Here is a 54,587-nt window from a genome sequence, read left to right on the forward strand (position 1 = left end):
GAAGAGGCATCGCTGATCTACCAGCTGGAGAACCTCGCCTTCGGCGCCACGCCGGCACAGCTCGAAACGGCGTTGCGCAAGAACATTCCGAAAACCAACTTTGCGCCGGCCCACAACAACGCGGCGGGACAGCCGGTCAACATCGACAGCATCGTGCCGGACATCGTTGCCAGCTACACCTGGCTCTACCGGAACTACAGCGGCCTCCAGGGCAGCATGCCGCTCGCGGCCGTCAAGCAGAACCCGAACTACACGGCCTTCGTGACCAAGGTCCGCTACTTGTACGAAGCCATCGGCGACACCTTCGACCACGACACGGCCTACCCCTGGGTCACCTATCTCTTCGTCGGGCTCAACGAGGCGCAGGTGCGCAAGCTCACGGCCGATACGGTGGCCTGGCAGCTCAAGCAGCCGGTGGAAAAGGTCAAGTGGAGCACGCCGGCCGCCCTGCCCGGCCAAGCCGGCGTCGTCTCGGTGAGCTGGAAGAACGGCCTGCGCCTGGTTCCCGAGATGCAGGAGCTGTACGCCAGGTTCCGCAACGCGGGCTTCGATGTCTGGGTCTGCTCGGCCTCCTTCGTCGACGTGATCAAGGAGATCTCCTCGAACCCGGCCTTCGGCTACGACAACCCGGCAGAGCGCGTGCTGGCGATGGAACTCGAACGCGATGCCAAGGGCGTGATCCAGCCCGAATACCGTCGCGGCTACGACCAGACCCAGGGACGGGGCAAGACCAAGAACATCCAGCGCTTCCTGGTCAGCAAATACGGCTATGGGCCCAGCTTCATCGCCGGCGACAGCGAAGGCGACCAGAACATGATGGCCGACTTCGCGGACACCAAGAAGGTGCTGATCGTCAATCGGCTGCGCGACGGCAAGACGGACATCGGCAAGTTCTCGGTGCTCGCCGCGCAGGGCTACGGCAAGGCCGATACGCGCTACCTGCTGCAGGGCCGCGACGACAACACGGGCCTGTTCGTGCCGTCGCAACTGCACACGCCACTGGGCGCCACGCAGGGCAAGACGCTCAAGTAGACTCGTCTCGAAGCGCACCGGCTGCCGTGCCGGACACCAGGAGACGACCATGGCCGAACGCTATCCCCTCGCCGAGCTCGAGGACCTGCCCGAAGACATCCGCATCAAGGTGCTCGAAGTGCAGGAGAAAGCCGGCTTCGTGCCCAACGTGTTCCTGGCGCTCGCGCGCCGGCCGGCCGAGTGGCGCGCCTTCTTCGCCTACCACGATGCGCTGATGCTGAAGGAGGAAGGCTCTCTCACCAAGGGCGACCGCGAGATGATCGTCACCGCCACCAGCGCCGCCAACCAGTGCCTCTACTGCGTGGTGGCGCACGGCGCGCTGTTGCGCATCTACGAGAAGAAGCCGATGGTGGCCGACCAGGTGGCAGTCAACTGGCGCAAGGCCGACATCACGCCGCGCCAGTACGCGATGCTCGAGTTCGCGATGAAGGTCTGCGAGCGCTCGCACGAGATCGACGACGGCGACTTCCCGCCACTGCACGCGCACGGCTTCAGCGACGAGGACATCTGGGACATCGCCGCCATCACCGCCTTTTTCGGCCTCTCCAACCGCATGGCCAGCTTCAGCGGCATGCAGCCGAACCCGGAGTTCTTCCTGATGGGGCGGCTGCCGCGCGAGAAGAAGTAGGGCCTATTCAGGCCGGCGCGCCGCGGCAAGAGGCCAGCGCATCGAGCGCGGGCTTGTAGCTCGGCGTCTTCACGTCCATCAGGCCCAGCACCGTGTGATAGAGGTTGTCGTGCGTGAGCGGCGTGTCGAGCCCCGCCTCCATGCATGAACGCGAGAGCTTGTCGCGCGCGCTCATGCCCTCGCCGAACCACGCGACCATCGGTATGTGCTTCTGCACCTCGGGCGCAAAGCTGTAGGGCACGCCATGCAGGAACAGCCCGTACTCGCCCAGCGATTCGCCGTGATCGCTGAGATAGAGCAATGCGGGGTCGTAGCTCTTGGACTGTGCCTTCAGCCAGTCGATGGTCTTGCCGAGAAAGCGGTCGGTATAGGCAATCGAGTTGTCGAAGCCGTTGATCAGCTCGGCGTGGCTGCATTCGGCCAGCGCGTTGCTCTTGCACTCGGGCAGGAAGCGCTTGGCATCGGGCGAAGAGCGCTTGTAGTAGGCCGGGCCATGGCTGCCCATCTGGTGCATGACCAGCACCACGCCCTTGCCGCGGCGCTCGGCCGGCAAGGCGGCCAGGCGCGCATCCAGGCCATGGAGCATGACGTCGTCGAGGCATTCGTCGCCTTCGCAAAGCGCGCTCTTCACGCTCGGGTCGACGGTTTCGAAGGCCGACGCGTGCGGCACGCGGTCGCAGACGCCCTTGCAGCCGCCGGCCTGGTTGTCGAGCCAGAACACCGCGAGGCCGGCGGCCTGCAGCACGTCCATCAGGTTCTCGTACTCGTCCTTGCGCGCCTCGAAGGCGGTCTTGCCCAGCGGCGAGAACATGCAGGGCACAGAGGCCAGCGTGTTGGTGCCGCAGGAATGAACGTCGCGCCAGCTCAACACCTTGTGCGCAGCGAGTGCCGGCGTGGTGTCGCGCGCATAGCCGTTCAGCGCAAAGTGGTCGGCCCGCGCCGTCTCGCCCACCATCAGCACGAAGAGCGGCGGCCGGGCCTGCGCCGCATAGCTGGCGCCCAGTGCCGCGCCGCCGGACACCGGGATCAGCTTGCGGCTGTGCTTGAACATCGGCCTGATGGCGACCGCGCTGGCCGAATAGATGCTGGCCAGCGGATTCATCATGTAGCGCAGGTGGACGTTGTTGCGCATCAGCGGCGCGAGCTCCCGGCCCATCGCCAGCGCACCGCCCACCGCCACGGCCACCGCTGCGACGAGCAGCAGCGCATTGCGCCAGGCTTGCGAGACGAAGCGCATCGGGACGACCTGCACGCGCCACAGCGCCCAGGCAGGCAAGGCGGCGACCAGCAGCACGTGGAACAGCAGGCGCCAGCTCAGCAGGTCGTTCACCTCGTGGGCGTCGGTCTGCATCGCGTTGGCCAGCATGCTGGGGTCCATCACCACCCGGTAGCTCTGCATGTAGTGCTGGGCCACGGCGGCGACCACGACGACGGCGAACCAGACCGGCTTCATCCAGCGCGACCAGGCGGTGAAGGACAGCAGCGCGACGCTGCCGCAGACGATGAGCAGCGCCATCGCCGCGATCGACGGCAAGTACATGCTCGGCGCACCGCCGATGCGCGCCAGCTCGTTCCACAGCGGCCAATTGGTGGCCAGCGCCAGGTAGAGGCTCAGCCAGAGGACCACGCTGCGCGCCGAGCGCGGCCGCGCGAGCCAGGCATCGATGTGCTGCCAGAGCGACGTGGACGCCTCAGCGCCCTGCGCCGGCGTCGCGAGCGGCAGGTCATGCGCAGATGGGGGGAAGGAGCGAGCATTCGAAACAGGCATCCAGCGAGTCTGGAAAGCTGGACTGAAAACTCACTGAATGCGCAGCTCAGGATTCGTTCAGCTTCGGAAGGCCGGCCAGCCGCACAACCCCGGTCGGGCCCCGGTGCACGAAGGCATCGATCGCGAAGCCTACCGTCCAGCAGATCCACGCGGTCCAGAGCGTGTGGCTCATGTAGTGGGCGCCGCGCAGCTGCTGCACCAGCCCCAGCAGCAGCCCGGCAGCGAGCGCGCCGAAGAGCCATCTTCGCGCCACCGCGGGCGCGGCGCGGCGCCATGCGAACCAGCCGCCCGCATAGGCAAAGGCCGCAGACGCGTGGCCGGCCGGAAAGCAGCCGCCCGGGCCGCCGTCTTGCACGCCCCACGACCAGTGGGAGACGTAGTGCGCGACCCCGCCGAAGAGCTGGAGGTCCCAGGGACAGCTGGTATGGCTCGTAGTCTTGACCAGCGAGACGGCCAGCACGGAGGCCAGCACGGTGAATGCGAGCTGTGCTCTTTCGCGCATGCGCAGCAGGCGCAGGATGCCGATGGGCCAGCGGATGCCGGCAAACAGCGCGAGCACCATCAGCCAGCTCAGGGACCGCGCGCCCTCGTGCACGACCTGGACCAGGAACCAGTCGCTGCGCCACGGAAAACCCATCGGCGTGCCCGCCATCGCCGCGAGCTTCAGGTCGAGGCCGGTGGCATCCCAGAGCAGGAGAAGAGCCAGTGTCAGAAGAATCCAGGCGAGCGGACGAGCGGCAAGGGAACGGATCATGCGCGGCCAAGCTTAGGGTCCGCGCCTGAACTGAATCTGAAGCGACGGCCGCACTAGACTCCCCTCTTTTGAGATAAGAGCGAGGCGACGTGCGCATATTGCTGGTCGAAGACGATGCCGCCCTGGCGGGCGCGGTCTGCAGCTACCTGATGGCCAAGGCCTTCGTGGTCGACGTGGCGCCCGGCCTCGCGGACGCGCGCGCCGCGCTGGCGGCTGTGCAGTACGCGGCCGTGTTGCTCGACCTGCACCTGAGCGACGGCGACGGGCTCTCGCTGCTGCCGGACGTGCGGGCGCTGCGCGAGCGCCCGATCGTGATCGTGCTCACCGCCCGCGACCAGGTGACCGACCGCATCCGCGGCCTCGACGCCGGTGCCGACGACTACCTTATCAAGCCCTACGACCCCGCGGAGCTGCTGGCGCGCTTGCGGGCCGTCGAGCGGCGGCGCAGCACCACCAGCTCGCCCGTGCTGAAGCTCGGCACGCTCGAGATCGACCTGGCGCGCGACCTGGTGCGCAAGAACGGTCTTCCGATCACGCTGACGCAAAAAGAGTGGGCGCTGCTGCGCGTGATGGCGACGCGGCCCGAACGCATCCACACGCGCGAGAACCTGGCCGACGCGCTCTACGGCTTCGGGGACGAGGCCGACAGCAACACGCTGGAAGTGTTCATCAGCCGCCTCCGGCGCAAGCTCGGCCGCAGCCACATCCAGACCCTGCGCGGCCTGGGCTACCGGCTTTCCTTCTCGCCCGAAGACGACGACGAATGAAGCTGAACTTCCTGCAGCAGGCGGGCGCGGAGCTCGGCACGCGCGATTCGCTCGCCGGCCGGCTGACCCGCACCCTCATCGTCTGGGTCGGCGGCGTCTGGCTTCTGTGCGTGCTGGGCGTGGTCTGGTATGTGGACCGCGAGATCAACCACAACTTCGACAGCGAACTGGTGGAAGTCTCGCACCGCATGTTCGACATGGCGGTGCGCGAGCTCGACAAGCTCCGAAGCGAGCGCGGCGAGACGCGCACGCCGCTGATCGCGCCGCCGCAGCTGTTTCCGACCGATGCGGTGCTGTACCAGGTGGTCGACCTGCACGAGCGCGTACTGCTGCGCTCCGCCGAGTCGCCGTCCAACGCCTTCGACGTTCCGCTGGCGGCCGGCTTTGCCAATGCCGAGGCCTGGCGGATCTACACCGTGCGGCATCCCTCGCGCGATCTCTTCTTCCAGGTCGCCGACCCGCTGGACGAGCGCCGCACCGCGCTCAACCGCACCCTGTTCGGCCTGATCGTGCCGCTGTTCGCCGTGCTGCCGCTCCTGGCGCTGGTGCTGCGCAACGTGGCGCGCACCGAGCTGCGCGCGCTGCAGCAGCTCGCCGGCGAGATCGCGCAGCGCAGCGGCACCGACCTGCGCCCAATCGGGCTCCCCGGCCTGCCGCAGGAGCTGCGCACGGTCGGCGACCATGTCAACCGCCTGCTCGAGCGCCTCTCGCAGGCGCTCGATGTCGAGCGCGCGCTGGCCGCGAATGCGGCGCACGAGCTGCGCACGCCGCTTGCGGCGGCGCGGCTGCGGCTGCAGACCGCACTCGAGCACGAACTGCGGCGCGACGATGTCGAGGCCGCGCTCGATGCGCTGCAGATGCTCGGCCACCGCACCGAGAAGCTGCTGCAACTTTCCAGGGCCGAATCGGCCGCCTCGCTGACGCGCACGAAGACCGACCTGGTCCAGCTGGCCGGCACGGTGGCGCAGGAGTTCTGGCAGGACCCGCGCGTGAACGAGCGCCTGTCGCTCAAGGTGCCGGACACCGAGCCGCCGGTCGCGCTCGGCGACGTCGACGCGCTGGCGATCGCGCTGCGCAACCTGGTGGAGAACGCGCTGCGCTACGGCCGCGGCCGCGTCGTGATCGAGGTGATGCAGCCCTGCACGCTGGCCGTGCGCGACTTCGGCCCGGGCGTCGGCGAGGTCGAGCTGCGCACGCTGCAGCAGCGCCACGTGCGCCACAGCTCCAATCGTGCGGGCTACGGGCTGGGGCTGTCGATCGTCGGCACCATCGTCGAGAAGCATGGGGCACGGCTCGAACTGATGTCGCCGCCGCCGGGGGCGGCGACAGGCTTCGAGGCGCGCATCGTGTTGAGTCCGGCATGATGGGCTGAAGGAGCCAGGGCTGACGACGAGTAGGACACCTCCCGCTTGCTCTATGGCGCATGGCTGAATTGCGCAGCGAGCACGCGCATGCAGAATATGTTCACGGACTCGGCAACACCCATCGCGGCACTCCGAGACTGCGAAAGGCCCTCCTGCGCGAACGAAAGTTGGCGGAGGGCCTTTTGTTGCTCCCTAGCTGACGATCGAGCGCAGCCAGTCCGGCAGCGGCAGCGCCTTCTGCTTCGGAAAGTCGACCCACATCGTGGTCGCGCCGCCGGCCGCGCAGATCACCTCGGGCGCATCGGTCCGGGCCATGGTGGCCCAGCTCTCGAAGGTGGTGCGGCCCGGGTCGCTCACGTACATCTTGACCAGCACGTCGCCCGGGTATTCGAGCTGCTTGTAGAAGTTGCAGAAGGCATTGACGATCACCATGCCCTGCCCGTCCGGTGCGGGCTCGGCGCCCAGCGAGTGGAACCAGTCGATGCGCGCCGTCTCGAGGTAGCGGAAGTAGCTGGCATTATTGAGATGGCCCATCGCGTCCATGTCGCCCCAGCGGATCGGGATCGTCATTTCGTAGACGAGCTTCTTGATTTCGGGAATTTCGATTCTCATCGGTGTGCCTTGATGGATGCGAGGATGCCGAGGACGAACAGCAACGCGGCCGTCAGCTCGATGGCATGCGGCCAGCGCCCGTCCCACAAAAAAGAATAAAGCAAGGCGAACAAGGTCTCGCTCACGATCAGCTGACCACACAAGCTCGCGGAAAGCCGCTGGCTCGCGACGTTCCAGAGCACCGTCGCCAGCCACGAAGACCCGAGGCCGCCGGCCAGCGCAAGCAGCACGAACAGCTTGCCCTCGGGCTGTGTGCGCAACGTGGCCATGTCGGAGCCCGCGACCAGCCACAGCACGAAGGCACCAAGGCCGGTCGCGATGCCGAGCCAGTTGGCCCAGTCGGCCGCGTGCACCTCGGGATGCCGCTTGAGCCAGGCCGCGTTCAGGAGGCCGAAAGCCGTCCAGCTCGCCATCGCGAGCAGCGCCAGCACCAGGCCCCAGCCGAAGTGCGCACCGCTCGCGCCGCCTTCCGGCCAGGCACTCGCGACCATCAGCGCGATGCCCGCGGCCGTGAGAGCCAGTCCCGGCACCAGGGCCTGCAGCGCCAAGCCGGCCGGACGGCCCAGCAACATCATCCAGACCGGAACGGTGCCGATGATCAGGCTCGGCACCTCGGTGCCCGCGGCCACGATCGAGAAGGCCAGCAGCAGGTAGTAGCCGGTGAAGCCGAGTCCGCTGAGGCCGAGCACGGTGAGCGCCTGGCGCGCGCGGGGCCAGCGCCGCTCGGGCGGCCGCCACCAGACCGCCAGCCCCGCGACCGCGCCGAAGACGATGAAGCGCGCGGCCGTGATGTCCACCATGCCGAAATGCCCCACCATGCGCGGCGCCACGAACACCAGCCCCCAGAGCGCACCCGCGGCCAGACCGGCCGCGATGCCGATGAGCGCGCGCGGACTCAGAGCGCGAATCCGTCGTCGGCCGCGATCACCGCGCCATTGACGAAATGGCTCTGGCCGCTGGCCAGCAGCACGATCAGTCCGTCCAGGTCTTCGGGCTTGCCCACGCGCTTGCGCGGCAGCATGCCCACCAGCTTCTGGCCGTCGTCGGAGGCGAAGTGCTCTTCGTTGAGGTCGGTCGTGATGTAGCCCGGGCACAGCGCGTTGACGTTGATGCCGAAGCGGCCCCATTCGAGCGCCATCGCCTTGGTCATCTGCACCACCGCCGCCTTGCTCATGCAATAGACACCGATCTTCGGCAGCACCTTCAAAGCAGCCACCGAAGCGATGTTGATGATGCGCCCGCCGATGTAGGTGCCGGGCGCCGCACCCTTGGCGCGCGCCAGCATGCGTTTGCCGACTTCCTGGGCAACGAAGAAAGAGCCCTTGACGTTGGCGTCGAAGATGAAGTCGTAGTCCTCGGCCTTCACCTCTTCGAGGCGCTGCGTGGTGCTCACGCCCGAGTTGTTGACCAGGATGTCGATCGGCCCGACCTCCGTCTCGGCGCGTGCCACCGCGGCCTTGATGCTGTCGATGCTTGTCACGTCGAGCTCGACCACGTGGGCGTCGCCGCCCTCGCCCTCGATGCGCGCGCGCAGTTCCTTGAGCTTGTCGGTGTGACGGCTGGCCAATACCACTGCGGCGCCCGCGCGCGCCAGCGTCTTGGCGAACTGCGCGCCGAGACCGCTCGACGCACCCGTGACGAAGGCCACGCGGCCCGAAAGATCGATGCTGTAAGCCATGGGGAAAGTCCTGTTGGAGTCGCCGATGCGACGGGCCTAAAGCCGCTCCGGGCGCCGCATAAAATGGCCCGGCCCCTTCGCGGTGCCTCGCACCTTCAAATCATTATCGACGAGACCCCACATGACGCATGACGAAATACTTGCCCGGTTCGGCCCCCGCGAAGCGATGGAATACGACGTGGTCGTGGTCGGCGCCGGTCCTGCCGGCCTCGCCACCGCCATCCACCTGAAGCAGCTGGCCGCCTCGCACCACAAGGAGATCTCGGTCGTGGTGCTCGAGAAGGGCTCGGAGCCCGGCGCCCACATCCTGTCAGGCGCGATCATGGATCCGCGCGCGCTCTACGAACTGCTGCCCGACTGGGAGGAGCTCGGCGCGCCGCTCAACCAGCCGGTCACGCGGGACACCTTCCTGATGCTCTCCGAAACCGGCGCCACGCGCACGCCCGACTTCCTCTTGCCCAAGGTCTTCCACAACGAAGGCAACTACATCGTGAGCCTGGGCAACGTGGTGCGCTGGCTCGCGCAGCAGGCCGAGGGCCTGGGCGTCGAGATCTTCGCCGGCTTTCCGGCGGCCGAGGTGCTCTACACCGAAGACGGCAAGGTGCGCGGCGTGGCCACCGGCAACATGGGTATCGGCAAAGATGGCGAGCCGACCGAGAATTTCCAGCTCGGCATGGAGCTGCATGCCAAGTACACGGTGTTCGCCGAAGGCGCGCGCGGCCACCTGGGCCGCCAGTTGATCGCCAAGTACAAGCTCGATGCCGGCAAGGATCCGCAGAGCTACGGCATCGGCATCAAGGAGCTGTGGGAGATCGACCCCGCGCGCCACGAGCCCGGCCTGGCCGTGCACACCGCGGGCTGGCCGCTGCCGCCAGACACCTACGGCGGCTCCTTCGTCTACCACGCCGAGAACAACCAGCTGATCATCGGCTACGTGGTCGGCCTCGACTACCAGAACCCGCACCTGAGCCCCTTCGAGGAGTTCCAGCGCTTCAAGACGCATCCCAACATCCGCTGGTACTTCGAAGGCCAGGACAAGGGCCTGAAGGCGCCCAAGCGTTTGAGCTACGGCGCGCGCGCCATCACCGCGGGCGGCCTGCTCTCGCTGCCCAAGACGGTGTTCCCGGGCGGCGTGCTGGTGGGCTGCGACGCCGGCTACCTCAACGCGAGCCGCATCAAGGGCAGCCATGCCGCGATCAAGACCGGCATGCTCGCGGCCGAGGCCGCCTACAACGCCGTGGTGGCCGGCCGCCAGCACGACGAGCTCACGGCCTACCCGGCCGCCTTCGAGAAGAGCTGGCTGCACAAGGAGCTCCACAAGGCGCGCAACTTCAAGCAGTGGTTCAAGAAGGGCCTGACGGTGGGCACGTTGATGACCGGCATCGAGCAGTATGTGCTGCGCGGCCACATCCCGTGGACCATCCACCGCCACCAGGCCGACCACGAGCGCCTCAAGAAGGCCTCGGCCTGCAAGAAGATCGCCTATCCCAAGCCGGACGGCAAGCTCACCTTCGACCGGCTCTCGTCGGTGTTCATCAGCAACACCAACCACGAGGAGAACCAGCCCGCCCACCTGACGCTGAAGAACGCCGCAGTGCCGACCGAGATCAACCTGCCCGAGTACGACGGTCCCGAAAGCCGCTATTGCCCGGCCGGCGTCTACGAGTTCGTGGAGGGCGAGAACGGCAAGCCGCGCCTGCAGATCAACGCGCAGAACTGCGTGCACTGCAAGACCTGCGACATCAAGGACCCGACGCAGAACATCGTCTGGGTCACGCCCGAGGGCGGCGGCGGGCCGAACTACGTCGGCATGTAGCAGCCGGCGATTTTTTTCGGACGCCGGTGCGTCCGATTCGCGAGCGGTGACGTAAGTGGGTGCAGGACAGCAATTGCGCTGTCCGCCAACCTCACCCCAAGGACCTCGACGTCATGAACATCACGCTCCATCGCATCCTCGCCGCCGTCAGCCTGGCGCTCGCCGCCAGCCAGGGTTTTGCCGCCGACTCGGTGCCCGCCCCGGCGCCGGCCGCCAAGGCCGCGCCGGTCGGCAACAAGCTCGCGCCGGCCCGGGCCCTCATTGCCGACAGCAAATGGGCCGCCGCCGTCAGCGAGCTCGAAAGAGTCAACGACAGCGCCAGCGCCGACTGGAACAACCTCATGGGTTTCAGCCTGCGCAAGTCCGGCACGGCCAAATGGGTCGCCTCCGAGAAGTACTACGACGCCGCCCTGCGCATCGACCCCGGCCACCGCGGCGCGCTGGAATACTCGGGCGAGTTGTACCTCTCGATGAACGATCTGCCCAAGGCCGAACAGCGCCTGGCGGCGCTGGGCCGGGCCTGCGGCATGTCCTGCCCGGAGTACGGCGATCTCAAGAGCTCGATCGAGAGCTACAAGGCCAACGGCAAGAAGAACTGAGCGCGGTGCACCTAGCGGGCTACCAGGAACACGTAGTCCGCGCTGTAGCGCTCCTTGCTGCGCTTGCCGGCATCGGCCTGCGTTTCGCAGCCCCTGGCCGGGGCGCTGCCGCCCACGGTGTTGATGCGCTGCACGCCGGTGACGCTCGCCATGCGGCCCGCGGTGCCGGCCGATTTCGCGGACAGCAGCAGCCACGGAATGTCGGACGCGCGCGGCGCATCGGCACGCGCCTTCACCGCCCCCAGCGTCTTGCTGCCGTCGAGCGCGGTCCAGTGCGGCCCGGCGCCATGCGTGCCCACCTTCTCGCCGCCCGGACCGAACAGGTCCGCTTCGGGCGCCACGAACTGCCAGGCCCAGCCGCCCTTCTCGGCGGCACGGCACTCGTAGATCTGCGAGCCCGTGGCATGCCAGGTGAAAGCCGCGCGCTCGCCGGCGGGCGCCTGGATGGCGGCGGGCAAGGCCGCAGTGCGAGCGCTGGGATGGCCCGGCTCCGACATGGAAGAACAGGCGCCGAGCGCGGCGGCACCGAGCAGGGTCGCGGCAAGACGAGGGATTCGCGGATTCGATTTCATGGCATCTCCTGGGTCGATGGAATACTCGGCCGCATGAATAGAAATATTCTGAACCTTCAGCAGCTGATCGCCCAGGCGGCGCGCGGCGACCACGCCGCCTTCGCCGAGATGTACGAACGCACGCACGTGCATCTGTTCGGCATCGCGCTTCGCATGCTGGGTCAACGGCAGGTGGCCGAGGACGTGCTGCAGGAGGCTTATGTGAGCATCTGGAAGAACGCCGCCAGCTACCGCTCCAACATCGACGGGCAGGAGATCCAGCCGATCACCTGGCTGATCGCGATCGTCCGCAACAAGGCGCTGGACGCGCTGCGCGTGCGCACGCGGCGCAACGAACGTGCATGGACGGAACAGGACGAACACGAGCAGCAGCAGGAGAACGCGCACGCGCCCGACCCGGCGCCGAGCGCCATGCAGCTGCTCGAACAGGCGCTGCAGGCCCTGCACATCGAAGGCTGCATGTCCGCGCTGGACGGCAGCTTCCGCCAGAGCCTCGCACTCGCCTACTACCAGGGCCTGTCGCACAGCGAGGTGGCCGCGCAGATGAACGCGCCGCTGGGCACGGTGAAGGCCTGGATACGGCGCGGCCTGGACAAGCTGCGCGCCTGCCTCGCGACACAGGGGGTGGCGCCGTGAGATACACCGACACCCGATTGCTCGACGAGCTCGCGGCCGCCTATGTGCTGGGCACCCTGGCGGGCGGTGCGCGGCGGCGCTTCGAACGCCTGCAGCGCGACCGCAGCGACGTGCGCGGCCTGGTGGCGCAATGGGAAGAGCGGCTGGGGCGGCTGGCCCAGTCAGTGCCGCCGCAGCAGCCGTCGGCCCGACTCTGGCGCGCGATCGCGGCGCGCACGCAGCCTGCACCGGCGCGCTCGGGCTCGGTTTCGTCCTGGCTCAGGCCGGCCGGCTTCGGACTGGGCGGCGTCGTTGCGGGCGTCATCGCTGCGAGCACCCTGTTCTTCGCAGCGCCGGGGCTTTTCGTGACGAGCGACCAGCTGGCCATGCGCTCGGGCGAGAGGCTGCCGCAAAGCTATGTGGGCGTGCTCACCGATGTGGCAGGCAACGGCAGGCTGCTGGTGAGCTCGCTGCGCCATGGCAGGACGCTGACCCTCAAGGTGCTGGGGCCGATCGCTTCCCTGGCCGAGGGAGAGCGCCTGGTGCTGTGGGCTGTGCCGGCGGAAGGGCCCGCGTTTGCAATGGGGGTGGTGCCGGCGAGCGGGACGGCGGTGTCCCTGCTGCCCGATACCTCGGAGAAGCTTCTTTCCAAGGTGTCGCGCTTGATCGTGACGCGGGAGACCGCTTCGGCGCCTGCGATGCCCAGCGCTGCGGTTGTTTTGAGTGGGAACTGCGCCAAGCTGTGGTGAGGTTCTTTGATTTGTGCGTTGCGCTTGATCTAAGGCCGGAGTCGGACCTTCAAAGGCCCAGTGCCCTCACCCCCACCCTCTCCCGGAGGGAGAGGGAGCAACAGTCATCGCCGGCACGCAACTGCGTCCGTGAAACTCCCGACGTGATGAAGCCTCCCATTGATGCATAGTCATACGTTTGCAACACGTCCACGCTCACAGGAGACTCCCCCCATGAAGTTGAACCGACTGGCCGCCGGCCTCGTCGTCGGCCTCGGTATGGCTTGCGCCGCATTTGCGCAGACCACCACGCTCAAGATCGGCTACGCGACCACCAAGGAATCGCACTACGGCGTCGGCTCCACCACTTTCTGCGACGAGGTCGAGAAAGGCACGCAAGGCCGCTACAAGTGCCAGCAGTTCCCCAACTCGGCACTCGGCGGCGAACGCGAGCAGATCGAGGCCGTGCAGCTGGGCACGCAGGACCTGGTCAACACCTCCACCGGCCCGGTCGGCAACTTCGTGCCCGAGGTCAAGATCGTCGACATCCCCTTCCTGTTCCGCGACTACGAGCACGCGCGCAAGGTGATGGACGGCCCGATCGGCCAGGACATCCTGGCCAAGTTCCCGAGCAAGGGCATCATCGCGCTGGCCTGGACCGAGAACGGCTTCCGCCACATGACCAACAGCAAGCGCGACATCGTGAAGCCGCAGGACGCCGCGGGCCTCAAGATGCGCACGATGGAGAACAAGGTGCACATGGACGGCTACCGCACCTTCGGCATCCTGCCGACGCCGATGGCCTTCCCCGAACTGTTCGGCGCGCTGCAGCAGGGCACGGTCGACGGCCAGGAGAACCCGATTCCCGTGATCCTGTCCTCCAAGTTCGCGCAGGTGCAGAAGCATCTCTCGCTGACCGGCCATGTCTACTCGCCGGCACTGCTGCTGCTGTCGCCCAAGGTCTGGAACAAGCTGTCGGATGCCGACAAGAAGGTCTTCGTCGAAGCCGCCAGGAAGGCCGGCGCGGCGCAGCGCAAGAAGGTCAACGACGACGAGAACAGCGGCATCGCCCAGCTCGAGAAGGACGGCATGAAGGTCGTGCGCACCGTCGACGGTGCCGCCTTCCGCGAAGCGCTGAAGCCGGCCTACACCGGCTATGCCAAGGAATTCGGCGCCGACAACATCAAGAAGATCAGCGACGTCAAGTAGCGCGGCAACGCGCGTGCCGCGTTGCGGCACTCCCGCCCGGTGAACCCGCAGTGGCACCGGGCGGTTTTGTTTTGATATGAAAACCTTCGAACACTACTTTCTGGCCGCGAACCGCTGGGCGCTGATTCTGCTGCTCGCATCGATGTCGGTCATCATCTTCATCAACGTGGGGATGCGTTACCTCACGAGCAATTCGCTCGAATGGGCCGAAGAGGTTTCGCGCCACATGATGATCTGGCTCACCTTCCTCGGCGCCGGCCCGGTGCTGCGCTACGGCGGCCACATCGCGGTCGAGAACCTGCAGGACGCGCTGCCGCCCAGGGGCGCGGTCGCGGTCCGCGCCGTGGTCGCGGCGCTGCTCTTCGCCTTCTTCGGTTTCATGGTCTGGTACGGCTGGCTCTACATGGAGCGCACCATGTTCCAGCTGACTGCCGTCACGCAGATTCCCTTTGCCTACATCTACAGCGCGATGCCGATCGGCGGCGTGCTGCTCATCGTCCACTGGCTTTTGATCGTGCGCGGCTACGTGCAAAAGCGCGAGTTCGCGTCCGACGCGCACTTCGATGCGAATGCGAGCGCCTCGCTATGAACGCCAGCATCATCCTGATCCTGTCGGCCTGCCTGTTCCTCGCGATCGGCGTGCCCGTGGCCTTCGCGCTGGGCCTGGCCACGGCCGCGACGCTGATCCTCGCCGAGTCCTATCCGCTGATGGTGCTGCTGAAGGAAACCTTCACCGGCATCGACAGCTTCCCGCTGATGGCGGTGCCCTTCTTCATCCTGGCGGCCGAACTCATGAGCGGCGGCTCGCTGACCGAGGTGCTGCTGCGCTTCGCGGGCCAGTTCGTCGGCCACCGGCGCGGCGGGCTCGGCTACACCAACGTGGTCTCGCTCACCTTCTTCTCGGGCATCTCGGGCTCGGCGCTGGCCGATGCCGCGGGGCCGGGCTCGATGCTCATCAGGATGATGGAGAAGGCCGGCTACCACCGCTCCTACGCGGCGGCGCTGACGGCCTCGACCGCGATCGTCGGCCCGATCATTCCGCCCTCGATCATCATGATCATCTACGCGCTGCAGGACGACAGCGTGTCGGTCGGCAGCCTGTTCGTGGCTGGCCTCGTTCCCGGCCTGCTGATCGCGGTCGCGATGTGCGTGGTGAACTTCCACGTTTCCAAGCAGCGCAACTACCGCGGCGACGGCGGCATGCCGCCCTGGCGCGAAGTGCTGCTGACCACCTGGAAAGCCATCCCCGCCATCCTGCTGCCGGTGGTGATCCTCGGCGGCATGCGCGCCGGCTGGTTCACGCCCACCGAGGCCTCGGTGGTGGCGGTGTTCTATGCGCTGGTGTGCGGCAAGTTCGTCTACCGCACGCTCGAATGGAAGGCGCTGCCGGACATCCTCGCGCGCTCGGCGCTGCTGTCGGCCTCGGTGCTGATCATCATCGGGCTGTCGGCCTCCTTCGCCTGGATCCTGACCATCGAAGGCGTTCCCCAGTCCCTGGCCGAATGGCTCGTCAGCATGCAGCTCTCGCCGTGGATGTTCCTGATCATCGTGAACGTCTTCCTGCTGCTCTTCGGCATCTTCATCGAGCCCTTGCCCGGCGTGATGGTGCTGGCACCCATCCTCGCGCCGGTGGCCATCAAGCTCGGCATCGACCCGGTCCACTTCGCGATGATCGTGATCTACAACCTCACGCTCGGCATGATCACGCCGCCGGTAGGCGGCCTGCTGTTCGTGACCTGCAACGTCTCGAAGGTGCCGATGTCGCAGCTGGTGCGCGAGCTCGTGCCCTTCCTGTGGGCGCACGCGGCCGTGCTGCTGGTGCTGACCTTCGTTCCGGCGCTCAGCACCTGGCTGCCGCGTTTGTGGGGCTTCAAATAGCGGCAGCGGCCCGGTCATTCACGAGGATGTCATGCGGATCCCCGATGCTGCGGCGCTCGACCCCGAACGCCCGAGCATCCCATGTTCCTCATCAAGACCGAGAAAGCGCGCCAAGAACTCCAGCCGGGCCGCCGCACGCTGGGCCAGCGCGAGCGCGCCCTGCTGCTGATGGCCGACGGCCAGCGCTCGGTCACCGACTTCGGCCAGCTCTTCGGCAGCCGCGACGAGGCCGGCCGCGTGGCGCTGCACCTGGTGCAGGAGGGCTATCTGCATCGTTCGCAACCCGCTACGCCCGCCGTGGCGCCGCCGGTGCAGGCAGCTCCGGCGCCCGACGCGAGCCCCGAGCCGCCGGTCGCGGCGGATGTCTTCGAGGGCAAGCGTTCGCTCGCCACCACGCGGATGTTCCTGTTCGACCTGTGCGAGCGCATGTTCGTCAGGCGCGATCCAATCCTGGCCGGGCAGTTCCGCGAGCTGCTGCGCGAAGCGCGCGACCGGGAGTCGATGCTGGCCGCCGCATCCGCCATGCTCGGCGAGATCGAGAAGCTCGCGGGTGCCGAGCGCGCCACGTCGATCCGCGAACGCATCGACAAGCTGCTGCCGCCCCAGCTCGTGCATTGAAATCGGCCCCGACGGCCGCCATGGCCGCATCCGGGCAAACTCGGCGTCTCCGCTGACAAGACGAGGAGGGATACTCGTCGCGTCGCGCCCATCCGGCGCCCCGACCCTCCCTTCTTTTTTCTGTCAACAGGCATGACGAACTACGGTTTTGTTCATCTGGAGTACGGGAGTCAGCATCGTGATCATTCGGTCCAGGTGCTGACCAAGCTGCGAAGGCAGTTGGCCGGCGAGAGCGATCGTGTCGTTCTCGCGATCGTCGACAACGCCAGGTCCACCGGAGGCGAAGCATTGCGCAATGCGGAATTCGAGGACGGCTTCGTCATCGCAGGCGACAACTCCAACCGCGAATTCACTGGGTGGGACCAAGGAGTCGCAGCCATTCTTGCCCGCAGCGGCGAGCCCGACGTGTGGATCTTTTCGAACGACACCGTCGCGCGAAACCACGGATGGAGCGAACGCAGGGTGGCCGGCTTCGGCGGTGAAATCAAGAGGCTGGGGCTGCACCCGGGCCCGTGGCTCTTCGGCGAGATCAACGATTTTCCGCGCTCGACGATGACGCCGCTCGGTCCCCTGCTCGAATGGGTTTCGACCTACTGCTTCGCGATGAACGGCAACCTGCGCCGCCAGCTCGGTGCGCTTTCGCCGGGCAACGAATTCCTGGATTCGCTGGTCTACGACCGCTTCGAACCCGAGCACCGTCTGTTTCGCGACAGCGTCGACGAGGCCTATGTCGATTTCGTGTCAGCCTGGCTGATCAAGGACGAGAGCGATCCGTCCAGGCAGCGCAGATTCAAGTGGTCCCACGAATGGCATAAGGCCAGTGCGCTCTCGCCGGAGAACTTCGACGACCTGCGCATGAAGGCGCGCTGCGTTCTCTCGGAGAGCATGCTCAGCGTGCGCGCCCGGCAGCTGGGCGCCGACATCCGCTCGCCCTACGACGCGCGCAATGCCAGAGCGCACATTCGCAGCTCCCTGCAGCTCGTCGCCGACAAGCTGTGGGAGAAGTTTCTGCTCAGGCGGCTGCGCCTGGAGCGCTCCTGAGCGGCCAGGACCGGGCTCATCCCTTACACTCGGATGGGTCAGGAGAGAGCCTCGCAGCGCGGGGCCGCCGAAGGCGCAGGTCCCCTCGAAAAACGGGCCCGAACGCTCAGGCAAAAGGACTGACGAAGCGCCCCATTTTCCGGGCGTTTCCTTGCTGGAGAGAGGCGGCGCATCGCGTTTTTTGTTCGCAGTGCCGCCCACCGAAGGAGCAAACCCCGATCGTGGGGCGAATCTCTCAGGTAAAGCGGACAGCAGGGGTGGCCCATGGCAAGAATGTCATGGATCTGGACTGCCCCTTTGGAGAGTGCCTTGGCCTCCGCATCCGACGATCTGCAAAAGACCCCGCTCTACGACCTGCACCTGGAGCTCGGCGCCCGCATGGTGCCCTTCGCGGGCTATGTGATGCCGGTGCAGTACCCCGCCGGCCTGATGGCCGAGCACAAGCACACGCGCGAGGCCGCCGGCCTGTTCGACATCTCCCACATGGGCCAGCTGCGCCTGGCTGGCCCCGATGCCGCCGCCGCGTTCGAGAGTCTGATGCCGGTCGACGTGATCGGCCTGGCGCCGGGCAAGCAGCGCTACGGCCTGCTCTTGAACGACGAAGGCGGCATCCTCGACGACCTGATGTTCTTCAACGAAGGCCACGACTCGCTGTTCGTGATCGTCAATGGCGCCTGCAAGGTGGCCGACATCGCGCACATTCAGGCCAGGATCGGCGCGCGCTGCCAGGTGCTGCCGATGCCCGACCACGCCCTGCTGGCGCTGCAGGGCCCGCAGGCCGTGACCGCGCTGGCCCGGCTCGCGCCCGGCATCGAGCGCTTTGTCTTCATGACCGGCGACGCGGTGCAGATCGGCGGCATCGCGGCCTTTGCCACGCGCAGCGGCTACACGGGCGAGGACGGTTTCGAGATCTCGGTGGCCGCCAAGGATGCCGAAGCGCTCGCGCGGCTGCTGCTCGCCCAGCCCGAGGTCAAGCCCGTCGGCCTGGGTGCGCGCAATTCGCTGCGGCTCGAAGCGGGCCTGTGCCTCTACGGCAACGACATCGACGAGACCACCACGCCGGTCGAAGCCTCGCTCAATTGGGCGATCCAGAAGGTGCGGCGCACCGGCGGTGCGCGCGAAGGCGGCTTTCCGGGCGCGGCCAAGGTGCTGGCGCAACTCACGGCGGCCAATGGCGTCGCAGGCCACCTGGACCACCACACGCTCAAGCGCAAGCGCGTCGGCCTGGTGGCGCTGGAGCGCGTGCCGGTGCGCGATGGCACGCTGCTCGAATCCTTCGAGGGCGCGCCCATCGGCCAGGTGACCAGCGGCCTGCTCGGCCCCACGGTCGACCGGCCGGTCGCGATGGCGTACGTCGCGCTCGCCTATGCCGAGCCCGGCACCCGCATCCAGGCCATCGTGCGCGGCAAGCCGGTGCCGATGGAGGTGAGCACCATGCCTTTCGTGCCGCAGCACTACTACCGCGGTTGAATTCTTTTCTTCAAGGAGCCTTTCATGAGCATCAAGTACACCAGGGACCACGAGTGGGTCCAGGCGGTCGGCGACGGCGTCGCCACCGTCGGCATCACCGTTCATGCGCAGGATGCGCTGGGCGACGTGGTCTTCGTCGACCTGCCGGAAGTCGGCAAGAGCTACAGCCAGGGCGATGTCGCCGGCGTGGTCGAGTCGGTCAAGGCGGCGGCCGACGTGTTCATGCCCATCACGGGCGAGATCACCGAAGTCAACGAGGCGCTGCGCGCCGACCCTTCGCTGGCCAACAGCGCGCCCGAAACCGAGGGCTGGTTCTTCAAGATGAAGATCAGCGACGCCTCGCAGCTCGATGCACTGCTCGACGCCACCACCTATCAAAAGTTCGCCGACGAAAACTGAACCGAACACGCCAATGCCGAAGTCTTCCCTGCCCTCCCTCAGCGAACTCGAGAACGCCGAGGAATTCATCGCCCGCCATATCGGCATCGAGGCCGATGACGAAGCGCGCATGCTCGCCGCCGTCGGCTCGACCACCCGCGCCGAGCTGATCGACGGCATCGTGCCGCCGGCCATCCGCCGCACGAAGCCGATGCGCCTGCCCGCCTCGGTGACGGAGGCCGACGCGCTGGCCGAGCTGAAGGCCATTGCGGCGAAGAACAAGGTGGCGAAGAACTTCATCGGCCAGGGCTACTATGGCACCCACACGCCCGGCGTGATCCTGCGCAACGTGCTCGAGAACCCGGCCTGGTACACCGCCTACACGCCCTACCAGGCCGAGATTTCGCAGGGCCGCATGGAGGCACTGGTCAACTTCCAGACCATGGTGTGCGACCTCACCGGCATGGCCATCGCCAATGCCTCGATGCTCGACGAGGCCACGGCGGCGGCCGAGGCGATGACGCTCGCCAAGCGCAGCGTCAAGAGCAAGAGCAACGTGTTCCTGGTCTCGGGCGACTGCCATCCGCAGACCATCGAGGTCATCAGAACGCGCGCGGCGCCGCTCGGCATCGAGGTCAAGGTCAGCACCGTGTCGGAGACCCTGCCGCACCTGATGGCCAGCGGCGATTTCTTCGGCGCACTCGCGCAGTACCCCTCGACCACCGGCCACGTGCACGACCTGCGCCCGCTCGCCGGCCACGCCCATGCGTGCGACGCCGCCTTCTGCGTGGCGGCCGACCTGCTGGCGCTCACGCTGCTGGCGCCGCCCGGCGAATGGGATGCCGACATCGTCTGCGGCACCACGCAGCGCTTCGGCATGCCGATGTGCAACGGCGGCCCGCACGCGGCCTATCTGGCCTGCCGCGACGAGTTCAAGCGCTCGCTGCCCGGCCGCCTGGTGGGCGTGAGCGTGGACACGCAAGGCCAGCCGGCCTACAGGCTCGCGCTGCAGACGCGCGAGCAGCACATCCGGCGCGAGAAGGCCACTTCCAACATCTGCACGGCGCAGGTGCTGCCGGCGGTGGTCGCGAGCATGTACGCGGTCTACCACGGGCCCGAAGGCCTGACGCGCATCGCGCAGCGCGTGGCTGCGCTCACCGCGGTGCTGGCGCAGGGCCTCGAACAGATGGGCCGCGAGCTGGCCAATGAGACCTCCTTCGACTCGCTCACCGTCAAGACCGGCGAGGACACGCCGAAAATCCAGGAGCGCGCGCAGGCGGCAAGCATCAATCTGCGCCAGCGCCTGCAGAACCACCTGGGCATTTCGCTCGACGAGACCACCACCCGCGCCGACATCGAGACGCTGTGGGCCCTGTTCGTGCCTGCCGGCACGCCGATGCCGCGCTTCGACGAGCTGGCCGGCAGCATCGCGCCGCGCATCCCCGAGGACCTGCGCCGCACCAGCGCCTTCCTCACGCACCCGGTGTTCAACACCCACAAGAGCGAGACCGCGATGCTGCGCTACATCCGCAGCCTCTCCGACAAGGACCTGGCGCTCGACCGCAGCATGATCCCGCTCGGCAGCTGCACCATGAAGCTCAACGCGACCAGCGAGATGATCCCGATCACCTGGCCCGAGTTCGCCAACATCCACCCCTTCGCGCCGGCCGAGCAATTGCAGGGCTATGCGCAGCTCGACGCCCAGCTGCGCGCCTGGCTCTGCGAGGCCACCGGCTATGCGGGCATCAGCCTGCAGCCCAATGCCGGCTCGCAGGGCGAGTACGCCGGCCTGCTGGCGATCAAGGCCTTCCATGAAGCCAAGGGCGAAGGGCATCGCAACATCTGCCTGATCCCCTCCTCCGCGCACGGCACCAACCCGGCGAGCGCGCAGATGGTCGGCATGCAGGTGGTGGTGACGGCCTGCGACGCGCAAGGCAACGTCGACATGGACGACCTGAAGCGCGCCTGCGAGAAGCACGGCGACAAGCTGGCCGCGGTGATGATCACCTACCCCAGCACGCACGGCGTGTTCGAAACCCGCGTCAAGGAACTCTGCGAGATCGTGCATGCGCACGGCGGCCGCGTCTACGTGGACGGCGCCAACATGAACGCGCTGGTCGGCGTGGCAGCGCCCGGTGAGTTCGGCGGCGACGTGAGCCACCTGAACCTGCACAAGACCTTCTGCATTCCGCACGGCGGCGGCGGCCCGGGCGTCGGGCCGGTGTGCGTGGTCGAAGATCTCGTGCCTTATCTGCCGGGGCATGCGACGGCAGGCGTCGCGTCCAACGGCGTCGGCGCCGTGTCGGCCGCGCCGCTGGGCAATGCCGCGGTGCTGCCGATCAGCTGGATGTACTGCCGCATGATGGGTGCCGTGGGCCTGCAGGCCGCCACGGAGATCGCGATCCTGAGCGCCAACTACATCAGCTCCCGCCTCAAGGAGCACTACCCCACGCTCTATGCGAGCCCCAACGGCCACGTGGCGCACGAATGCATTCTCGACCTGCGACCGCTCAAGGACACGAGCGGCGTGACGGCCGAGGACGTGGCCAAGCGGCTGATCGACTACGGCTTCCACGCACCGACGCTGAGCTTCCCGGTGCCGGGCACGCTGATGGTGGAGCCGACCGAGAGCGAACCGCTGGCCGAGCTCGACCGCTTCATCGACGCGATGATCGCGATCCGCGGCGAGATCCGCCGCGTCGAGGAAGGCGTCTGGCCCAAGGACGACAACCCGCTCAAGCATGCGCCGCACACCGCGGCCAGCCTGCTCGTGAGCGAATGGACGCATCCCTACTCGCGCGAGCTCGGCGCCTTTCCGCTTGCCACGCTCAAGGGGGCCAAGTACTGGCCGCCGGTCGGCCGCATCGACAACGTCTACGGCGACCGCAACCTGTTCTGCAGCTGCGTGCCGGTAGGCGAATACGCCTGATTGCACCCGTTCGGGCTGAGCTTGTCGGAGCCGGCCCCGTGCAACAAATTTTTACAAATGGCAGGGTCGCACCTGTCGATCCCGCCGTCGCTGCTTCGACGTCCAGGTAGAGCCCCGATTCCAGCGGGCTCCCAACCCCAGGAGAAACGACATGCGATTCATGGTGATTGTGAAAGCGAGCAAGGATTCGGAAGCCGGCGTGATGCCCACCGAGCAGCTGCTCACCGAGATGGGCAAATACAACGAAGAGCTCGTGAAGGCCGGCGTGATGCTGGCCGGCGAGGGACTGCAGCCGAGCTCGAAGGGCGCGCGGGTGCGGTTCGAAGGCAAGCAGCGCACCGTGATCGACGGGCCCTTCAGCGAAACCAAGGAGCTGGTCGCCGGCTACTGGCTGTGGCAGGTGCGCTCGAAGGACGAAGCGATCGAATGGCTCAAGCGCGCGCCCTTCACCGGCAACGAAGAGGTCGAACTGCGCCAGGTCTTCGAGATGGAGGACTTCGGTGCCGAGTTCACGCCCGAACTGCGCGAGCAGGAAAAGCGCTTGATGGAGGAGATCAAGAAAAAGAAGTGAAGCCACCCATCAAGTCAACGGAGATCCCAAGATGAAATTCATGGTCATTCGCAAGGCCGACCCGGACACCGAGGCCGGCGTGATGCCGACCGAGCAGCTGGTCACCGACATGCTCAAGTACAACGAGGAGATGATCAAGGCCGGCGTGATGCTCGACGGCATGGGGCTGCAGCCCAGCGTCAAGGGCGCGCGCGTCAAGTTCAGCAACGGCAAGCCGGCGGTGATCGACGGCCCCTTCACCGAGGCCAAGGAGCTGATCGCCGGCTTCAGCCTGATCCAGGTGAAGTCGCGCGAAGAAGCGATCGAGTGGGTCAAGCGCTGGCCGCCAATCGACGGCGGCGGCAACGTCGAGATCGAGATCCGGCAGGTGTACGAGGCCGAGGACTTCGGCGCCGAGTTCACGCCCGAGATGCGCAAGCACGAAGAGTGGCTGCGTGAAGCGGCCGAGAAACGCGCCTCGTCCGGCCACTGAGGGCCCTCGACGTATATCCTTGCGGCTCCTCGAAAAGGACTGCTCGGATGAGATACGTGATCCTGCGCAAAGCCGGCCCGCATGGCGAGGCCGGCCTTTTTCCGCCTCTTTCCCCGGTGCCCGGCATCGTGCTGCATGAAAGCGCCGAGCTGCAGCCCAGCGCCGCGGGCGTGCGCATCAGCTTCTCGGATAAGGGGCCGCAACAGACCCCGGGGCCGTTCACCGAATCGAAGCAAGTGGTCGCCGGCCTCAGCATCGTCGAGGCCGACTCGCAGCAAACGGCGATCGACTGGTTGCGAGACGCGCCGGTCGGCGATGCCGAAGCCGAATTCGAGATCCGTGAAACCGGCTGCGCAGGCGGCCTGTCCGGCATCGACCCGTCGGGCGCCGCGACCAAGCCGCGCTTCCTGATCCTGGTGAAGGCCGATGCAGCCACCGAAGCCGAAGCGCCCAGCGACCCGGCGCGGCTGGCGGCCATGGCGCGGCGCAACGACGAAGGCGTGAAGGCCGGCGTGCTGCTCTCGGGCGACGGACTCCGATCGACCGCCAGGAGCACGCGCGTGAAGCTCGCAGGCGGCAGGAACAGCGTGATGGACGGGCCTTTCGCGGAAGCGAAGGAACTGGTCGCGGGCTACTGGCTGATCCAGGCCGATTCGCTGGACGAGGCGATCGCCTGGGTCCGTCGCTATCCCTACGCCCAGGAACGGCCCGAGGTCGAGATTCGCCCGGTCGTATGGCCATGAGCGCCGCCCGGCCGCCCGAAGGCGCTCGCACCGCAGCGCGAAGCGCGAAGGTACTTCAATGACGTTTCGCGACATCGACCTCTTCGCCGACCGCATGCTGGGCGGCGCACCCTTCATCGAAACCATCGCCGGTGCCGAGCTCGCGTCGAGCACCATCCAGGGCCGCGGCATGTTCGCCCGGCGTGCCTGGGCCACTGGCGAGCTGCTCTGCGTCCTCGACGGCCAGGTGGTCGACGTCACGCGCCACCCGGCCGTGATCGACGCGCTCGAATGGAACGCGCTGAGCCCGCAGCGGCTGCTGGTGCGCGCGCTGCGCACCAGCTACGGCTTCATCAACCACAGCGGCCGGCCCAACACCCGCATCGACGCCGACGGCCGCACGATGCGCGCCTGCAGGCCGATCTCGCCGGGCGACGAGCTGACGATGGACTATTTCGAGCAGCCCGTGCCGCCTGTGTACCTCGCAAGCCTCGAAGCGGCCGTGCTGAAGAAAAATTCTTGAGGGTGCTGTCGATTTCGGCACCCATCGTTCGACGTCCTTGCAGGGCCGGAGTTTTTCGGCTCGCAACCCATCCAAGGAGTGACTGACATGCGATTCATGATGCTGATGATCCCCAAGGGCTACGAGAGCGCGCCCCCCGGCACCATGCCCGACGCGAAGGCGGTCGAGGCGATGATGAAATACAACAAGGCACTGAAGGACGCGGGCGTGCTGATCACGCTCGACGGCCTGCGCCCGCCCTCCGAGGGCGCGCGCGTCAGCTTCCCCGGCGGCAAACCCAAGGTGACCGACGGCCCCTTCGCCGAGGCCAAGGAAGTGCTGGGTGGCTACTGGATGATCGATGTGAAGTCGCAGGAAGAGGCGATCGCCTGGGCCTCGCGCTGCCCGGCGTCGGAGAACGAGGTCATCGAGATCCGCCGGGTGCAGGAAATGGAAGACTTCCCGCCCGACGTGCAGAAGGCGGCCGAGGGCTTCGATCAGTTGCAGAAGCGCTGAAGCGATGACCACGCCGGACATTCACCGCACCATCAGCGCCGTCTGGCGCATCGAGTCCGCCCGGATCATCGGTGCGCTCGCGCGCATGGTGCGCGATGTCGGCGTGGCCGAGGAGCTGGCGCAGGACGCGCTGGTGGCCGCGCTCGAGCAATGGCCGCGCGAGGGCGTGCCGGACAACCCCGCCGCGTGGCTCATGCAGGCCTCCAAGCACCGCGCGCTGGACCTGCTGCGCCGGCGCAAGCTGCATGCGTGCAAGGAAGGCGAGATCGGCCGCGAGCTCGATGCGCAGCACGAGATGGCGGCGGCGGACTTCGCCGAGGCGGTCGATGCCGCACTCGACGACGACGTCGGCGACGACCTGCTGCGCCTGGTGTTCACGGCCTGCCACCCCGTGCTCTCGCCCGAGGCGCGCGTGGCGCTGACCCTGCGCATGCTGGGCGGCCTCACCACCGACGAGATCGCGCGCTCCTTCCTCGTGCCCGAACCCACCATCGCGCAGCGCATCGTGCGCGCCAAGCGCACGCTGGCCGCCGCGCGCGTGCCCTTCGAGGCACCGCGTGCGGACGAACTCGCAACGCGCCTCGCCTCGGTGCTGGAGGTGGTCTACCTGGTGTTCAACGAGGGCTACTCGGCCACCGCCGGCGACGACTGGATGCGCCCCGCCCTGTGCGAGGAAGCGCTGCGCCTGGGCCGCATCCTGGCCGAGCTCGTGCCGGACGAACCGGAAGTGCACGGCCTGGTCGCGCTGATGGAGATCCAGGCCTCGCGCTCGGCCGCGCGCGTCGATGCCGAGGGCGAACCGGTGCTGCTGCTCGACCAGAACCGCGCGCGCTGGGACCAGCTGCTGATCCGGCGCGGCTTCGCGGCGCTGGCGCGGGCCGAGGCCCTGGGCGGCGCGCTCGGACCCTATGCGCTGCAGGCCGCGATCGCCGCCTGCCATGCGCGCGCGCGCACCGCACAGGAAACCGACTGGACGCGCATCGCAGCGCTCTACGAAGCGCTGTCGCAGCTCGCGCCCTCGCCCATCGTGGAGCTCAATCGCGCGGTCGCGCTCTCGATGGCATTCGGTCCGGCCGTGGGCCTGGAGCTGGTCGATGCGCTGCGCGCCGAGCCGCAACTCAAGGGCTACCACCTGCTGCCGAGCGTGCGCGGCGACCTGCTCGCCAAGCTGGGCCGCAAGGCCGAGGCCTGCGCGGAGTTCAAGCACGCGGCATCGCTCACGCGCAACGCGCGCGAGCGCAAGCTGCTCCTGATGCGGGCGCTGGTCTGCTCGGGCAGCCCAGCCTAGGTTGACACTAGTTCTTCTTCGCCAGCGCGCCGCCGGCGACCTGGCCGCGCAGTTCGCGCAGCTTCGCCTTGAGCCGGCGTTCGTTGACCAGGCCGGTGCGGATCAGCGCCTTCTGGCCGGCCGAGAGGTTCTCTAGCTTCGGATCGGCGAACTCGTAGTGCGTCGAAGGCCGATCGGAAGGCGCGTCGCCCTTGATCTCGACCAGCTTCACCGCCAGCGGCCCGGCGGGTTCGGGCGCCTGCAGCAGATGGTCGATCACCGCCACCAGCCGGTCGTTGAAGTAGCGGCCCGGGTAGCCCTGTTCTTCGTACGCCTGCTGGAACAGCGGGTAGAGCTTCACGTAGAGCGCCGCCGCGCGCTGCGTGTTCACCGATTCGACGAACAGCACCAAGGGCGTGTAGCGCGCGCCGTTGTCCAGGCTGATGGTCCGCGCCTCCCCGCTGCCGCTGACCTCGAAACGCTTTGGCGTGCGCTGCACCGGCCACATGCGCGCGGCCGCCTGGTCGCGCGGCAGGTTGTCGACCGTGGCGACGAAGCGGCGCACGAAACCGTCGGCCTGCAGGAAGGACGCGACGGCCTTGCCGCCGAGCAGTTCGGTGAGCGCCGAGCGCACCTTCGCATCGGCATCGTCGAGCTTGGGCAGGTCCGCGTCGGCGGTGGCGTCGACCGGATGCTGCGGCTCGGTCGATGCGGCCGGCGGTGGAGCGGCCGGTCCCGGCTGCGGCGCCGCGGCGACCGGCGGCGCTTCGGCCGGCACCGCCTGCTGCTTCGACCAGCGCCACCAGACTGCGCCGGCAGCCAGCGCCAGCACGACGAGGACGACGACGATCCACAGCGAGGTTTCGCGTGCGGGCCTGAAATCTGCGCTCTCGCGTTGGGGCATGGAAGCATCTCCTTTCATGAGCCCCGTCATTGGACGCCATTTCGCGCCCAGCGGCAGGCACCACACTGGTAACGTCCTGTGAACGCCGAGGTCTAGGGCTCGCCGCCCTCCGGCAGGTGGATCAGGCCGGTGTGGAAGTCGTACTCGAACACCTCGCCGTAACGGCCCCATTCGATCGCGGTGCGCAACACGCGTTCGGCTTCCACGGCGTCCAGGCTCTCGCTCAGCAAATGCAGGAACGGCTCCTCGGGCAGTTCCCCGGATGGGGCCTGCTCCAGGCTGTGGCGAATGTGCGCCGCCAGCGGCACGTGGGCCAGCAGCTGCTGGCCGAAGAGCTGCCGGCGCAGCGTGTGCGTACCCTCCACATAGCGCTGTCCCAGCGGCGTGAGGTGCAGGTCGGCATCGGCCAGCTGCGCGAAGCCGAGCAGCGCCAGCGCCTGGGCCAGCGGCAGCAGCTCCTGGTCGGTGAGTTCGGCTTCTTCCGCCAGTTGCGGCAGGTCGGCGCGACCTTGCCGGTCGTCGTCGACCAGCATCTCCAGCAAGGCCTCCATGCGCCCGACGTCGGCATCGGGCAGCCGGTCGCCCAGGTGCATGTGCAGCGGCTCTTCGCGCGCGCGCTCGACGACGGCGGCGCCGGCAGTCATGAGCGTGTAGACCTCGTCGATCAGCGCGCGCACTTCCAGGCTTTCGCCGTCGCGCGGACGCGGCAGCGCAATCGGCAGCTCGGCACGCACGCGGCCCGGGTCGCTGGCGAAGATCAGCACGCGGTCGGCCATGAGCACCGCTTCCTCGATGTTGTGCGAAACGACCAGCATCGCCTTGGTCGGCATGGCGCCGCCGTCCCACAGCTGCAGGATGTCGTCGCGCAGGCGTTCGCCGGTCAGCACGTCGAGCGCGGAGAAGGCCTCGTCCATCAGCAGCACCTCGGGCTCGACCACGAGCGCGCGCGCGATGCCCACGCGCTGGCGCATGCCGCCCGAGAGCTCGCGCGGCAAGGCGCCCTCGAAGCCCGCGAGGCCGATCAGCGCGATGGCCGCAGCAGCACGCCGCGCACGCTCGGCCGGCTCGACGCCGCGCGCCTCCAGCCCCAGCTCCACGTTTTGCTGCACCGTGAGCCACGGGAACAGCGCGAAGGACTGGAACACCATCGCGATGCCGCGCGCCGGACCGTACAGCGGCTGGCCGCGGTAGCGCACGCCGCCGCCGTCCACGCCGATGAGGCCGGCCAGGATGCGCAGCAGCGTCGATTTGCCCGAGCCCGACTGGCCCAGCAGCGCGACGATCTCGCCTTCGGCGAGCCGGAAGTCCACGCCCTCGAGCACCGGACGCGCGGCACCGTCGGCGGAGCGGAAGGACTTGCGAACGCCCTTGAGTTCAACGATGGCTTCGGCCATGCTTGTTGCTCCTTGCAGATCAGAAATGCATCCGGTTTTCGGCCAGTTCGTAGAGCCGGCGCCAGACGAAATGGTTCATGCCCATCACGAACACGCACATCACGCCGATGCCCAAAGCGATGCGCGGGAAATCGCCGATGGCCGTCATGTGGGCGATGTAGCTGCCCAGGCCCGCAGCCTGCAGCGTGGTGTCGCCCCAGGTCACGTACTCGGCCACGATGCTGGCGTTCCACGAGCCGCCGCTGGCCGTGATGGCGCCGGTGACGAAGCTCGGGAACACGGCCGGCAGCAGGTAGCGCCGCCAGCGCAGCCAGCCGCCGAGGCCCAGATTCCGGGCTGCATAGCGCAGCTCGGTCGGCACGCTCGACGCGCCGGCGATCACGTTGAAGAGCAGGTACCACTGCGTGCCCAGCACCATCAGCGGCGCCAGCCAGATGTTCGGATTCAGGTGCCAGCGCACAATGAACAGCACCGCCACCGGGAACATCAGGTTGGCCGGAAACGCGGCCAGGAACTGCGCCACGCCCTGCAGCCGCTCGGCCCAGCGCGGATTCATGCCGACCCAGATGCCCACCGGCACCCACACCAGCGCCGCCAGCGCGATCAGCACCAGCACGCGCGCCAGCGTGTAGAGCCCCAGCACGAACACGTGCACGACCTCGGACCAGCCGACCTCGGTATGGATGAAGCGCACGAGCCAGGCGGCCGCCAGCAGCACGGCCGCGGCCAGCGTCGCGTCCCACACGCGCGCTACGGCAGGGTTGAGCGGCCGCGGGCGGGCCTTGATCGAGGTGCCGTCATGGTCGCGCCGAAAGAACATCAGCGAGCGTTCGAGCAGCCGCACGAAACGCAGCGCGATGTGCTTCAGCCTGTCGGTGCGGCGCAGCCAGGTCAGGAGCCAGGAGCGCGGCGCATCCTCGCCGCCGCCCTCCTCGAAGCGGAACTTGTCGGCCCAGGCGATCAGCGGCCTGAAGAACAGCTGGTCGTAGAGCACGATGCCGACCAGCATGCCGCCGATCGCCCAGCCGATGGCGCCCAGGTCGCGCGCCTCGATCGCCGTCGCGATGTAGGAGCCCACGCCCGGCAGCTTGATGCTCTGGTTTGACACCGAGATGGCCTCGGAGGCGACGACGAAGAACCAGCCGCCGGACATCGACATCATCATGTTCCACAGCAATCCCGGCATCGCGAACGGCAGCTCGAGGCGCCAGAAGCGCTGCCATCCCGAGAGCTGGAACACCGCCGCCGCCTCGCGCAGTTCCGCCGGCACGGTGCGCAGCGACTGGTACAGGCTGAAGGCCATGTTCCAGGCCTGCGAGGTGAAGATGGCGAAGATCGCCGCACACTCCACGCCGAGCAGATTGCCCGGGAAGAGCGCGATGAAGCCGGTGACGGTGATCGACAGGAAGCCGAGGATCGGAATGGACTGCAGGATGTCGAGCACCGGCACCAGCACCCGCTCCGCCGCGCGGTACTTGGCAGCCAGCGCGGCAAAGATGCAGCTGAAGATCAGCGATGCGCAGAGGGCCAGGAACATGCGCAGCGTCGTGCGCAGCAGGTAGTACGGCAGCATCCACGGGTCGAGGCTGATCGGCAGCGCCTCTCCCAGCTCGTAGGGCCGCACCATCTGCGAGCCGCCCCAGGCCAGCGCGAACAGCAGCGCCAGCACCAGCGGCAGCAAGGCCCAGTCCCAGCGGTTGCCGCCGGAAGCGACCGTCTGGCGCGGGAAAAAGCGTTTGTCGAGCATGAGGCGGCGGACGCGGAGGGCCGAAGTTCGCAGACCCTGGCCCGCGGCGGGCCGCCATTGTGCCTATGCAACCCGTGCGCGAACCTGACCAAATGCCTCGCTGATCTCGCGCGTGACCTTCAGGAAACGGTCGATGTCCGTGGCCGAATTGCAATGCAGCGGCGACACGCGCACGGCCCCTTCGAGGCCGAAGGAATGCAGCATCCGCTTCGAGTACAGGCTCGTCGCGACGCGTTCATAGACGATGACCCCGCGCTTCTCGTACTCGCGCACGGCCTGGGCGTGCTCGAGATTCTCGATGCCGATGGCCAGGATCAGGTCGCGCTTCGTCAGGTTTTCGTGGTCGAGGAATACCTTCACGCCGTCCATCCGGCGCAGGCCGGCGATGCCCTCGCTGCCGTTGAGCATGCGCGCGAGCAGCGCACGTTCGTGCAGCTCGATGCTCTGAATGCCGCTGGCGAAAAGGGTGCGCCGGTCGTCGCTCGCAACGAACTGGCTGCCGAGCCAGCACACGTAGTTCACGATCTCGGTCACGACGGCGAACTGCCAGGGTGCGGCGCTGCCCAGATCCCAGAAGTCCTTCTTCTTGCCGGCCAGCTTGTGGTGCGGCAGGACCGAGGCGCGTTCCGACAGCCACGACATGCCCGATCCCCTGCAGCCGAAGAACTTGTAGGGCGCGATGTTGATGCCGTCCACCGGCGTCTTCTGCAGATCGATCAGGCCGTGCGGTGCGTGCTGCACGGCATCCACGACGATGTAGAGGTCCGGCTTGACGGCACGCGCCTGCTTCACGATCTCGTGGATGTCGAGCTTGGCGCCGGAGATGTTGGACGCATAGATCACGCTCAGCAAGGAGGTGTTCTCGTCGACCAGGCCGACGATCTCTTCCACATCGATCCCGCCGGTGGCAGGGTTGGACTTCGCGACCCGCAGCTCTTTGCCCGTACGCTCGGCGTAGAGGGACATGGCATCGAAAGAGGACGGATGCTCGAGCACGGTCGTCACCATGTTCGTGCCGGGAATGTTCTCGGCCACAGCACGGACCATGTCGAACATCCCGCCCGAGGCCGTGAGGGCGGCGTAGACGCTGCCGCCCCTGGCGTTCAGGATCGTGCGAAGGTCTTCCGTTCCCCTGGCCTGGACCTCCTGCAGAAAGATCGCGAGTTCGTGGATGCGCTCCGGGCAATCCGGCAGGGCGTCGATGCGGGCGAACTGATCGACGGCGGCCTTCAATCGGAACGACCCTCCTGCGTTGTCGAAGAAGAGACGTTCGCGGCCATTCATGTCGTGGTCGACGTAGTGGAAGCGGCTCTTCACCTCCTTCATCAATGCGTCGGAAAAGAGTTCGCCTTCAGCGATGTTCATTCTGGTGTTCCATGGTTCGGCAAGAGTTGATTTTCGAAGCGGCCAAAGATTTCCAAAAGCGATATTTTTCGATACGATTCGATGAGAAAAAGAGGCCTCGATGATGATGACTTTCAAGCAGCTCGAGGCTCTGTACTGGATCGGCGAACTGGGCAGCTTCGCGCTGGCCGCCCACAAGCTGCACACCTCGCAGTCGGCGGTGTCCAAGCGGGTTCACGAACTCGAGATGGTGTTCGACACCGAGCTGTTCGATCGCAGCCAGCGTTCCGCGCGTCTCACCGACAAGGGCGAGGAGATGTTCGTGCTGGCCAAGAAGCTGCTCGATCAGCGCGATGCCGCGGTCGAGCAGTTCAGCCGGGTCGACGTGATCGAACGCCGCGTTCGCATCGGCGTCACCGAGCTCACGGCAATGACCTGGCTGCCGCGCTGGGTCGAGCTGATCCAGGAGCACTACCCCAAGGTCACCCTCGAGCCGGACGTGGACAGCAGCGTCAACCTGCGCGAGAAGGTGCTGGCAGACGAACTGGACCTGATCGTCGTGCCCGATGCATTCGCCGATACGCGGATTCCCAAGAAGGCGATCGGCAAGGTCGAGAGTGCCTGGATGTGCAAGCCGGGCCTCGTCAAGAGCAGCAAGCCGATCCGCCTGCATGAACTGGCGAGCCACCGCATGCTGATCCAGGGCGTCAAATCCGGGACGGGTCTGCTCTACGACAGCTGGATGAAGGATCTGGGCGTCCAGCCTTCGAACCCCATCGTCATCCACAACCTGGTGGCCTTGATCGGATTGACGATATCCGGCCTGGGCGTGAGCTACCTGCCGAAGGAAGCGGTCAGCCAGATGCTGGAAGAAGGATCGCTGGCGCTGATCAAGGTGACGCCCGCCCTGCCGCCCGTCACCTACGTCGCGATGTACAAGGGCGAGCACCGGAGCTCGCTGCTGGCATCGATCATCATGCTGGCCCAGTCGTGCTGCGACTTCACCCGGATGTTTCAGGCCGTCAAGGGATGACACCGGCAACGCACGAGCCGTCGTCTCACACGCCCTTGTTGTTGGGGTTCTTGTAGACCTCTTTCACCGCCTCGGTCATCGGAAAATTCAGGTTCGCATTGGTCGGAGGGATCGGCTTCATGAACCACTTGGCATAGATCTGCTCGATGGCGCCCGACTTCATCAGGTCGGTCACCGTCTTGTCCACCAGTTCCTTGAACTGCGGGTCGTCCTTGCGGTACATGATGCCGTAGGGTTCCTGGCGCAGCGATTCCGAGGTGAGGATCTTGAAGTCGCCCGGCTTCGGCGACGTGGCGATCAGGCCTGCCAGTTGCACGTCGTCGAGGATGTAGGCGGCCGCGCGGTCGGATGCGAGGAGCAGGAATCCGTCCGCCGTGTCCTTCGCGGCCACTTCCTGGACCTCGATGTTCCCGGACTTTCGATAGGCGCGCAGAAGCTGGACGCCGGTGCTGCCTGCGACTGTCGAGACCGTCTTGCCATTCAGCTCGGCCAGCGAATTGATGCCGGAGTCCTTCTTCACCGCGGCCGTGATGCTGGTGACGAAATGACTCGGGGCGAAGGCCACCTGCTGCTGGCGCTGGACCGTGTTGGTGGTGGTTGCACAGTCGAGGTCGACGGTGCCGTTGGTCAAGAGCGGGATGCGGTTGGTCGAGGTCAGGATCGTGTAGCGCACTTCCAGGGTGGGCATGCCGAGCCTGGCCTTGACCGCATCCACGATCTTCAGGCAGATGTCATTGGTGAAGCCGACCGGGTCGCCGCCGCCGGTGGGCTTGTAAGAGAACGGGATCTGGCTGTCGCGGCCACCGATCGAAATGCTTCCGTTCGCCTTGATCTTGCTCAGCGTGTCGCTTTGAGCCAGCGCGGTCGAGCACAGCAGCGCGGCGCTCAGGCCCAAGGTCAATGAGAGTCGAAATTTCATCGGGAGCTTTCGGGAAGGTTGCGTTGGCGCAAATTCTCGAAGCGAGCACCCGTTTCTAAAAGCGATTTATTTTCATCGACTTGAAGGCCATAAAGTGATCAGTGGCGGCAAGGACTAGAGCGGAAAGGCCTCCAGCCCCGGCTGCCCCTCGGCCCCCTTGACCGGCGTGTGCGCCACGTTCATCACCCAGCAGACCATCGTGAAATAGCCCACCAGCGCGCTGAGTTCGACCACCGCCTGCTTGCCGAAGCGGGCCTCGGCCGCGGCGTAGGTCGGCTCGCTCACGCCGTGGTGGTGCAGCAGCTCCAGCGCGAGATCGAGCGCGAGCTGCTCGTCCTGCGCCAACGGTGCCGCGCGCCGGCCGAGGCGCAGCGCTTCGATGGCCTCGGCACTGACACCGGCCTTGACCGCCGCCGTCGCATGCAGCACCCACTCGAACTGGTTGCCCACGTGGCGCGCGACCGCGCAGGTCACGAGCTCGCGCACGCGCGCATCGAGTTGGCTGTCGAAGCGCAGGTACTCCCCGAGGCTGCCGATGCGCTCCATCAGCACCGGGCTTTGCAGCAATGGGATGAAGGGACCGAAGACCGCCTTGCGCGGACCATCGATCAGCGCCTGGGCGGCGGCGCGCTGCGCCTGCGACATCGAGTCGGCCGCCGGCATCGGCAGGCGCTCGGCCCAGGGACGGGTATGGCCTTGTTCGAACATGGAGGGATTCCTTTCTTCAATGGAGAGAGACGGGGATCATGCGCGCGCGAAGCAGCCACCATGCGCTTCCGAGCAGCGCCACGGCACCCACGGCCAGCGCGCTGAAGAGGCCGCCGAAGCCCTGCGCGCCGCCGCTCAGTGCGGACGAGAGCACCGGCCCGGCCATCTGGCCGATGGCGAAGGCCGCTGTCATGCGGCCCAGCGCGCGCGTCGGATCGCCCACGGTGCGCGCCCTCGCCTCCTGCATCCCGGCCATGGTCGCGACCATGAAGGTGCCGCCCACCAGCAGCGCGGCCAGCAGCACCGTGAAGGCCGACAGGTGCAGCACCGGCAGCAGGCAACCCAGCGCCATCAATGCGTGGCTCCCGGCCAGCACGTGGCGGCGCGCAACCCGCGCCAGCACCACGCTGGCGAGCAGCGTCGACACTGCGGCCGCCGCGCCGAACAGCGGCCAGGCGGCGCCAAAGACGGCCGGATCGTCGACCACCGCGCGCGCCAGCACCGGCAGAAAGGTGGCCGGCAGGATGTAGCCGAAACCGAGGATGCCGTAGCAGATCACCAGGCCCCATGAGACGCCGCCGGCCGGTGCCGTTGCGGCAGCATTCGCGGGCGCTGCCGATACGATCGCGCCGCGCGGCATCAGCGCTGCCACCGCGAGCAGGCCCACCAGCGCCAGCGCGCCGAGCTGCAGCCACAGCGCATCGGGTGCCAGGCCGGCCGTACCCGCACGCCAGCAATAGAGACCGGCCGCTGCGATGCCGGCGCCGACCCCGGCATACAGCAGGCCGGGACCTGCGGGCCGATCGAAACGCGCCAGCCAGACCAGGCACCAGACGCTGGTGCTCACCAGCGCCCAGGCACTCGCCACGCCGGCGATGAAGCGCAGCAACAGCCAGAGCGCGAGCGAGCCGGTCCAGCCCATGGCCGCGGTCGACAGCGCAATCGCGGCCAGCGCCAGCAGTCCAACGCGCTGCGGCGACAGCGGGACGCGCGCAGTGGTGAGCGCACCCAGCAGGTAGCCAGCGTAGTTGGCCGCGGCGAGCCAGCCGCCGGCTGCCACGTCGGCGCTGCCGGCGCGGATCATCAGCGGCAGCATGGGCGTGAAGGCGAAGCGCCCGATGCCCATCGCCATCGCCAGCGCGAGCAGGCCCGCGGTGCAGACCGCGATGAAAGACGGTTGCGGTGCGGTGATCGAAGGGTTCGACATGGGTCGCTATTAGACGCAGAATGCGGATGCTCCACAAATGAATTATCGAGAACAATCATTCTTCACATGAGAACTATCGACCTGGACTCCCTGGAGATTTTTCGCACCGTGGTGGCCGAGGGCGGCGTGATCCGCGCGGCGGGCAAGCTCAACCGCGTGCAGTCCAACATCACGACCCGCATCCAGCAGCTCGAAGAGCGGCTGGGCCACAAGCTGTTCCTGCGCCAGGGCCGCTCGCTCGCGCTGGCGCCCGCCGGCCACAAGCTGCTGCCCTATGCCGACCGCCTGCTGCGCCTGGCCGACGAGGCGGAGAGCGAGCTGCGCAGCGACCTGCCCTTGGGCACCTTCAAGCTGGGTTCGCTCGAAAGCACGGCCGGCAGCCGGCTCGCGCCGGTGCTCTCGCGCTTCCACAAGCTCTACCCGGGCGTGGTGGTCGAGCTGGTCACCGGTACCACGGGCGCGCTGCTGAAACGGGTGAACGCCTTCGAGGTCGAAGCGGCCTTCGTGTCCGAGCCTTTCTCCGCGCCGGGGTTCGAGACGATCTCGGTGTTCGAGGAAGAACTGGTGCTGGTCACCGCGCGCAGCGTGGCCTCCGTCACGCGACCGGGCGACCTCGCCGGCGCCACGCTGATCGCGTTCGCGCAAGGCTGCTCGTACCGTCGCCTGCTCGAGCAGTGGCTGGGCAAGGGCGGCGTCACGCCGGTCCGTTCGCTGGAGTTCTCCTCCTACCAGGCCATGATCGCCTGCGTGGCCGCGGGCACGGGTTTCGCCATCGTGCCGGTCTCGGTGCTCAAGGCCCTGCGCGCGACGGCCGACGTGCACCAGCACGCGCTGCCCGAACGCATCCGGACCAGCCGGACCCACCTGGTCTGGCGCGGCACGCCGTCCATGGCGCTGGCGCGGCTGATCGGCATGCTGCAGAAAAGCCTATGAAAAGAGTCCGTTGACTTCGCGCGCCGAGAGCATGTCTGCGCTCATCGCGTCATGACGCCCTTCGTCGAATGCCTCGGCGGCAACGCGGCGAAGCAAGGCGAGCGCAGCCTGCAAGGGACCGCAGCCCAGGCTGACGCGCCGCGCACCGGCGCGCGTGGCCGCGTCCACGGGAAGCGCCCCGGCGTAGCCCGCGTAGACATTCACCGGCAAGGAAACAGCGCGCACGAAGCGCGCCACTTCCTCGGCGCGATCCATCCCGGGCACGAAGATGCCGTCGGCACCCGCCGCGGCGTACCGCTGCGCCCGACGCACGGTGTCTTCGTAGCGCGCCGCCGCATCGTCATTGGCGACAAAGTAGGTGTCGGTGCGCGCATTGATGAACAACTGTGCTTCCATCTGCGCGGCCGTCTTGCGCAACGCGTCGATGCGTTCGCACAGGATTTCCGGGGGCGCCAGGCGTTGCGTCCCGGGAAGCACGCCGTCCTCGATGTTCACGCCGACGACGCCCATGTCGATCAATGCGCGAACCACGGCACATACTTCTTCGGTGCTGCGACCGAAGCCGCGCTCGATGTCGACGCTGACCGGAACGCTGGCCACGCGGCAGATGCGTGCGCAAACGGCGATCAGTTCGCCGGCAGGCATCTGCTCGCCATCCGCATGGCCGAGCGACCAGGCCATGCCGGCGCTCGTGGTGCCGATGGCCCGCGCGCCGGCACGCTCGACAACACGGGCGCTGACGGCGTCCCACGCATTCACCAGGGTCAGCGCGCCCGGGCCGGCGTGCAGTCGATAAAAAGTTTCTGCCCGCTTCCGGGCTTCGATGGATTGCATGAGGGCGAGCTTAGAGACGACACGCGCTGCGAACTTGGAAAAAACTGCTGTTCGCCATCCATCACTTTTCCTTTTCCGCGAGCGAATCGGCCGCGCGGCGCTCAGGCCAGGGCGGTGGCGGCCGGCTCGGCACCGGCGATCTGCCGCAGTGCGCGCTCGAACACTTCCACCGGCTGGCCGCCCGAGATGAGGTGCCTGTTGTTGATGATGATGGCGGGCACCGAGTGGATGCCGGCATCGGTGTAGAGGCGCTCGCGCTCGCGGGTTTCCGCTGCGTATTCGTCGCTCCCGAGAATGGCACGCGCCCGTTGCGGGTCGAGGCCGGCTTCGGCGGCCAGGCGCACCAGCAGCTCGGGGTCGGAGGGGTTCTCGCCGTCGGTGTGGCAGGCCTTGAGCAGCGCCTTCTTGAGCGCCACCTGCTTGGCCCCGTCCTCGAGCTCGGCCCAGTGCAGCAGGCGGTGCGCGTCGAAGGTGTTGTAGACGCGCGAGCGGCCTTCTTCGCGGAACTTGAAGCCCACCGCCGCGCCGCGGGCACGGATCGCTTCGCGCGCCTGCGCCTGCTGCTCGCGCGAAGAGCCGTATTTCTGGTTCAGGTGCTCGAAGGCGTCCTGGCCTTCGCGCGGCATGTGCGGATTGAGTTCGAAGGGCTGGAAGTGCAGTTCGGCGCTGATCTCGGGCGCCACACGTTCGAGCGCGGCTTCGAGGGCACCGAGGCCGACGGCGCACCAGGGGCAGGACACGTCGGAGACGAAATCGATCTTGAGGCGGGCGGTCATGGATGTTCCTTTTCTGTCAGAGGCTGCGCCAGAAATCGATCAGCAACTGGCTGAATTCCACCGGCCGCTCGACCGCGCTCAGGTGCGCCGCGTCGATGGTGGCGAGGCGCGCGCCGGGAATGGCGGCAACCATCGCCTCGGACATCGCGAGCGGCGTCGCCTCGTCGCGAAGGCCGGCGATCACCAGCGTGGGCGTGGTGAACGCACGGTTGCTCTCGCGGAAATCGATCGCGCTCACCGCGTCGCAGCTCGCGATGTAGCCCGCGGCGTCGGTGCCGACCAGCGTGTCGTTCAGGCGGCGCGCGGCCTCGGTGCCTTCCGGCGTGGCCACGTACGCCGGCGTGAGCCAGCGCGCCAGGGCGCCGGGCGCGATTGCGGCCACGCCCTGGGCCCGCACGGTCTCGACGCGCGTGCGCCAGGGTGCCTGGTCGGGGTAGTGCGCCGACGAATTGGCGATCACGATGCTCTTCAGCAGCTGCGGATATTTCGGCGCCAGCGCCTGCGCGGTCATGCCGCCCATCGAGAGGCCGACGAAGTGCACCGGCTCGCCCTCGGCTTCGCGCTCGATCAGGGCCGCCGCGTCATCGGCCAGCGCCTGGAGGCTGAACGTACCGGGCACCACTTCCGAGCCGCCATGGTTGCGGTGGTCGTAGCGCACCACGGTGTGGGCACGGGCCAGCACCGCGGCCGCCTCGTCCCACATGTGCAGGTCGCAACCCAGCGCATGGCTCAGCACGACGATCGGGCCTTCGCCCTCGCGAATGACATTCAAACGGGTCATGGATTTCCTTTGGGCTCTTCGAGCAGGCCTTTCTCGCGCAGGATGCCGGTGGCGATGCCGAAGGCGTGGTTGGCCACCGGCACGCCGCAATAGATGGCGGCCATCATGATCACTTCCTTGATCTCCTCGGGCGAAAGCCGCGATTCGGGCGGGCCGTCGAGCGCGGCGCGCACGTGCATCGCAAATTCTTCGTACGCGTGGATGCCCAGCATCATCGACAGCACCATGAAGCGGCGCGTCTTGTCGCCCAATGCCGGGCGGCCCCAGATGTCGTTCCACGCATGTCGCGTGATCAGTTCCTGGAACTCGCTGTTGAAGGCATTGCGGTTGGCCAGCGACTTGTCGACCCAGGCATCGCCGAGGATGCGGCGGCGGTTGAGAAGACCGGCTTCGTAGTCGGGTGAAGTCATCGTGCAGTGTTTCGTGTGTCGAGTTGAGTTTGCAAGGCCTTGACCTGCGCCAGCGCGATCGTGCCGGCCGGCTCGGCGAGCGCCGGATCAAACCATTCGTCTGCGGCTTCGCGCGGAAGTTCCGCGCGCAAGCGGTCGATGTTGGCACGCATGCGCGCGGCATCGATCTGCAGGCCGGGCAAGGCGCCGGCCAGCGCGCGCACGCTGCCGTGGGCGGACATCAGCAACTGGGGCCATTCGCCCAGCTCGGCCTGCCAGGCGCCGAGCGCGCGCTCGTGCTCCTGCGGCATCGCGGCCAGCAAGGCGGCCACGCGCTGCGGCGCGCGCTGCGCGGCCGCCAGCGCCACCATCGAAGCCACCGGGTTGCGCTTGTGCGGCATCGCCGAGGAGCCGCCGCGTCCGGGCTCGCTGGGCTCGGCCAGTTCGCCGACTTCGTACTGGCCCATGAGCGCGATGTCCTTCGCGATCTTGCCGAGGCTGCCGACCATGAGGCCCAGCTCGCAGCCGAGCGCGATCCATTCGTCGCGCTGGGTGTGCCAGGTCGCGCCCGGGTCGCCCAGGCCCAGCTCCTCGGCCATGCGCTGCCGCACCGCCGGCCCCTGCCCCTTCATCTGCGCCAGCGTGCCCACGGCCCCGCCGAGCTGCAGCTGCAGCGCGCGGCGCGCCGTCTCGGCCAGCCGCGCGCGGCTGCGCACCAGCGGCGCGGCCCAGGCGGCGCACTTGAGCCCGAAGCTCGTGACCGAGGCCGGCTGCATCAGCGTGCGCGCGAGGATCGGCGTCGCGGCATGCCGCTTGGCATGCGCAAGCAGCGCCTGGGCCGCCTTGACCAGGTCGGCCTCGACCAGCGCCACCGCCTCGCGCGTGACCAGCGCCATCGCGCTGTCGATCACGTCCTGGCTGGTGCTTCCGAAATGCACGAAGGGCACTGCCTCGGCATTGAACAAACCCACCGCCTCCTTGAGGCTCTTGACCAGCGGGATCGCCACACTGCCGGCGCGGCCGCTGTCGCGCACGATCTTGGCGACATCGAACAGCTCGACCTTGCAGCTGCCGGCGATCGAATGCGCTGCCGATTCGGGAATGAGGCCCTCGGCTGCCTGCGCGCGCGCGAGCGCGGCCTCGAAGCGCAGCATCGCGCCGACGAAGTTGTGGTCGCTGAATGCGGCCAGGGTTTCGGATGTGGAGAGGAAGCCTTCGAAGATGCTCATGGCAGATAGGCGCTCAATAGGCGATCTGCGCCACGGCCCGCAGGTCTTCCGGCGTCGCAGTGCCGAAGCCGAAGAATTCGAGGTACGCAGGGATCATTTCGAACAGCATGTCGGTGCCGACCTGGACCGCGCAGCCCTTGTCGCGTGCGGCCCGCAGCAGCGGGGTGTACTCGGATTTCATCACGACCTCGCCGACGAAGGTGGACGGCGCGATGCGATCGACGTCGAAGGGTAGCGGATCGCTCTCCTTCATGCCGAGCGGCGTGGCATTGACCACCACGTCGTAGCCGGCGGGGTCGCTGGAGCCGGTGGCGACGCCCAGTTTCGAGTAGTGCGTGGTGAGCCGGCCCGCGAGGGCCTTCGCCGACGCCGCGTTGGCGTCGAAGAGCGAAAGCTGCGCGACGCCGGCCGCGGCCAGCGAGGCGGCGATCGCCGAGCCCACGCCGCCGCAGCCCGACACCAGCACGCGCGCGCCTTCGAGCGCGCGGCCCTTGCGCAGCACGCCGCGCACGAAGCCGGCGCCGTCGAACTGGTCGCCCACGAGCGTGCCGTCGGCGCGCTTCAGCACCGCGTTGCAGGCGCCTGCGATCCTGGCGGCCGGCGTCAGTTCGTCGACCAGGTCCATGGTCGTGATCTTGTGCGGCATGGTGACGAGCGCGCCACGGATGTTGGTGAGCCGGAACAGCGACGCGAAGGCGGCCGCATAGTCCTCGGCCTTGATGCCCATCGGCACCACCACGGCGTCGATGCCCTGCTGTTCGAACCAGGGGTTGTAGATCATCGGCGCCTTGAAGCTCTCGGTCGGATAACCGAGGTGGGCGATGAGGGTGGTCTTTCCGGAAATCGTCATGATGGGATTGCGACCCGAAGGCCGGTATGCGCGGCCTCGGCGACCGCAAGGGTGACAGCCAGCGTGCGCATGGCATCGCGCACGGTGACACGGGGCGGCACTTCGCGCCGCACCACGGCGCAGAAATGAGCGAGCTGGCGCGCGAGCGGATCGGTCTCTTGCATGTCGACCCTGCTGCGTACCATCGGGCTGAACCACGAGGCCGCGCCCGCGTACTCGAGCACGCGCAGGGTGGGCACCTGCAGCGAGCCGTGCGCGCCGGCGATGATGTAGCAGTCCTGGTCCGCATGGTGGTCGTAGGCCTTGTTCTCGCCCGAGGTCTGCTCCCAGCTGCGCGGACTGGCCGCAGCATCCGACAGCATGAAAGTCCCGAGCGCGCCGTTGGCGAAGCGCAGGTTGATGGCGACCGTGTCCTCCACCTCGAAGCCGCGCGCCGCATGGGAAGCGAAGGCCTGCACCTCGACGATCTCGCCCACCAGCGCGCGCAGGTTGTCGATCTCGTGCACCAGGTTGATCAGGATCGGCCCGCCGCCCTTCTGCCGGCGCCAGGCGGTCTCGAAGTAGTCGTCGGGCTTGTGGAAGGTGGCGCTGGCCGTCACGGCCACCAGCTTGCCGAGGCGGCCGCCGGCGATGGTCTCGCGCGCGGCTTCGAGAACGGCGCTGTGGCGCCGGTGATGGCCCACCAGCACCGGCACGTTGGAGGCTTCCACCGCCGCGGCCAGCCGCTCGGCTTCCGCCACGGAATCGGCCACCGGCTTCTCGACCAGCGCCGGCACGCCGGCCGCTACGCAGGCCAGTGCACCGGGCACATGCAGCGCGTTCGGCGTGGCCAGGACCACGCCGTCGGGCCGCGCCGCGGCCAGCAGCGCTTCGAGGTCCGGGTACAGCGGCACGCCGGCCTCGGCCGCCAGCGCAGTCGCGCTCGGGAACGGGTCGGCAAAGCCGATCAATTCGCAGGCGCTGTTCGCGACCATGCGCATCCAATGCGCCCGGCCGATCAGGCCGGCGCCGGCGATCGCGAGGCGCAGCTTCCTGTCCATCGCACCCTCTCCTCAGACCGTGACGGCCGGCGCCGCGGCGGCATGCGCGCCGCCGAGGAACAGGCGTTCGATGTTCGGATCGGCCAGCAGTTCGGAGGCCGGCTTGTGCAGCACCAGCCGGCCCGATTCGAGCGCGATGGCCTCGTCGGCCATCTTCAGCGCGCTCTTCACGTTCTGCTCGACCATCAGCACCGTGGTGCCCTGGTCGGCAAGCTTGCGCAACAGCCTGAACACGTCCTGCACCACCATCGGCGACAGGCCGATCGAGGGTTCGTCGATCAAGAGCACCTTGGGCCGCAGCAGCAGCGCACGGCCGACCTCGAGCTGCTTCTGCTCGCCACCGGAGAGCGAAGAAGCCGCGCTGTTCATGCGCTCCTTCACGCGCGGGAAGAGCTCGAGCACTTCGGGAATGCGCTCGTGCGTGGTCTTCATGCCCAGCGTGATGCCGCCGAGCTCGAGGTTCTCGTAGGCCGTCAACTGGCCGAACAGATTGCGCCCCTGCGGCACGAAGGCAATGCCGTGCTTCACCAGCAGGTCTTTGGGACTGGCGCCGGTGATGTCTTCGCCATCGAGCAGGACCCGCCCGTTGCGCACCTTGAGCAGGCCGAACAGCGTCTTGAGCACGGTCGACTTGCCCGCGCCGTTGGGCCCGAGCAGCAGCGTGATCTTGCCGCGCCTGGCCTTGAAGGACAGGTTGTTGAGGATCATGAAATCCTTGTAGCCCGCCAGCACGTTGTCGAATTCGATGCAGGTGTCGGTGGTGGTCATGATCAATTCCCGAGATAGGCGTCGAGCACCTGCTTGTTGGCGCGGATCTCGGCCGGCGTGCCGATCGCCATGACCTTGCCCTCGACCATCACCATGATGCGGTGGCACAGGTCCATCACGAAGTCCATGTTGTGCTCGATCACGACGAAGCTGCCGCGGCGCGTGCGATTCAGGTCCTTCAGCAGAGTCGAGAGTCCGCCGACCAGGCTGGGATTGACGCCTGCGCAGGGCTCGTCGAGCAGCACCAGGTCGGGCTCGCTCATGAAGGCCATGCCGATGTCCACCAGCTTCTGCTGGCCGTAGGAGAGCGTGCCGGCCTTCTTGTTCGCGACGTGGCGGATGCGGAACTGGTCGATCAGCGCGTCGGCCTTCGGCCCCAGGCCCGAGTCGCCGGGCGCGAACATGCGGCTGAACATGCTGCCCTGGTGTTCCTGCGCCGCGACGATCAGGTTCTCGCGCACCGTCATCTTGCCGAACACCTGCAGCGTCTGGAAGGTGCGGCCGACGCCGCGCCGGTTGAGCTCGAGCGGACCCAGCTTGGTGACGTCCTCGCCCTTGAGTTCGATGCGGCCGGCATCGGGCGTGATCTGGCCCAGCATGCTGTTGAACAGCGTGGTCTTGCCCGAGCCGTTGGGACCGATCACGCCGAAGATCTCGCCGGGGCGCACCTCGAAGCTCACGCCGCCGACGGCCTGGATGGCGCCGTAGGCCTTGCTGAGATCGGTCACGCGAAGAACCGGCACCACTTGCTGCTCCGGCACGATAGCTTCCGCAAGCACGGCGTTCATGTGGCAGCTCCCATGCTCGCGGCAGCAGCGGAGCGCGCGGCCGAGGCCTCGCGCGCTTCGCGGCGTGCCCGGATCCGATCGGGGATCGAGAGCAGGCCGTCCGGCAGCCAGACCATCAGCACCACCACGGCGGCGCCGAACAGCGGCAGGTACCAGTCGGCCACGCCCGGCACGTCGCGCAGCCACTCGGGCACGATCACGCCGACGGCCGCGCCCAGCACCGGCCCCCAGAAGTAGCCGGGGCCGCCGACCACCACCATCAGGTACATCATGATCGAGGCCGCCACGGTGAAGGGCGCCGGCTCGATGAACTGCACCAGCGAGGCGAACAGCGCGCCGGCGATGCCCGCATAGGCGGCGCCGATGGCAAAGCTCAGCAAGGTGTAGCTGCGCACGCTGATCCCCAGGCTCTCGGCGCGGATCGGGTTGTCGCGCAGCGCGGTGAAGGCCTTGCCCCAGGGCGAGCGCAGGAGGCCCCACAGCAGGAGCGCGAGCAGCACGGCGACGGCGAGCACGAAGTAGTAGTAGGCCAGGTTGCCCTCCAGCGACAGCCCGGCCAGCTCGGGCCGCGGGATGTTGTTGATGCCGAAGGTGCCGCCGGTCAGCCACTCCTCGTTGCGCATCAAGAGCCAGATCGCGGTGTTGAAGCCCAGCGTGGCGAAGGCGAGGTAGATCGCCTGCACGCGCAGCGCCGGAAAGCCCAGCACGAGGCCGACCGCGAAGCACAGCAGCGCCGCCGCAGGCAGGCCCAGCCAGAAGCTGATGCCGGCCTTCATGAGGATCGCCACCGTGTAGGCGCCGATGCCGAGGAAGGCCGCATGGCCCAGCGACTTCTGGCCCGCATAGCCCACCGTCAGGTTGAGCCCCATGGTGGCGATGATGAACACCAGCCAGTAGCTCAGCAGGTAGATGCCGTAGTTCTTGAGGAAGTTGGGCGCGATCAGCAGCGCGGCCGCAGCCACGGCGATCAGCGCGAGGTGCATCTTCTTCATACCTTGCGCTCCTCTTTCTTGCCCAGCAGGCCTTGCGGCTTGAACAGGATCACGACCATGAAGATGACCAGCGCCACCGCGTCCTTGTAGGCCGGCGAGATGTAGGCCGAGGCCAGGTTCTCCGCCACGCCGACGATCAGGCCGCCGAGCAGCGCGCCGCGCGAGTTGTTGAAGCCGCCGATGATGGCCGCGAAGAAGGCCTTGGTGCCCAGGCCCTCGCCCATGTCGAACTTGGCGAGGTAGGTGGGCGTGACCAAGAGCGCCGCCGCCACCGCCAGCGCCGCATTGATGGCGAAGGTGTAGAAGATCATGCGCGGCACGTTGATGCCCAGCACGCTCGCGCTCTCGGTGTTCTGCGCCACGGCCTGCATCGCGCGGCCGGTCACGGTCTTCGAGATGAAGGCCTGCGTGGCCAGCACGATCGCCACCGCCAGCCCGAAGGTGCCGAGGTCGGCCATCGTGACGGTGACCCCCGCCACGTTGAAGAGCTTGTCGGCGAAGAGGCTGGGGAACGGATGGGCCTCGGCGCTGTAGCCGGCGCGCACGCCGTTGCGCAGCGCGATCGACAGGCCGATGGTGGCCACCACGATCGGCATCATCCCGAACTTGAACAGCGGATCGACCAGACCGCGCTTGAAGAGCCAGCCCAGCACGAACACCGCCACCACGATGGTCAGCACGAAACTCAGCGAGAATGGTGCGCCGAAGGACATGAAGGCGAGCATCGCGAAGGCCGGCAGCATCACGAACTCGCCCTGCGCGAAGTTGATGGTGCCGCTGGCCTGCCACAGCAGCGTGAAGCCCAGCGCAGCCAGCGCATAGATGCTACCGGTGGCCAGCCCGCTCAAGAAGAGCTGGATGAAGTCCGTCATGGCGGGGCTACTTGGCGGCTGCGCCCAGGGCCGGCAGCGTGGCGATCACTTCCTGCTTGCCGTTCTTCACCTCCACCATGAAGCTTTCGCGGTCGAGGTCGCCGTTGGCGTCGACGCTGACGTCCATCAGCACGCCGGGCTGCTGCGCGGTGCTTACCTTTAGGCCGTGCAGCGCGGCGGCCACGGCCTTGCGGTCGAGCTTGCCGGCCTTCTCGATCCCAGCCTTCAACAGGTAGATGCCCGAGTAGCCCTTCATGCCGTTGTGGTCCGAGACGTACTTGTATTCCTTCTCGAACTTGGCGCGGAAGGCGCGGATGGCCGGGTTCGGCGCGTCGACCGTGAGCCCCACGTGCGCGATCGCGCCGTTGGCGGCCTCGCCCGCGAGGTCGATCACCTTCTGCCCGGTGAGCGTGGTCTCGCCGATGATCGGCTTGGTCCAGCCCTGCTTGCGCAGCTCGCGCAGCAGGCGCGCCGACTCTTCCTCGTTGCTGTAGGCGAAGAGCGCATCGGCATTGCTCTGCTTGGCGCGCAGCACCGCGGCGGAAAAGTCGATCTGGCCCGGCTCGGTCGAGATCTCGGCCGCGATCTTCACCGGCGTGGCGGCCAGCGCCTTCTTCATCGAATCGAGGCCGCCCTTGCCGAAGTCGTTGTTCACGTAGATCATGGCCAGCGTCTTCGCCTTCAGTTGCTGGTCGATGTAGCGCGCGACCTTTGGCATCGCGGTGGTCTGCGTGAAGCTGGTGCGGAAGATGTACTTGTTGCCCTGCTGCGTGATGCTGGCCGCCTCGCCGCCGGTGAAATTGGGAATCTCGGCGCGGCGGCTCTCGGCCATGCTGACCATGATCGAGCCCGAGAACACGGGGCCGAAGATGGCGAAGACCTCGTTGTCCACCGCCTTCTGCGTCAGGCCCTTGGCGACGCCGGGATTGCTCTGCGTGTCGCTGGTGCTCGACTCGATCTTCTTGCCGAGGATGCCGCCCGAGGCGTTGATCTCCTTCACCGCCAGCTCGACGCCGTTCTTGAAGTTGGTGCCGGCGGTCGCACCGCCGCCCGAGAGCTCCACGATGTTGACGATCTTGATCGTGTTCTGCGCGAATGCGCCTGAAGCGCCCGCGGCCACGGCACAGGCGGCGATGAGTTGGATCGCGAATCGACGCGACTGAACGATGGTCATGCTTGTCTCCTTGGGGTTGAATTGCTGGTACTCACGTGGCTCTCGCTGATCCAGCGCGCGCTCTTCATGGCGCGCTGGCCGACCACCATGGGGTCGGAATTCACATAGTCGTCGTTGAACACCTCGAAGGTGTAGTGGCCGCGGTAGCCCTTGTCCTCGAGCAGCTGCACCAGGTCGCGCACGTCGTGCAGGCCTTCGCCCGGAAACAGGCGCTGGTGGCGCGCGAGCTCGATCATGTCGGCCTGGCGGTCGCTGTACTCGAAGAAGTAGTCGGCCAGCTGCACCAGGAAGATCTTCTCGACCGGCACCTGGGCCAGCTGCGCGAGCGTCTCGGGCGTGTCGTCGCCATGCACCGACATGTGGAAGGAATCGAGATTGAGGCCCACGTTCTGGCGGTTGCAGCGCTTCACGATGTCCCAGGCCTGGTGCCAGCGGTTGACGTGGCGGCCCCAGGACAGGGCCTCGTAGCAGATGCGGATGCCGAGCGGCGTGGCCAGCGTCGCGAGCGTGCGCAAGTCTTCGGCCGCGCGCTCCGGATCGTCGATGGCCAGCGGCGAGGTGGTGGAGCACACCAGCAGCAGGTCGGCGCCGACCAGCGCCATCTGGCGCAGCTGTTCGCGCGCCATCTCGAGCCGGTGCGGCCGCATGGCGTCGGGCGCGCATTCGAAATCGCGCAGCGGCTGGAAGTCGGTGACCTTGAGGCCGCTGGCCTTCACCAGTTCGGCCGCTTTCTCGACGCCGGCGGGGTGCGCGATCAGGTCGCGCGCCCACAGCTCAACGCCGGAAAAACCCGCGGCTTTCATGCATTCGAGCTTGTGCCCGAGGTCGCCGCCCATGGTGACGGTGTTGAAGCCGAAACGGTCGAGGGAGATGGCCATGATGCTTTGCGCGCGCCCGTTCAGGCCACGCTGTCGGAGTGGTAGCGCAGCGGGGCGTCGATCTCGGCCGCCATTGCGGCTGGGTAGATCAGCTCGCGCAGGAAACGCGCGTCGTCGCGCACACCATGCGCCGCGGCCGTCTGGCCGAAGAAGTCGAGGTAGTACGGCATCTGCTGGATCAGCATCTCGAAGCCGGCCTGCGCGTTGAGCCCGCGCGCGCGGGCGGCGCGCACCAGCGGCGTGGGCTGGTTGCGCAGCAGGATGTCGAATAGCGCCGCGTGGGCGTCCATGCGCTCCACGTCCACCGGCAAGGCGTCGCCCTCCTTCAGGCCCATCGGCGTGGCGTTGATGACCAGGTCGTAGCCTTCGGGATCGCTGCTGTCGACCGCGACCGTGGTCGCGTCGAAGAAGGCATCGAGCTTGGCCGCGACCCCTGCTGCCTTGCCGGCCGAGGTGTCGTGGAAGGCGATGTGCTCGGCGCCGTGGACCGTGCCGCCCTCGGCCAGCGCGACGCCGATGGCCGCGGCGCTGACGCCGGCACCGAGGATCAGCACGCGCTTGCCGCGGAACGGGATGTTGTAGTGGTCCAGCGCGCCCAGGAGACCCTCGCCGTCGAAGAGATCGCCCTCGAGCTCGCCGTTGGCGATGCGCCGCACCACGTTGACGGAGCCGGCGACGCGGCCGAACAGGCCGGCGCCGTCGAGCAGGTCCACCACCAGCGGCTTGTGCGGCGGCGCGATCACCATGCCGCGCACGTTCCTGGCGAGGAAGGCGGCCTTGACGAAGACGGCGAAGTCGCGCGTCGCCACCTGCACCGGCGCCATCACCGCGTCGATGCCGAAGCGCTCGAAGACGCTGTTGAACATGCGCGGCAGGCGCACGTTGGTCACCGGATCGCCGGGGAGCAGGTAAAGGTCGGTGCTGCCTGCAATGGAGGGGAACATGATGGCGTCTCGCTCGGAGTTGTTCGGCTATCGCGCAATTTGGCAGGAATGGTCGCTAATGTAGGGTTCCCACTTGCACGATCCAAGTCGGTGGCGCGAGAATAGCGCGTTGATCGTTCTACAGTGATCGATCATCGAACGATTCCAGGGTTTGTCCTCAATGAACCTCGACACTCGCCCCGCCCCACCCGAACTCGACAAGCGCGACTGGATCGCCGGCCTGGAGCGCGGCGTGTCCATCATCGAGGCCTTCGACGACGCCCACCCGCGCATGACGGCGAGCGAAGCCGGCCAGCGCACCGGCATGACGCGCACCGCCGCGCGCCGCTACCTGCTTACGCTGCAGCACATGGGCTACGTAGCGGGCGACGGCAAGCTGTTCTGGCTGACGCCGCGGGTGCTGCGCCTGGGCCAGTCCTACCTCGAATCGGCACGCCTGCCGCGCATCGTGCAGCCCTTTCTGCAGCGGGTGGCCGCCGGCACGCACGAGATCGCGTATCTGAGCGTGATGGACGGCGACGAGGTGGTCTACATCGCGCGCAACGGCCCCAACCGCAGCATGAGCACCGGCTATGTACTGGGCGCGCGGGTGCCGGCGCAGGTCACGGCCTCGGGCATGCTGATGCTGGCGATGCGCGGCGACGAGGAACTCGGCCACTGGCTGGCCACGCACGAGCTCACCGTCTTCACCTCGCACACCATCGCGAGCAAGGAGCGCATGAAGCTCGAACTCGCGCGCATCCGCGCGCAGGGGTGGGCGCTCTCGGAGCAGCAGTTGGACCTCAATTCGCGCGGCATCGCCGTGCCGCTGCGCGACCGGCACGGTGACCTGGTGGGCGCGCTCAACATCACGATGCCCATGGGCCATGAAAGCAGCGAGGACGCGGTCGCCCGCGTCCTCCCGGTGTTGCGCGAAACGGCGCAGGCGATGCGCAACCTGATCTGATCGCGCTGCCAACTACCGTTCGGCCTGAGCTTGGCCTGCCCTGAGCTCGACGAAGGGTCGAAGCCACGCGCAGCCCTTCGACAAGCTCAGGGCGAACGGGGTTTCCATCAGACCGCGGCCTTCGCCATCCTCGCGTCGGCCAGCGTCTGTTCGCGCAGGCGCTCGTATTCCGGCTTCGGCACAGGCGCCGCGTCGGGATTGCCGAGGTCGTTCATGTGGATGCGATAGGTCTCGCGGGCGCTCAGCGCGGCGAGTGCCGAGATGACCGTGATGCCGAAGGCCAGCGAGCCCACGATCAGCGGGATGTTGGCCGCGCCAGGAGGCGCCACCGTGGCGAACAGCGCCGGCAGCATGGCGGTGGCGGCGGTGCCGATGTTCTGCGAGATCGCCATCGCCGAGACGCGAGTGCGGGTCGGGAACAGCTCGGGGTAGAAGCTCGGGAACACCGCGTTGTAGCCCTGGTAGACCACGCCCCACATCAAAAGCGACATGCAGATCGCGAGCGGCACGTTCTTGATGCTGATCGCGTAGAGGTAGCCGAAGGCCAGGAGGCCCGAGGCCAGCGCGCCGAAGACGATGGGCGGCTTGCGGCCGATGCGGTCCGAGAGGTTGCCGACGTATGGAATGACCAGCACCGCGAGGATGTTGCCGAGCACGGGAATCCACAGGTAGATGTCCTTCGCGAAGCCGATGCCGTAGGCGGACTGCACCGCATAGGCCGCGCCGAAGATGGTGGCGACCACGGGGATCACATTCATCAGCGCCATCAGCACGACGCGCAGCATGTCCCTCCAGCTGTACTTGAAGGCGTCGACGATCGGCGAGCGCGGGCGCTGCTGCTTGCTGCCTTCCTCGGCGAAGGCGGGCGTCTCGTCGACCTCGCGGCGGATGATGTAGCCGGCGACGATGACGATGAAGCTCAAGAGGAAGGGAATGCGCCAGCCCCAGCTGTTGAAGGCATCCTCCGGCATGTAGTGCGCGAGCGGCAGGAACACCGCCGCGGCCAGGATCTGGCCGGCCTGCACGCCCTGCAGCGTGAAGCTGGCGAAGAAGCCGCGGCGCCCGAAGGGCGCGTGCTCCAGGATCATCGAGCTGGCGCCCGAGATTTCCCCGGCCACCGCGAAGCCCTGGACCAGGCGGCAGATCACGAGCAGCACCGGCGCCAGCAGGCCGACCTGGTCGTAGGTGGGCAAGAGGCCGACGGCGATGGTCGAGAAGCCCATCAGGAACATGCACAGGATCAGCACCTGCTTGCGGCCGTGGGTGTCGCCCCAGTGGCCCAGGAAGAAGGCGCCGATCGGGCGCGCCACGTAGCCGACGCCATAGGTCGCGAGCGAGGCGACGATGGCGATATTCGGATCGCCCTTGGGAAAGAAGATCTGCGGAAAGATCAGCGCTGCTGCGGTGGCGTAAATGAAGAAGTCGTAGTACTCGAGGGCCGAGCCGATCCAGCCGCTGGCAGCGGCCTTCTTCGACTGGTGCCGGCCTTGCGGCTCGTGCTCCTGGGGTTTGCTCATGTGTGTCTCCGTTGGGAAGGGGCGAGGCGACTGTAGGTGCGCCCCCGGAGCGCCGGCAATGTCGCGGACAGGGGTTTCGATCGATCATCGATCAGTCTCGTGCGACTTTCGCGCGGAATCGGGGTTTGTCCCCGGGTTCATGGGACAGGATGCCCTGACCGATACGGTCTTGCTTTCGCACCCCTTCACGACGTGCGCAACGGGCCCCAACACATACTTTCTTGCATTTTTCCGGGTTAACCCTGGATGGCTCGCCGGCGCTTGCTTCTACTATTTATTCAACTTGAATTAATTAATTGCGCCTCGGCACCGGGGCCAGGAGACAGCCAGTGACGACAGCCGGTCCCGGTCGGGGCACCAACTCGGTCAACCTGCGCCTCTACAACGAGCGCAGCCTGCTGCAGCGGCTGCGCCGGGCCGGCGAGGCGTCGAAGGCGGATCTGGCACGTTGGGCCCAGCTCACGAACACGGCGGTCGGCAGCATCGTGCAGTCGCTCGAGGAATCGCGGCTGATCGAACCCGCGGGCCGCCGGCAGGAAGGCCAGCGCGGCCAGCCCGCCGGGCTCTACCGCGTCAATCCCGAAGGCGCCTACGGCATCGGCGTGCGGCTGGACCGCACCAGCATCGAGACGGTGATGATCGACCTCGGCGGCAAGATCCTGGCCCGTGCGGCGCACGACCTGCTGCTGCCCCACCCCGACCGTGCGCTGGCGCTGGTGCACAAGGACGTGAGCCGCATGATGGCCACGCTCGACGCGGCGCAGCACCGCCGGCTCATGGGCGTCGGCCTGGCGCAGCCCTACAACCTCGGCAGCTGGCTGCGCGAACTCGACCTGAAGGCGGACTTCCGCATCTGGGACGAGGTCGACTTCGGCGCGATGCTCGCGCGCGCCGTGGACCAGCCCGTCTTCAAGGAAAACGACGGCAACGCGGCCGCGATCGCGGAGCTGTTCTTCGGCATCGGCCGCGAGGAGAACGACTTCCTCTACATCTTCATCGGCGCGGCACTCGGCGCAGGTGCGGTGATCGGCGGCGAAAGCCTGCGCGGCCCCACCGGCAACGCGGCCGACCTCGGCCTGATGCCGGTGCCGCCCAGCCGCCTGGCCTCGGCCCCGGTGTCGGACCGGCGCTGGGACATCCTGCTCTCGCGCGCCTCGCTCAACGCGCTGGCGCGCCACCTGCGCCACCACGGCATCGCGGTGCGCGGCCATGCCGAGCTCGAGGCATGCGTCAAGTCCGGCCGGCCCGAGGTGCGCGAATGGCTCGACGACTGCGTCGATGCGCTGGTGCCTTCGACGCGCGCATCGCTGGCCGTGCTGGACCTGCCGGTGGTGGTGATCGACTGCGACATCGACAGCGGCCTGATCGACGAGCTCATGAAGCGCCTCGACGAAGGCCTGCGCGCGATCGCGCCCGAGGCGCGGCAGACCCCGCGGATCCTGCGCGGCAGCTTCCGCGCCGACGCCGGTGCGATCGGCGCGGCCAGCCTGCCGATGTTCTTCAACTTCTCGCCGCGCGCGGACGTGCTGCGCGGACGTTCACGCCCCCGCCACCCGGAGACAGCGAATGCATGAAGCACCCCCCGCGCTGCTGGAGCTGCGCAAGATTTCCAAGACCTTCCCCGGCGTCAAGGCGCTGCAGGACGTGCGGCTGCGCGCCAGCGCCGGCCACGTACATGCGCTGATGGGCGAGAACGGCGCCGGCAAGTCGACGCTGATGAAGGTGCTGTCGGGCGCCTACATGCCCGACCCCGGCGCCGAGATCCTGATCGACGGCAAGCAGGTCAACATCGACGGCCCGCTCGCGGCCAAGCACCTCGGCGTGTCGGTGATCTACCAGGAACTGAGCCTCGCGGCCAACCTCAGCGTGGCCGAGAACATCTACATGGGCCGGGCGCTGCGACGCGGCGGGCTGGTCGACCGCGCCGGCATGGCCAGCGCTTGCGAGGCGACGCTGCAGCGCCTGGGCGCCGACTTCGGCCCGGCGACCCGCGTCGCGACGCTCTCGATCGCGCAGCGGCAGCTGGTCGAGATCGCGCGCGCGGTGCACTTCGACTGCCGCATCCTGGTGATGGACGAACCGACCACACCGCTATCGACCCACGAGACCGACCGCCTGTTCGCGCTGATCAAGCGCCTGCGCGACGAAGGCCTGGCGATCCTCTACATCAGCCACCGCATGGACGAGATCGACGAGCTCGCCGACGAGGTCACCGTGTTGCGCGACGGCGCCTACGTCGGCACGCTGACCCGCGCCGAGCTCTCGCGCGACAAGCTGGTGAAGATGATGGTGGGCCGCGATCTCTCGGGCTTCTACCGCAAGGAGCACCACGGCCAGCACACCGGCGACAAGGCGCTCACGGTGCGCGGCCTCAGCGACGGCCGGCGCGTGCACGACTGCAGCTTCGAGCTGCATGCGGGAGAAGTGCTCGGCCTGGCCGGCCTGGTCGGCGCCGGTCGCACCGAGCTGGCACGCCTGATCTTCGGCGCCGATCCGAGCACCGGCGGCGAGGTCTCCCTCAACGGCAGCGGCGCGCTGCTGAAGATCGCCAGGCCCATCGACGCGATCCGCTCCGGCATCCTCTACCTCACGGAGGACCGCAAGGGCCAGGGCCTGTTCCTCGACCAATCGGTGCGCGACAACATCAACGTGATGGTGTGCCCGCGCGACGCGAACGCCGGCGGCGTGATGGACGGCAAGCGCGCCGCCCAGCGCGCGCGCGACGCGATCGCGCAGCTGTCGATCCGCGTGCCCTCGGCGCGGGTCAACGTCGGCTCGCTGTCCGGCGGCAATCAGCAGAAGGTGCTGCTCGCCCGATTGCTCGAACTCGCGCCGAAGGTGCTGATCCTCGACGAGCCGACGCGCGGCGTCGACATCGGCGCCAAGAGCGAGATCTACCGCCTGATCGACGAGCTGGCGCGGCGCGGCGTCGCGGTGCTCGTGATCTCGAGCGAACTGGCCGAGGTGGTGGGCATCTGCGACCGCGTGATCGTGATGCGCGAAGGCCATCTCGTCGGCGAGGTGGGCGGCGCGAGCGGCCTGCCCATCACCCAGGAAAACATCGTCGCGCTCGCCACCGGCGCGGCCGCCACCCACGCGCCCGTGCTGCACTGA

At 67.6% G+C, this 54,587-nt stretch carries 55 protein-coding genes and 2 riboswitches (1 of these 57 only partly in view); of the genes, 27 read left to right on the top strand and 28 right to left on the bottom strand.

Annotated elements, in window-relative coordinates; translation table 11 throughout:
* Window positions 1-1,032, top strand: the 3' portion of a protein-coding gene (locus BLS74_RS22445; RefSeq protein ID WP_093109360.1) for an HAD family hydrolase. It extends 258 nt beyond the left edge of the window; the window shows 1,032 of its 1,290 coding nt (coding positions 259-1,290); its start codon lies beyond the left edge, outside the window; the stop codon is at window positions 1,030-1,032.
* 49 nt (window positions 1,033-1,081) lie between these two features.
* A complete protein-coding gene (locus BLS74_RS22450; protein ID WP_093109361.1) occupies window positions 1,082-1,660 on the top strand; it encodes a peroxidase-related enzyme in 579 nt (192 codons plus the stop codon).
* Between the two features lie 7 nt (window positions 1,661-1,667).
* Here the strand turns inward: BLS74_RS22450 and BLS74_RS22455 are convergent, their stop codons facing one another.
* Together BLS74_RS22455 and BLS74_RS22460 are read right to left on the bottom strand one after the other, a co-directional pair.
* The gene (locus BLS74_RS22455; protein WP_093109362.1) at window positions 1,668-3,428 is read right to left on the bottom strand and encodes a phosphoethanolamine transferase; all 1,761 of its coding nucleotides are present in this window, start codon (window positions 3,426-3,428) and stop codon (window positions 1,668-1,670) included.
* A gap of 46 nt (window positions 3,429-3,474) precedes the next feature.
* Window positions 3,475-4,182 (bottom strand): phosphatase PAP2 family protein, encoded by a 708-nt coding sequence (locus tag BLS74_RS22460; RefSeq protein WP_093109363.1) that lies wholly within the window; start codon window positions 4,180-4,182, stop codon window positions 3,475-3,477.
* Between the two features lie 89 nt (window positions 4,183-4,271).
* Between BLS74_RS22460 and BLS74_RS22465 the strand changes: the two genes are divergently transcribed.
* Both BLS74_RS22465 and BLS74_RS22470 read left to right on the top strand, forming a co-directional pair.
* Window positions 4,272-4,949, top strand: a complete 678-nt coding sequence (locus tag BLS74_RS22465) for a winged helix-turn-helix domain-containing protein (RefSeq protein ID WP_093109364.1) — start codon at window positions 4,272-4,274, stop codon at window positions 4,947-4,949.
* Entirely contained in the window at window positions 4,946-6,313 is a 1,368-nt protein-coding gene (locus BLS74_RS22470; RefSeq protein WP_093109365.1) for a sensor histidine kinase, read from the top strand. Before BLS74_RS22465 ends, BLS74_RS22470 begins: the two co-directional genes overlap by 4 nt.
* A gap of 192 nt (window positions 6,314-6,505) precedes the next feature.
* Here the strand turns inward: BLS74_RS22470 and BLS74_RS22475 are convergent, their stop codons facing one another.
* From BLS74_RS22475 to BLS74_RS22485, 3 genes are read right to left on the bottom strand one after another with little or no spacing between them, the layout of a single operon-like run.
* Window positions 6,506-6,925, bottom strand: a complete 420-nt coding sequence (locus BLS74_RS22475) for an acyl-CoA thioesterase (protein WP_093109366.1) — start codon at window positions 6,923-6,925, stop codon at window positions 6,506-6,508.
* Window positions 6,922-7,800: a DMT family transporter gene (locus tag BLS74_RS22480; RefSeq protein ID WP_280142655.1), complete on the bottom strand. Its 879-nt coding sequence runs from the start codon at window positions 7,798-7,800 to the stop codon at window positions 6,922-6,924. Before BLS74_RS22480 ends, BLS74_RS22475 begins: the two co-directional genes overlap by 4 nt.
* 20 nt (window positions 7,801-7,820) lie before the next feature.
* On the bottom strand, window positions 7,821-8,603 hold the full coding sequence (locus BLS74_RS22485; protein WP_093109367.1) for an SDR family oxidoreductase: 783 nt from the start codon (window positions 8,601-8,603) through the stop codon (window positions 7,821-7,823).
* A 121-nt stretch (window positions 8,604-8,724) separates the two neighbouring features.
* Here BLS74_RS22485 and BLS74_RS22490 point away from each other — a divergent pair, with 121 nt between their 5' ends.
* A complete protein-coding gene (locus BLS74_RS22490) occupies window positions 8,725-10,419 on the top strand; it encodes an electron transfer flavoprotein-ubiquinone oxidoreductase (RefSeq protein WP_093109368.1) in 1,695 nt (564 codons plus the stop codon).
* A gap of 113 nt (window positions 10,420-10,532) precedes the next feature.
* Window positions 10,533-11,018 carry a tetratricopeptide repeat protein gene (locus BLS74_RS22495; RefSeq protein ID WP_093109369.1) on the top strand — a complete coding sequence of 162 codons (486 nt, stop codon included), beginning with the start codon at window positions 10,533-10,535 and terminating at the stop codon, window positions 11,016-11,018.
* A gap of 11 nt (window positions 11,019-11,029) precedes the next feature.
* Here the strand turns inward: BLS74_RS22495 and BLS74_RS22500 are convergent, their stop codons facing one another.
* The gene (locus tag BLS74_RS22500; protein ID WP_093109370.1) at window positions 11,030-11,590 is read right to left on the bottom strand and encodes a DUF3455 domain-containing protein; all 561 of its coding nucleotides are present in this window, start codon (window positions 11,588-11,590) and stop codon (window positions 11,030-11,032) included.
* Between the two features lie 33 nt (window positions 11,591-11,623).
* Between BLS74_RS22500 and BLS74_RS22505 the strand changes: the two genes are divergently transcribed.
* The 16 genes from BLS74_RS22505 to BLS74_RS22580 all read left to right on the top strand — a co-directional run bounded on the left by BLS74_RS22505 (window position 11,624) and on the right by BLS74_RS22580 (window position 26,527).
* On the top strand, window positions 11,624-12,226 hold the full coding sequence (locus BLS74_RS22505; protein ID WP_093109371.1) for an RNA polymerase sigma factor: 603 nt from the start codon (window positions 11,624-11,626) through the stop codon (window positions 12,224-12,226).
* Window positions 12,223-12,954 (top strand): anti-sigma factor, encoded by a 732-nt coding sequence (locus tag BLS74_RS22510; protein ID WP_093109372.1) that lies wholly within the window; start codon window positions 12,223-12,225, stop codon window positions 12,952-12,954. The genes BLS74_RS22505 and BLS74_RS22510 overlap by 4 nt, the downstream gene beginning before the upstream one ends.
* A 213-nt stretch (window positions 12,955-13,167) precedes the next feature.
* Window positions 13,168-14,142: a TRAP transporter substrate-binding protein gene (locus BLS74_RS22515; protein WP_093109373.1), complete on the top strand. Its 975-nt coding sequence runs from the start codon at window positions 13,168-13,170 to the stop codon at window positions 14,140-14,142.
* A gap of 76 nt (window positions 14,143-14,218) precedes the next feature.
* Window positions 14,219-14,731: a TRAP transporter small permease gene (locus BLS74_RS22520; protein ID WP_093109374.1), complete on the top strand. Its 513-nt coding sequence runs from the start codon at window positions 14,219-14,221 to the stop codon at window positions 14,729-14,731.
* Window positions 14,728-16,020 carry a TRAP transporter large permease gene (locus BLS74_RS22525; protein ID WP_093109375.1) on the top strand — a complete coding sequence of 431 codons (1,293 nt, stop codon included), beginning with the start codon at window positions 14,728-14,730 and terminating at the stop codon, window positions 16,018-16,020. The genes BLS74_RS22520 and BLS74_RS22525 overlap by 4 nt, the downstream gene beginning before the upstream one ends.
* Window positions 16,021-16,101: 81 nt before the next feature.
* Window positions 16,102-16,638 (top strand): hypothetical protein, encoded by a 537-nt coding sequence (locus BLS74_RS22530; RefSeq protein WP_093109376.1) that lies wholly within the window; start codon window positions 16,102-16,104, stop codon window positions 16,636-16,638.
* Window positions 16,639-16,770: 132 nt separating this feature from the next.
* Window positions 16,771-17,679 carry a hypothetical protein gene (locus BLS74_RS22535; protein ID WP_139191729.1) on the top strand — a complete coding sequence of 303 codons (909 nt, stop codon included), beginning with the start codon at window positions 16,771-16,773 and terminating at the stop codon, window positions 17,677-17,679.
* Window positions 17,680-17,708: 29 nt separating this feature from the next.
* Window positions 17,709-17,811: riboswitch (glycine riboswitch) on the top strand.
* Window positions 17,812-17,823: 12 nt separating this feature from the next.
* Window positions 17,824-17,941, top strand: a riboswitch (glycine riboswitch).
* Window positions 17,942-18,057: 116 nt separating this feature from the next.
* Window positions 18,058-19,149 (top strand): glycine cleavage system aminomethyltransferase GcvT, encoded by a 1,092-nt coding sequence (gene gcvT, locus BLS74_RS22540; RefSeq protein ID WP_244503969.1) that lies wholly within the window; start codon window positions 18,058-18,060, stop codon window positions 19,147-19,149.
* A 24-nt stretch (window positions 19,150-19,173) separates the two neighbouring features.
* On the top strand, window positions 19,174-19,548 hold the full coding sequence (gene gcvH, locus BLS74_RS22545; protein ID WP_093109379.1) for a glycine cleavage system protein GcvH: 375 nt from the start codon (window positions 19,174-19,176) through the stop codon (window positions 19,546-19,548).
* Window positions 19,549-19,561: 13 nt separating this feature from the next.
* On the top strand, window positions 19,562-22,456 hold the full coding sequence (gene gcvP, locus BLS74_RS22550) for an aminomethyl-transferring glycine dehydrogenase (RefSeq protein WP_093109380.1): 2,895 nt from the start codon (window positions 19,562-19,564) through the stop codon (window positions 22,454-22,456).
* 151 nt (window positions 22,457-22,607) lie between these two features.
* Window positions 22,608-23,027: a YciI family protein gene (locus tag BLS74_RS22555; protein ID WP_093109381.1), complete on the top strand. Its 420-nt coding sequence runs from the start codon at window positions 22,608-22,610 to the stop codon at window positions 23,025-23,027.
* A 31-nt stretch (window positions 23,028-23,058) separates the two neighbouring features.
* Window positions 23,059-23,499: a YciI family protein gene (locus tag BLS74_RS22560; RefSeq protein ID WP_093109382.1), complete on the top strand. Its 441-nt coding sequence runs from the start codon at window positions 23,059-23,061 to the stop codon at window positions 23,497-23,499.
* Between the two features lie 47 nt (window positions 23,500-23,546).
* Window positions 23,547-24,242, top strand: coding sequence for a YciI family protein (locus BLS74_RS22565; protein WP_093109383.1), 696 nt, complete (start codon window positions 23,547-23,549; stop codon window positions 24,240-24,242).
* A 58-nt stretch (window positions 24,243-24,300) separates the two neighbouring features.
* On the top strand, window positions 24,301-24,744 hold the full coding sequence (locus BLS74_RS22570) for an SET domain-containing protein-lysine N-methyltransferase (RefSeq protein WP_093109384.1): 444 nt from the start codon (window positions 24,301-24,303) through the stop codon (window positions 24,742-24,744).
* 87 nt (window positions 24,745-24,831) lie between these two features.
* Entirely contained in the window at window positions 24,832-25,239 is a 408-nt protein-coding gene (locus BLS74_RS22575) for a YciI family protein (RefSeq protein ID WP_093109385.1), read from the top strand.
* A 4-nt stretch (window positions 25,240-25,243) separates the two neighbouring features.
* The gene (locus BLS74_RS22580) at window positions 25,244-26,527 is read left to right on the top strand and encodes an RNA polymerase sigma factor (protein WP_093109386.1); all 1,284 of its coding nucleotides are present in this window, start codon (window positions 25,244-25,246) and stop codon (window positions 26,525-26,527) included.
* Between the two features lie 7 nt (window positions 26,528-26,534).
* Here BLS74_RS22580 and BLS74_RS22585 read toward each other — a convergent pair whose 3' ends face one another.
* The 4 genes from BLS74_RS22585 to BLS74_RS22600 form a co-directional block, all read right to left on the bottom strand.
* A complete protein-coding gene (locus tag BLS74_RS22585) occupies window positions 26,535-27,410 on the bottom strand; it encodes a DUF3014 domain-containing protein (RefSeq protein WP_093109387.1) in 876 nt (291 codons plus the stop codon).
* A 92-nt stretch (window positions 27,411-27,502) separates the two neighbouring features.
* Window positions 27,503-28,804, bottom strand: coding sequence for an ABC transporter ATP-binding protein (locus BLS74_RS22590; protein ID WP_093109388.1), 1,302 nt, complete (start codon window positions 28,802-28,804; stop codon window positions 27,503-27,505).
* Between the two features lie 19 nt (window positions 28,805-28,823).
* Window positions 28,824-30,551: an ABC transporter permease gene (locus BLS74_RS22595; protein ID WP_093109389.1), complete on the bottom strand. Its 1,728-nt coding sequence runs from the start codon at window positions 30,549-30,551 to the stop codon at window positions 28,824-28,826.
* Window positions 30,552-30,614: 63 nt separating this feature from the next.
* Entirely contained in the window at window positions 30,615-31,916 is a 1,302-nt protein-coding gene (locus BLS74_RS22600; RefSeq protein ID WP_093109390.1) for an aminotransferase class V-fold PLP-dependent enzyme, read from the bottom strand.
* A gap of 106 nt (window positions 31,917-32,022) precedes the next feature.
* On the opposite strand from BLS74_RS22600, the gene BLS74_RS22605 reads away from it, so the two are divergent.
* On the top strand, window positions 32,023-32,928 hold the full coding sequence (locus BLS74_RS22605; RefSeq protein ID WP_093109443.1) for a LysR family transcriptional regulator: 906 nt from the start codon (window positions 32,023-32,025) through the stop codon (window positions 32,926-32,928).
* A gap of 25 nt (window positions 32,929-32,953) precedes the next feature.
* On the opposite strand, the gene BLS74_RS22610 is transcribed toward BLS74_RS22605, so the two are convergent.
* The 3 genes from BLS74_RS22610 to BLS74_RS22620 form a co-directional block, all read right to left on the bottom strand.
* Complete coding sequence (locus BLS74_RS22610; RefSeq protein WP_093109391.1) at window positions 32,954-33,847, bottom strand: amino acid ABC transporter substrate-binding protein; 894 nt, start codon at window positions 33,845-33,847, stop codon at window positions 32,954-32,956.
* 114 nt (window positions 33,848-33,961) lie between these two features.
* On the bottom strand, window positions 33,962-34,555 hold the full coding sequence (locus BLS74_RS22615; RefSeq protein WP_093109392.1) for a carboxymuconolactone decarboxylase family protein: 594 nt from the start codon (window positions 34,553-34,555) through the stop codon (window positions 33,962-33,964).
* A gap of 16 nt (window positions 34,556-34,571) precedes the next feature.
* Window positions 34,572-35,762, bottom strand: coding sequence for a YbfB/YjiJ family MFS transporter (locus tag BLS74_RS22620; protein WP_093109393.1), 1,191 nt, complete (start codon window positions 35,760-35,762; stop codon window positions 34,572-34,574).
* Between the two features lie 66 nt (window positions 35,763-35,828).
* Here BLS74_RS22620 and BLS74_RS22625 point away from each other — a divergent pair, with 66 nt between their 5' ends.
* Window positions 35,829-36,695, top strand: coding sequence for a LysR family transcriptional regulator (locus tag BLS74_RS22625; protein ID WP_093109394.1), 867 nt, complete (start codon window positions 35,829-35,831; stop codon window positions 36,693-36,695).
* Here the strand turns inward: BLS74_RS22625 and BLS74_RS22630 are convergent.
* From BLS74_RS22630 to BLS74_RS22695, 14 genes are all read right to left on the bottom strand, one after another.
* Window positions 36,690-37,529, bottom strand: a complete 840-nt coding sequence (locus BLS74_RS22630) for an isocitrate lyase/PEP mutase family protein (protein ID WP_093109395.1) — start codon at window positions 37,527-37,529, stop codon at window positions 36,690-36,692. The two genes, BLS74_RS22625 and BLS74_RS22630, sit on opposite strands and share 6 nt — an antisense overlap.
* A 101-nt stretch (window positions 37,530-37,630) precedes the next feature.
* On the bottom strand, window positions 37,631-38,305 hold the full coding sequence (locus tag BLS74_RS22635; protein ID WP_093109396.1) for a DsbA family oxidoreductase: 675 nt from the start codon (window positions 38,303-38,305) through the stop codon (window positions 37,631-37,633).
* A gap of 16 nt (window positions 38,306-38,321) precedes the next feature.
* Window positions 38,322-39,086 (bottom strand): alpha/beta fold hydrolase, encoded by a 765-nt coding sequence (locus BLS74_RS22640; protein ID WP_093109397.1) that lies wholly within the window; start codon window positions 39,084-39,086, stop codon window positions 38,322-38,324.
* Window positions 39,083-39,496, bottom strand: coding sequence for a carboxymuconolactone decarboxylase family protein (locus tag BLS74_RS22645; RefSeq protein WP_093109398.1), 414 nt, complete (start codon window positions 39,494-39,496; stop codon window positions 39,083-39,085). The genes BLS74_RS22640 and BLS74_RS22645 overlap by 4 nt, the downstream gene beginning before the upstream one ends.
* The gene (pcaB, locus tag BLS74_RS22650) at window positions 39,493-40,704 is read right to left on the bottom strand and encodes a 3-carboxy-cis,cis-muconate cycloisomerase (protein WP_093109399.1); all 1,212 of its coding nucleotides are present in this window, start codon (window positions 40,702-40,704) and stop codon (window positions 39,493-39,495) included. The genes BLS74_RS22645 and pcaB overlap by 4 nt, the downstream gene beginning before the upstream one ends.
* A gap of 13 nt (window positions 40,705-40,717) precedes the next feature.
* The gene (locus BLS74_RS22655) at window positions 40,718-41,554 is read right to left on the bottom strand and encodes a shikimate dehydrogenase family protein (protein ID WP_093109400.1); all 837 of its coding nucleotides are present in this window, start codon (window positions 41,552-41,554) and stop codon (window positions 40,718-40,720) included.
* A complete protein-coding gene (locus tag BLS74_RS22660; RefSeq protein WP_093109401.1) occupies window positions 41,551-42,594 on the bottom strand; it encodes a Gfo/Idh/MocA family protein in 1,044 nt (347 codons plus the stop codon). The genes BLS74_RS22655 and BLS74_RS22660 overlap by 4 nt, the downstream gene beginning before the upstream one ends.
* A gap of 12 nt (window positions 42,595-42,606) precedes the next feature.
* Complete coding sequence (locus tag BLS74_RS22665; protein WP_093109402.1) at window positions 42,607-43,362, bottom strand: ABC transporter ATP-binding protein; 756 nt, start codon at window positions 43,360-43,362, stop codon at window positions 42,607-42,609.
* Between the two features lie 2 nt (window positions 43,363-43,364).
* A complete protein-coding gene (locus BLS74_RS22670) occupies window positions 43,365-44,150 on the bottom strand; it encodes an ABC transporter ATP-binding protein (RefSeq protein WP_170855684.1) in 786 nt (261 codons plus the stop codon).
* Window positions 44,147-45,142 (bottom strand): branched-chain amino acid ABC transporter permease, encoded by a 996-nt coding sequence (locus BLS74_RS22675; RefSeq protein ID WP_093109403.1) that lies wholly within the window; start codon window positions 45,140-45,142, stop codon window positions 44,147-44,149. The genes BLS74_RS22670 and BLS74_RS22675 overlap by 4 nt, the downstream gene beginning before the upstream one ends.
* On the bottom strand, window positions 45,139-46,014 hold the full coding sequence (locus BLS74_RS22680) for a branched-chain amino acid ABC transporter permease (RefSeq protein ID WP_093109404.1): 876 nt from the start codon (window positions 46,012-46,014) through the stop codon (window positions 45,139-45,141). Before BLS74_RS22680 ends, BLS74_RS22675 begins: the two co-directional genes overlap by 4 nt.
* Window positions 46,015-46,021: 7 nt before the next feature.
* Window positions 46,022-47,188 carry an ABC transporter substrate-binding protein gene (locus BLS74_RS22685; RefSeq protein ID WP_093109405.1) on the bottom strand — a complete coding sequence of 389 codons (1,167 nt, stop codon included), beginning with the start codon at window positions 47,186-47,188 and terminating at the stop codon, window positions 46,022-46,024.
* Window positions 47,185-48,066, bottom strand: a complete 882-nt coding sequence (locus BLS74_RS22690) for a sugar phosphate isomerase/epimerase family protein (protein ID WP_093109406.1) — start codon at window positions 48,064-48,066, stop codon at window positions 47,185-47,187. The genes BLS74_RS22685 and BLS74_RS22690 overlap by 4 nt, the downstream gene beginning before the upstream one ends.
* 20 nt (window positions 48,067-48,086) lie before the next feature.
* The gene (locus tag BLS74_RS22695; RefSeq protein WP_093109407.1) at window positions 48,087-49,010 is read right to left on the bottom strand and encodes a shikimate dehydrogenase family protein; all 924 of its coding nucleotides are present in this window, start codon (window positions 49,008-49,010) and stop codon (window positions 48,087-48,089) included.
* A gap of 160 nt (window positions 49,011-49,170) precedes the next feature.
* On the opposite strand from BLS74_RS22695, the gene BLS74_RS22700 reads away from it, so the two are divergent.
* Window positions 49,171-49,956 (top strand): IclR family transcriptional regulator domain-containing protein, encoded by a 786-nt coding sequence (locus BLS74_RS22700; RefSeq protein WP_093109408.1) that lies wholly within the window; start codon window positions 49,171-49,173, stop codon window positions 49,954-49,956.
* A 107-nt stretch (window positions 49,957-50,063) separates the two neighbouring features.
* Here BLS74_RS22700 and BLS74_RS22705 read toward each other — a convergent pair whose 3' ends face one another.
* The gene (locus tag BLS74_RS22705) at window positions 50,064-51,473 is read right to left on the bottom strand and encodes an MFS transporter (protein ID WP_093109409.1); all 1,410 of its coding nucleotides are present in this window, start codon (window positions 51,471-51,473) and stop codon (window positions 50,064-50,066) included.
* Window positions 51,474-51,802: 329 nt separating this feature from the next.
* On the opposite strand from BLS74_RS22705, the gene BLS74_RS22710 reads away from it, so the two are divergent.
* Window positions 51,803-53,047, top strand: a complete 1,245-nt coding sequence (locus BLS74_RS22710) for an ROK family protein (RefSeq protein ID WP_093109410.1) — start codon at window positions 51,803-51,805, stop codon at window positions 53,045-53,047.
* Entirely contained in the window at window positions 53,040-54,587 is a 1,548-nt protein-coding gene (locus tag BLS74_RS22715; protein WP_093109411.1) for a sugar ABC transporter ATP-binding protein, read from the top strand. The genes BLS74_RS22710 and BLS74_RS22715 overlap by 8 nt, the downstream gene beginning before the upstream one ends.

Source organism: Variovorax sp. CF079 (assembly GCF_900101545.1).
GTDB lineage: Bacteria > Pseudomonadota > Gammaproteobacteria > Burkholderiales > Burkholderiaceae_C > Variovorax.

Bases quoted from the DNA above. Each gene is read 5' to 3' on its own strand.
- BLS74_RS22570 (WP_093109384.1), top strand. From the start codon at position 24,301: ATGACGTTTCGCGACATCGACCTCTTCGCCGACCGCATGCTGGGCGGC.
- gcvP (WP_093109380.1), top strand. From the start codon at position 19,562: ATGCCGAAGTCTTCCCTGCCCTCCCTCAGCGAACTCGAGAACGCCGAG.
- gcvT (WP_244503969.1), top strand. From the start codon at position 18,058: ATGGTGCCCTTCGCGGGCTATGTGATGCCGGTGCAGTACCCCGCCGGC.
- BLS74_RS22600 (WP_093109390.1), bottom strand. From the start codon at position 31,916: ATGAACATCGCTGAAGGCGAACTCTTTTCCGACGCATTGATGAAGGAG.
- BLS74_RS22605 (WP_093109443.1), top strand. From the start codon at position 32,023: ATGACTTTCAAGCAGCTCGAGGCTCTGTACTGGATCGGCGAACTGGGC.
- BLS74_RS22665 (WP_093109402.1), bottom strand. From the start codon at position 43,362: ATGACCACCACCGACACCTGCATCGAATTCGACAACGTGCTGGCGGGC.
- BLS74_RS22615 (WP_093109392.1), bottom strand. From the start codon at position 34,555: ATGTTCGAACAAGGCCATACCCGTCCCTGGGCCGAGCGCCTGCCGATG.
- BLS74_RS22515 (WP_093109373.1), top strand. From the start codon at position 13,168: ATGAAGTTGAACCGACTGGCCGCCGGCCTCGTCGTCGGCCTCGGTATG.
- BLS74_RS22500 (WP_093109370.1), bottom strand. From the start codon at position 11,590: ATGAAATCGAATCCGCGAATCCCTCGTCTTGCCGCGACCCTGCTCGGT.
- BLS74_RS22475 (WP_093109366.1), bottom strand. From the start codon at position 6,925: ATGAGAATCGAAATTCCCGAAATCAAGAAGCTCGTCTACGAAATGACG.
- BLS74_RS22660 (WP_093109401.1), bottom strand. From the start codon at position 42,594: ATGGACAGGAAGCTGCGCCTCGCGATCGCCGGCGCCGGCCTGATCGGC.
- BLS74_RS22675 (WP_093109403.1), bottom strand. From the start codon at position 45,142: ATGAAGAAGATGCACCTCGCGCTGATCGCCGTGGCTGCGGCCGCGCTG.
- BLS74_RS22470 (WP_093109365.1), top strand. From the start codon at position 4,946: ATGAAGCTGAACTTCCTGCAGCAGGCGGGCGCGGAGCTCGGCACGCGC.
- BLS74_RS22525 (WP_093109375.1), top strand. From the start codon at position 14,728: ATGAACGCCAGCATCATCCTGATCCTGTCGGCCTGCCTGTTCCTCGCG.
- BLS74_RS22520 (WP_093109374.1), top strand. From the start codon at position 14,219: ATGAAAACCTTCGAACACTACTTTCTGGCCGCGAACCGCTGGGCGCTG.
- BLS74_RS22565 (WP_093109383.1), top strand. From the start codon at position 23,547: ATGAGATACGTGATCCTGCGCAAAGCCGGCCCGCATGGCGAGGCCGGC.
- pcaB (WP_093109399.1), bottom strand. From the start codon at position 40,704: ATGAGCATCTTCGAAGGCTTCCTCTCCACATCCGAAACCCTGGCCGCA.
- BLS74_RS22535 (WP_139191729.1), top strand. From the start codon at position 16,771: ATGACGAACTACGGTTTTGTTCATCTGGAGTACGGGAGTCAGCATCGT.
- BLS74_RS22640 (WP_093109397.1), bottom strand. From the start codon at position 39,086: ATGACCCGTTTGAATGTCATTCGCGAGGGCGAAGGCCCGATCGTCGTG.
- BLS74_RS22555 (WP_093109381.1), top strand. From the start codon at position 22,608: ATGCGATTCATGGTGATTGTGAAAGCGAGCAAGGATTCGGAAGCCGGC.
- BLS74_RS22460 (WP_093109363.1), bottom strand. From the start codon at position 4,182: ATGATCCGTTCCCTTGCCGCTCGTCCGCTCGCCTGGATTCTTCTGACA.
- BLS74_RS22585 (WP_093109387.1), bottom strand. From the start codon at position 27,410: ATGCCCCAACGCGAGAGCGCAGATTTCAGGCCCGCACGCGAAACCTCG.
- gcvH (WP_093109379.1), top strand. From the start codon at position 19,174: ATGAGCATCAAGTACACCAGGGACCACGAGTGGGTCCAGGCGGTCGGC.
- BLS74_RS22680 (WP_093109404.1), bottom strand. From the start codon at position 46,014: ATGACGGACTTCATCCAGCTCTTCTTGAGCGGGCTGGCCACCGGTAGC.
- BLS74_RS22685 (WP_093109405.1), bottom strand. From the start codon at position 47,188: ATGACCATCGTTCAGTCGCGTCGATTCGCGATCCAACTCATCGCCGCC.
- BLS74_RS22670 (WP_170855684.1), bottom strand. From the start codon at position 44,150: ATGAACGCCGTGCTTGCGGAAGCTATCGTGCCGGAGCAGCAAGTGGTG.
- BLS74_RS22560 (WP_093109382.1), top strand. From the start codon at position 23,059: ATGAAATTCATGGTCATTCGCAAGGCCGACCCGGACACCGAGGCCGGC.
- BLS74_RS22690 (WP_093109406.1), bottom strand. From the start codon at position 48,066: ATGGCCATCTCCCTCGACCGTTTCGGCTTCAACACCGTCACCATGGGC.
- BLS74_RS22580 (WP_093109386.1), top strand. From the start codon at position 25,244: ATGACCACGCCGGACATTCACCGCACCATCAGCGCCGTCTGGCGCATC.
- BLS74_RS22715 (WP_093109411.1), top strand. From the start codon at position 53,040: ATGCATGAAGCACCCCCCGCGCTGCTGGAGCTGCGCAAGATTTCCAAG.
- BLS74_RS22655 (WP_093109400.1), bottom strand. From the start codon at position 41,554: ATGACGATTTCCGGAAAGACCACCCTCATCGCCCACCTCGGTTATCCG.
- BLS74_RS22505 (WP_093109371.1), top strand. From the start codon at position 11,624: ATGAATAGAAATATTCTGAACCTTCAGCAGCTGATCGCCCAGGCGGCG.
- BLS74_RS22645 (WP_093109398.1), bottom strand. From the start codon at position 39,496: ATGACTTCACCCGACTACGAAGCCGGTCTTCTCAACCGCCGCCGCATC.
- BLS74_RS22620 (WP_093109393.1), bottom strand. From the start codon at position 35,762: ATGTCGAACCCTTCGATCACCGCACCGCAACCGTCTTTCATCGCGGTC.
- BLS74_RS22590 (WP_093109388.1), bottom strand. From the start codon at position 28,804: ATGGCCGAAGCCATCGTTGAACTCAAGGGCGTTCGCAAGTCCTTCCGC.
- BLS74_RS22595 (WP_093109389.1), bottom strand. From the start codon at position 30,551: ATGCTCGACAAACGCTTTTTCCCGCGCCAGACGGTCGCTTCCGGCGGC.
- BLS74_RS22530 (WP_093109376.1), top strand. From the start codon at position 16,102: ATGTTCCTCATCAAGACCGAGAAAGCGCGCCAAGAACTCCAGCCGGGC.
- BLS74_RS22635 (WP_093109396.1), bottom strand. From the start codon at position 38,305: ATGACCGCCCGCCTCAAGATCGATTTCGTCTCCGACGTGTCCTGCCCC.
- BLS74_RS22630 (WP_093109395.1), bottom strand. From the start codon at position 37,529: ATGCAATCCATCGAAGCCCGGAAGCGGGCAGAAACTTTTTATCGACTG.
- BLS74_RS22705 (WP_093109409.1), bottom strand. From the start codon at position 51,473: ATGAGCAAACCCCAGGAGCACGAGCCGCAAGGCCGGCACCAGTCGAAG.
- BLS74_RS22450 (WP_093109361.1), top strand. From the start codon at position 1,082: ATGGCCGAACGCTATCCCCTCGCCGAGCTCGAGGACCTGCCCGAAGAC.
- BLS74_RS22495 (WP_093109369.1), top strand. From the start codon at position 10,533: ATGAACATCACGCTCCATCGCATCCTCGCCGCCGTCAGCCTGGCGCTC.
- BLS74_RS22455 (WP_093109362.1), bottom strand. From the start codon at position 3,428: ATGCCTGTTTCGAATGCTCGCTCCTTCCCCCCATCTGCGCATGACCTG.
- BLS74_RS22485 (WP_093109367.1), bottom strand. From the start codon at position 8,603: ATGGCTTACAGCATCGATCTTTCGGGCCGCGTGGCCTTCGTCACGGGT.
- BLS74_RS22625 (WP_093109394.1), top strand. From the start codon at position 35,829: ATGAGAACTATCGACCTGGACTCCCTGGAGATTTTTCGCACCGTGGTG.
- BLS74_RS22610 (WP_093109391.1), bottom strand. From the start codon at position 33,847: ATGAAATTTCGACTCTCATTGACCTTGGGCCTGAGCGCCGCGCTGCTG.
- BLS74_RS22700 (WP_093109408.1), top strand. From the start codon at position 49,171: ATGAACCTCGACACTCGCCCCGCCCCACCCGAACTCGACAAGCGCGAC.
- BLS74_RS22575 (WP_093109385.1), top strand. From the start codon at position 24,832: ATGCGATTCATGATGCTGATGATCCCCAAGGGCTACGAGAGCGCGCCC.
- BLS74_RS22695 (WP_093109407.1), bottom strand. From the start codon at position 49,010: ATGTTCCCCTCCATTGCAGGCAGCACCGACCTTTACCTGCTCCCCGGC.
- BLS74_RS22490 (WP_093109368.1), top strand. From the start codon at position 8,725: ATGACGCATGACGAAATACTTGCCCGGTTCGGCCCCCGCGAAGCGATG.